56 protein-coding genes, 3 tRNA genes, 1 other RNA gene and 1 pseudogene (1 of these 61 running past the window's edge) are annotated in these 57671 nt (G+C 45.7%); 25 read left to right on the plus strand and 36 right to left on the minus strand.

Features of this window, described 5'->3' with window-relative positions:
* From Q0224_RS05005 to Q0224_RS05030, 6 genes and pseudogenes are all read right to left on the minus strand, one after another.
* Positions 1-160 (minus strand): annotated as a pseudogene (locus tag Q0224_RS05005) (aminotransferase class V-fold PLP-dependent enzyme); the annotation flags it as partial.
* A 156-nt stretch (positions 161-316) separates the two neighbouring features.
* On the minus strand, positions 317-1774 hold the full coding sequence (locus Q0224_RS05010; RefSeq protein ID WP_297949574.1) for an ankyrin repeat domain-containing protein: 1458 nt from the start codon (positions 1772-1774) through the stop codon (positions 317-319).
* A gap of 390 nt (positions 1775-2164) precedes the next feature.
* Positions 2165-2353 carry a hypothetical protein gene (locus Q0224_RS05015; RefSeq protein ID WP_005869215.1) on the minus strand — a complete coding sequence of 63 codons (189 nt, stop codon included), beginning with the start codon at positions 2351-2353 and terminating at the stop codon, positions 2165-2167.
* Positions 2354-2370: 17 nt separating this feature from the next.
* Positions 2371-3162, minus strand: coding sequence for a LysR family transcriptional regulator (locus Q0224_RS05020; protein WP_297949576.1), 792 nt, complete (start codon positions 3160-3162; stop codon positions 2371-2373).
* Positions 3163-3171: 9 nt separating this feature from the next.
* A complete protein-coding gene (gene fdhD, locus Q0224_RS05025) occupies positions 3172-3954 on the minus strand; it encodes a formate dehydrogenase accessory sulfurtransferase FdhD (protein ID WP_297949578.1) in 783 nt (260 codons plus the stop codon).
* A gap of 284 nt (positions 3955-4238) precedes the next feature.
* Entirely contained in the window at positions 4239-6491 is a 2253-nt protein-coding gene (locus Q0224_RS05030; protein WP_297942483.1) for a molybdopterin-dependent oxidoreductase, read from the minus strand.
* A 536-nt stretch (positions 6492-7027) separates the two neighbouring features.
* Here Q0224_RS05030 and napA point away from each other — a divergent pair.
* Genes napA through Q0224_RS05060 form a run of 6 tightly spaced genes read left to right on the plus strand, consistent with a single transcriptional unit; the run spans position 7028 to position 13433 of the window.
* Positions 7028-9811 (plus strand): nitrate reductase catalytic subunit NapA, encoded by a 2784-nt coding sequence (gene napA, locus Q0224_RS05035; protein WP_297949580.1) that lies wholly within the window; start codon positions 7028-7030, stop codon positions 9809-9811.
* 3 nt (positions 9812-9814) lie between these two features.
* The gene (gene napG / locus Q0224_RS05040) at positions 9815-10573 is read left to right on the plus strand and encodes a ferredoxin-type protein NapG (protein WP_297949583.1); all 759 of its coding nucleotides are present in this window, start codon (positions 9815-9817) and stop codon (positions 10571-10573) included.
* A complete protein-coding gene (napH, locus tag Q0224_RS05045; RefSeq protein ID WP_297949585.1) occupies positions 10570-11379 on the plus strand; it encodes a quinol dehydrogenase ferredoxin subunit NapH in 810 nt (269 codons plus the stop codon). The genes napG and napH overlap by 4 nt, the downstream gene beginning before the upstream one ends.
* On the plus strand, positions 11376-11909 hold the full coding sequence (locus Q0224_RS05050) for a nitrate reductase cytochrome c-type subunit (protein ID WP_297949587.1): 534 nt from the start codon (positions 11376-11378) through the stop codon (positions 11907-11909). Before napH ends, Q0224_RS05050 begins: the two co-directional genes overlap by 4 nt.
* Before the next feature lie 10 nt (positions 11910-11919).
* Positions 11920-13101, plus strand: a complete 1182-nt coding sequence (locus Q0224_RS05055) for a hypothetical protein (RefSeq protein ID WP_297949589.1) — start codon at positions 11920-11922, stop codon at positions 13099-13101.
* A complete protein-coding gene (locus Q0224_RS05060) occupies positions 13098-13433 on the plus strand; it encodes a chaperone NapD (RefSeq protein WP_297949591.1) in 336 nt (111 codons plus the stop codon). The genes Q0224_RS05055 and Q0224_RS05060 overlap by 4 nt, the downstream gene beginning before the upstream one ends.
* Before the next feature lie 889 nt (positions 13434-14322).
* Here Q0224_RS05060 and Q0224_RS05065 read toward each other — a convergent pair.
* The gene (locus Q0224_RS05065) at positions 14323-15873 is read right to left on the minus strand and encodes an AI-2E family transporter (protein ID WP_297949593.1); all 1551 of its coding nucleotides are present in this window, start codon (positions 15871-15873) and stop codon (positions 14323-14325) included.
* A gap of 261 nt (positions 15874-16134) precedes the next feature.
* Here Q0224_RS05065 and Q0224_RS05070 point away from each other — a divergent pair, with 261 nt between their 5' ends.
* Complete coding sequence (locus Q0224_RS05070) at positions 16135-16659, plus strand: hypothetical protein (RefSeq protein WP_297949595.1); 525 nt, start codon at positions 16135-16137, stop codon at positions 16657-16659.
* 306 nt (positions 16660-16965) lie between these two features.
* On the opposite strand, the gene Q0224_RS05075 is transcribed toward Q0224_RS05070, so the two are convergent.
* The 4 genes from Q0224_RS05075 to panB form a co-directional block, all read right to left on the minus strand.
* Positions 16966-17379 (minus strand): hypothetical protein, encoded by a 414-nt coding sequence (locus Q0224_RS05075; RefSeq protein ID WP_297949597.1) that lies wholly within the window; start codon positions 17377-17379, stop codon positions 16966-16968.
* A 397-nt stretch (positions 17380-17776) separates the two neighbouring features.
* The gene (ruvB, locus tag Q0224_RS05080; RefSeq protein ID WP_297949599.1) at positions 17777-18793 is read right to left on the minus strand and encodes a Holliday junction branch migration DNA helicase RuvB; all 1017 of its coding nucleotides are present in this window, start codon (positions 18791-18793) and stop codon (positions 17777-17779) included.
* Positions 18794-19776: 983 nt separating this feature from the next.
* Positions 19777-20448 (minus strand): hypothetical protein, encoded by a 672-nt coding sequence (locus Q0224_RS05085; protein WP_297949601.1) that lies wholly within the window; start codon positions 20446-20448, stop codon positions 19777-19779.
* A gap of 420 nt (positions 20449-20868) precedes the next feature.
* Positions 20869-21666, minus strand: coding sequence for a 3-methyl-2-oxobutanoate hydroxymethyltransferase (panB, locus tag Q0224_RS05090; protein ID WP_297949603.1), 798 nt, complete (start codon positions 21664-21666; stop codon positions 20869-20871).
* A gap of 98 nt (positions 21667-21764) precedes the next feature.
* Between panB and ssrA the strand changes: the two genes are divergently transcribed.
* From ssrA to Q0224_RS05125, 7 genes are all read left to right on the plus strand, one after another.
* Positions 21765-22126: a transfer-messenger RNA gene (gene ssrA / locus Q0224_RS05095) on the plus strand.
* A gap of 236 nt (positions 22127-22362) precedes the next feature.
* A complete protein-coding gene (gene imm40 / locus Q0224_RS05100; protein WP_297949605.1) occupies positions 22363-22707 on the plus strand; it encodes an Imm40 family immunity protein in 345 nt (114 codons plus the stop codon).
* A gap of 214 nt (positions 22708-22921) precedes the next feature.
* A complete protein-coding gene (locus Q0224_RS05105) occupies positions 22922-23305 on the plus strand; it encodes a hypothetical protein (RefSeq protein ID WP_297949607.1) in 384 nt (127 codons plus the stop codon).
* Between the two features lie 77 nt (positions 23306-23382).
* Entirely contained in the window at positions 23383-23619 is a 237-nt protein-coding gene (locus Q0224_RS05110) for a DUF3969 family protein (RefSeq protein WP_297949609.1), read from the plus strand.
* Between the two features lie 548 nt (positions 23620-24167).
* Entirely contained in the window at positions 24168-24491 is a 324-nt protein-coding gene (locus Q0224_RS05115) for a hypothetical protein (RefSeq protein ID WP_297949611.1), read from the plus strand.
* Positions 24492-24866 carry a hypothetical protein gene (locus Q0224_RS05120; RefSeq protein ID WP_297949612.1) on the plus strand — a complete coding sequence of 125 codons (375 nt, stop codon included), beginning with the start codon at positions 24492-24494 and terminating at the stop codon, positions 24864-24866.
* Positions 24866-25138 carry a hypothetical protein gene (locus tag Q0224_RS05125; protein ID WP_297949614.1) on the plus strand — a complete coding sequence of 91 codons (273 nt, stop codon included), beginning with the start codon at positions 24866-24868 and terminating at the stop codon, positions 25136-25138. The genes Q0224_RS05120 and Q0224_RS05125 overlap by 1 nt, the downstream gene beginning before the upstream one ends.
* 207 nt (positions 25139-25345) lie before the next feature.
* On the opposite strand, the gene Q0224_RS05130 is transcribed toward Q0224_RS05125, so the two are convergent.
* Together Q0224_RS05130 and Q0224_RS05135 are read right to left on the minus strand one after the other, a co-directional pair.
* A complete protein-coding gene (locus Q0224_RS05130) occupies positions 25346-25867 on the minus strand; it encodes a hypothetical protein (protein ID WP_297949616.1) in 522 nt (173 codons plus the stop codon).
* The gene (locus Q0224_RS05135; RefSeq protein ID WP_297949617.1) at positions 25860-26111 is read right to left on the minus strand and encodes a TetR/AcrR family transcriptional regulator; all 252 of its coding nucleotides are present in this window, start codon (positions 26109-26111) and stop codon (positions 25860-25862) included. Before Q0224_RS05135 ends, Q0224_RS05130 begins: the two co-directional genes overlap by 8 nt.
* 279 nt (positions 26112-26390) lie before the next feature.
* Between Q0224_RS05135 and Q0224_RS05140 the strand changes: the two genes are divergently transcribed.
* The 8 genes from Q0224_RS05140 (at position 26391) to Q0224_RS05175 (ending at position 34041) form a co-directional block, all read left to right on the plus strand.
* The gene (locus Q0224_RS05140; RefSeq protein ID WP_297949619.1) at positions 26391-26780 is read left to right on the plus strand and encodes a hypothetical protein; all 390 of its coding nucleotides are present in this window, start codon (positions 26391-26393) and stop codon (positions 26778-26780) included.
* 76 nt (positions 26781-26856) lie between these two features.
* Positions 26857-27072 (plus strand): hypothetical protein, encoded by a 216-nt coding sequence (locus Q0224_RS05145; RefSeq protein WP_297949621.1) that lies wholly within the window; start codon positions 26857-26859, stop codon positions 27070-27072.
* 616 nt (positions 27073-27688) lie between these two features.
* The gene (locus tag Q0224_RS05150; RefSeq protein WP_297949623.1) at positions 27689-29038 is read left to right on the plus strand and encodes a hypothetical protein; all 1350 of its coding nucleotides are present in this window, start codon (positions 27689-27691) and stop codon (positions 29036-29038) included.
* Positions 29038-29433, plus strand: coding sequence for a hypothetical protein (locus Q0224_RS05155; protein ID WP_297949625.1), 396 nt, complete (start codon positions 29038-29040; stop codon positions 29431-29433). The genes Q0224_RS05150 and Q0224_RS05155 overlap by 1 nt, the downstream gene beginning before the upstream one ends.
* Position 29434: 1 nt before the next feature.
* The gene (locus Q0224_RS05160) at positions 29435-30544 is read left to right on the plus strand and encodes a zonular occludens toxin domain-containing protein (RefSeq protein WP_297949627.1); all 1110 of its coding nucleotides are present in this window, start codon (positions 29435-29437) and stop codon (positions 30542-30544) included.
* A complete protein-coding gene (locus tag Q0224_RS05165; RefSeq protein ID WP_297949630.1) occupies positions 30504-31673 on the plus strand; it encodes a type II and III secretion system protein in 1170 nt (389 codons plus the stop codon). The genes Q0224_RS05160 and Q0224_RS05165 overlap by 41 nt, the downstream gene beginning before the upstream one ends.
* A 138-nt stretch (positions 31674-31811) precedes the next feature.
* Complete coding sequence (locus Q0224_RS05170; protein WP_297949632.1) at positions 31812-33164, plus strand: hypothetical protein; 1353 nt, start codon at positions 31812-31814, stop codon at positions 33162-33164.
* Between the two features lie 10 nt (positions 33165-33174).
* A complete protein-coding gene (locus Q0224_RS05175) occupies positions 33175-34041 on the plus strand; it encodes a tyrosine-type recombinase/integrase (RefSeq protein WP_297949634.1) in 867 nt (288 codons plus the stop codon).
* Between the two features lie 107 nt (positions 34042-34148).
* On the opposite strand, the gene Q0224_RS05180 is transcribed toward Q0224_RS05175, so the two are convergent.
* The 6 genes from Q0224_RS05180 to Q0224_RS05205 form a co-directional block, all read right to left on the minus strand.
* Positions 34149-34223 (minus strand) — tRNA-Met (locus Q0224_RS05180).
* Between the two features lie 41 nt (positions 34224-34264).
* A tRNA-Gln gene (locus Q0224_RS05185) sits at positions 34265-34339 on the minus strand.
* A gap of 190 nt (positions 34340-34529) precedes the next feature.
* Entirely contained in the window at positions 34530-34961 is a 432-nt protein-coding gene (locus Q0224_RS05190; RefSeq protein ID WP_297949636.1) for a type II secretion system protein, read from the minus strand.
* Positions 34962-35242: 281 nt separating this feature from the next.
* Positions 35243-36415, minus strand: coding sequence for a carbon-nitrogen hydrolase (locus Q0224_RS05195; RefSeq protein WP_297949638.1), 1173 nt, complete (start codon positions 36413-36415; stop codon positions 35243-35245).
* 21 nt (positions 36416-36436) lie between these two features.
* On the minus strand, positions 36437-37429 hold the full coding sequence (locus Q0224_RS05200; protein WP_297949640.1) for an agmatine deiminase family protein: 993 nt from the start codon (positions 37427-37429) through the stop codon (positions 36437-36439).
* A gap of 64 nt (positions 37430-37493) precedes the next feature.
* A tRNA-Arg gene (locus Q0224_RS05205) sits at positions 37494-37570 on the minus strand.
* Between the two features lie 387 nt (positions 37571-37957).
* Between Q0224_RS05205 and Q0224_RS05210 the strand changes: the two genes are divergently transcribed.
* From Q0224_RS05210 to Q0224_RS05220, 3 genes are all read left to right on the plus strand, one after another.
* The gene (locus tag Q0224_RS05210; protein WP_297949641.1) at positions 37958-38581 is read left to right on the plus strand and encodes a hypothetical protein; all 624 of its coding nucleotides are present in this window, start codon (positions 37958-37960) and stop codon (positions 38579-38581) included.
* Between the two features lie 65 nt (positions 38582-38646).
* Positions 38647-38988, plus strand: a complete 342-nt coding sequence (locus Q0224_RS05215) for a hypothetical protein (protein WP_297949643.1) — start codon at positions 38647-38649, stop codon at positions 38986-38988.
* A 166-nt stretch (positions 38989-39154) separates the two neighbouring features.
* Positions 39155-39343, plus strand: coding sequence for a hypothetical protein (locus Q0224_RS05220; RefSeq protein WP_297949645.1), 189 nt, complete (start codon positions 39155-39157; stop codon positions 39341-39343).
* A 388-nt stretch (positions 39344-39731) separates the two neighbouring features.
* Here Q0224_RS05220 and msrB read toward each other — a convergent pair whose 3' ends face one another.
* The 17 genes from msrB to Q0224_RS05305 all read right to left on the minus strand — a co-directional run.
* Positions 39732-40796, minus strand: coding sequence for a peptide-methionine (R)-S-oxide reductase MsrB (gene msrB, locus Q0224_RS05225; RefSeq protein ID WP_297949647.1), 1065 nt, complete (start codon positions 40794-40796; stop codon positions 39732-39734).
* A gap of 1335 nt (positions 40797-42131) precedes the next feature.
* Positions 42132-42257 (minus strand): hypothetical protein, encoded by a 126-nt coding sequence (locus Q0224_RS05230; RefSeq protein WP_297949648.1) that lies wholly within the window; start codon positions 42255-42257, stop codon positions 42132-42134.
* A 32-nt stretch (positions 42258-42289) separates the two neighbouring features.
* Positions 42290-43828, minus strand: coding sequence for a bifunctional phosphoribosylaminoimidazolecarboxamide formyltransferase/IMP cyclohydrolase (gene purH, locus Q0224_RS05235; protein WP_297949650.1), 1539 nt, complete (start codon positions 43826-43828; stop codon positions 42290-42292).
* Positions 43829-43844: 16 nt separating this feature from the next.
* Positions 43845-44435 (minus strand): hypothetical protein, encoded by a 591-nt coding sequence (locus Q0224_RS05240; protein ID WP_297949652.1) that lies wholly within the window; start codon positions 44433-44435, stop codon positions 43845-43847.
* Positions 44436-44913: 478 nt separating this feature from the next.
* Positions 44914-45945 carry a hypothetical protein gene (locus tag Q0224_RS05245; protein WP_297949654.1) on the minus strand — a complete coding sequence of 344 codons (1032 nt, stop codon included), beginning with the start codon at positions 45943-45945 and terminating at the stop codon, positions 44914-44916.
* 26 nt (positions 45946-45971) lie between these two features.
* Positions 45972-46595, minus strand: a complete 624-nt coding sequence (locus tag Q0224_RS05250; protein WP_297949656.1) for a hypothetical protein — start codon at positions 46593-46595, stop codon at positions 45972-45974.
* 14 nt (positions 46596-46609) lie between these two features.
* A complete protein-coding gene (locus Q0224_RS05255; protein ID WP_297949658.1) occupies positions 46610-47221 on the minus strand; it encodes a hypothetical protein in 612 nt (203 codons plus the stop codon).
* Between the two features lie 16 nt (positions 47222-47237).
* On the minus strand, positions 47238-47879 hold the full coding sequence (locus Q0224_RS05260) for a hypothetical protein (RefSeq protein WP_297949660.1): 642 nt from the start codon (positions 47877-47879) through the stop codon (positions 47238-47240).
* Positions 47880-47988: 109 nt separating this feature from the next.
* Positions 47989-48975, minus strand: a complete 987-nt coding sequence (locus Q0224_RS05265; protein ID WP_297949662.1) for a molecular chaperone DjiA — start codon at positions 48973-48975, stop codon at positions 47989-47991.
* A 3-nt stretch (positions 48976-48978) separates the two neighbouring features.
* Positions 48979-51174, minus strand: a complete 2196-nt coding sequence (gene purL / locus Q0224_RS05270; protein ID WP_297949664.1) for a phosphoribosylformylglycinamidine synthase subunit PurL — start codon at positions 51172-51174, stop codon at positions 48979-48981.
* Positions 51175-51238: 64 nt separating this feature from the next.
* Positions 51239-51994: a glycosyltransferase family 2 protein gene (locus Q0224_RS05275; protein ID WP_297949666.1), complete on the minus strand. Its 756-nt coding sequence runs from the start codon at positions 51992-51994 to the stop codon at positions 51239-51241.
* The gene (locus tag Q0224_RS05280; RefSeq protein WP_297949668.1) at positions 51991-52782 is read right to left on the minus strand and encodes a polysaccharide deacetylase family protein; all 792 of its coding nucleotides are present in this window, start codon (positions 52780-52782) and stop codon (positions 51991-51993) included. Before Q0224_RS05280 ends, Q0224_RS05275 begins: the two co-directional genes overlap by 4 nt.
* Positions 52779-53837 carry a glycosyltransferase gene (locus Q0224_RS05285; protein ID WP_297949670.1) on the minus strand — a complete coding sequence of 353 codons (1059 nt, stop codon included), beginning with the start codon at positions 53835-53837 and terminating at the stop codon, positions 52779-52781. The genes Q0224_RS05280 and Q0224_RS05285 overlap by 4 nt, the downstream gene beginning before the upstream one ends.
* Positions 53825-55057 carry a glycosyltransferase gene (locus Q0224_RS05290; RefSeq protein WP_297949672.1) on the minus strand — a complete coding sequence of 411 codons (1233 nt, stop codon included), beginning with the start codon at positions 55055-55057 and terminating at the stop codon, positions 53825-53827. The genes Q0224_RS05285 and Q0224_RS05290 overlap by 13 nt, the downstream gene beginning before the upstream one ends.
* Positions 55054-55872 (minus strand): polysaccharide deacetylase family protein, encoded by an 819-nt coding sequence (locus Q0224_RS05295; protein WP_297949674.1) that lies wholly within the window; start codon positions 55870-55872, stop codon positions 55054-55056. The genes Q0224_RS05290 and Q0224_RS05295 overlap by 4 nt, the downstream gene beginning before the upstream one ends.
* Entirely contained in the window at positions 55869-57056 is a 1188-nt protein-coding gene (locus tag Q0224_RS05300) for an O-antigen ligase family protein (protein ID WP_297949676.1), read from the minus strand. The genes Q0224_RS05295 and Q0224_RS05300 overlap by 4 nt, the downstream gene beginning before the upstream one ends.
* Positions 57053-57671, minus strand: the 3' portion of a protein-coding gene (locus Q0224_RS05305) for a glycosyltransferase family 4 protein (RefSeq protein ID WP_297949678.1). The gene runs 458 nt beyond the window's last position; 619 of the gene's 1077 nt are visible here — the last part of the coding sequence; its start codon lies beyond the right edge, outside the window; it ends in the stop codon at positions 57053-57055. Before Q0224_RS05305 ends, Q0224_RS05300 begins: the two co-directional genes overlap by 4 nt.

Raw genomic sequence — 57671 nt, forward strand, 5'->3', positions numbered from 1 at the left:
CGCTGGAGCTACTGTCGGAGTGTGTGTTGGCGTAGGTTTTTAAAACGTCCGCTATCTCGCGCTCTACGGGCTCATAAGCAAGCCCGGAAGCGGTATAGTCAAAATAGTGCACGCCAGGTTTTAGGATGATATTTTTTCGAATTTCGTCTAAGCTTAGCATTTGCGGCCTTTAAAATTTAAGTGATTAATTATAGTGAAATTTGGATTAATTTAAGGCTTTGCGGCCTGGCAGGAAGAAATTTTAATGAGAATTTAGAAAAGCTTTGCCCACTATATCACTTAATTTCTGATGCTATATAGTTTTACTCCTTCAAATTTATTGATTACTATCTAGTTTTTTAGCCGCTTCTTGTCTTAGAATTTCGGCATAATCTTTTATATCTATTTTCTCGCCGTCATGTAGAATTTTCACTTTCGCTTCCTCTAGCATTTCCTCAAAATTTAAATATTTAAAAAATGTCTCAATATCGAATGCCTCAGTACTATTTTTATCTTTTAGGCTGCTTTTTTGCAAAATCTCTTCATCGCTCAGCCCATTGCCGCAAAGAGCTTTATATCTATCGATTTTCATATTATAGAAATTTAATATTTTAATATCCGGTTCTAGCTTAGTACATTTTTTATCGTTTGGCATATAACCGAAAAATTTTATAAAATCTTTTTCTTTCCAGTATCTATCGGTTCCTTTTTCCCTCTCTTCGTTATGTTTTACCGACCATCTACCCCGAAGAGCCCAATCGTATGATTCTAAAATCTTCTCTCCATAGCAATAATCATTCATATGGTTTATGTAAGACTCCTTCTCTTTTATAGACATGGCTGTATTATTCAGACAATTGTTGCGGGCTACAATAAAGTCATCTTTATCAGGCAAGCCATCTATATTATGTTTTATTAATAATTCTAATTTATCTTTATACATCATATCCCGCGGAAGAAAAGTATAAATAGATCTTTTAAATATTTCTTTTCGCTGAAATGGAATGCTGCTATTACTTAAATAATACAAAGGACCTTCATATGCTTTCGGTTTCATACCTTTTTGTAGCATCATATCGGCAATTTCTATAAGGTTACTATATATTGCATAGTTTAATGGATAAACAGGATCTTTTGAGTGATCGTGATTGATTAGACACTCGGTACGTAATTTTATATCTATATTGTTGCCAACTATGATTTCGGTATCGTCAGAATATCTAGGGCAAACTATATAGCCCTGCACCATTTTGACTTCTTCAAATTTAACGCCGTTATCCAAAAGCAGTCTTACCGTTTTAGTAGCATTATTTTCTATCGCATAAGCCATAGCGGATAGCTTGTATTCGTCTTTTTTATGTATATCCGCACCTAGCTTTATAAGCTCTTGAGTGGTATTTGTATCGTCCCAAAAGCTAGAATACATCACGGGTGTTACCCCTCCATGCATAGTATGCTCGACGGTTAGATTGTTATCTTTCATAAATTTTAAAATTTTATTAGTTTGCTTGCTTTTTAAAAGCCTTTTTAGCTCTACGTCTATGGCGGGTTCTTTAAATACGTTTTTCGGGTTTGAATTGTAATCTATATCCCAGTAGCGAAACGCAAAGCTATCGACCTCTTCTTGAGTTACGTATTTGCTAAGACCGGGCACTTTTGAGACATTAGTATCTGAAGTAACGGTAAAATTAGTTCGTTTACGCTCCGTAAGACCTGATCTTTCGGCTAGCAGATACAGCGCGCATACGACCACCACGCAGATAGCGTAAATAAACCGAAGTTTAAAGCTTTTCAAAATTTCCCCTTAGAATTTTGCCCGCGACTATACCCAATCAGTACTTAATAAAATATAAATACTATATAGGCGAAATAGGCAAAGCTAGCTGAGAAATGTGGTTAAGCCGGGTTTGAATGATGAAATCTTTCGAGTAAATTTGGCGAACGAATATCGTCATAGACCATATTTGCGTAATCGTATCCCTATTTGCACGCTACGCTAGGCTCTATATCCGAGGCTCGTTCGCCATAAATTTACCGCAACATCTTTGCGCAAGCTCTTCTTGAAAGCGCAAACCCGAAAATCATTGTCGTGCTAATAAGCGGCGAGCCGCTGCATATCACAAAAATCGCTATTTTGCGGATTTGTTCTCAAGCTGCTCGCGCGGCCATAAAGTGCGCTTCGCGCCTATTTGCCGATAAAATTTTTCTGCAGCCACTCCATCGCTTTTTCTTCGCTTTCAAATCTGCCGCTTTTGGCTACCTGAAACTGCCCCTCATAGAAGCGAATTCTAATACCGTCCTGGACGCTATCTACCTTGATGCGCGTGATCCTGTCTTTGTTTAGATAGGTTCGGTCGTTTAGTTTTACAAACATCGTTCTCTCCTTTAAATTTAATGGTTTTTATCTGCCGCTTTACTTGCATCTTTCTCGCCCTCTTTTTTCAAAAACAGCTCCTTAAAGCGCTCGTTTGCGTAGTGTTCTATATCGCTTTGCAGCTGCTTATACGCGGCGATCAGTTCATACGCGCGCGCATTTAACGTCGTGCCTGCGGCATTGCCGCCGCCTTGTTTGGTGCTAAAGAGCTCCTCTTGCAGATTTTTTTGTAAAATTTGCAGATGGCTCCAGCATTTTTTGTAGTTCATCCCCAAAACCTCGGCGGCTTTAGAGATGGAGCCCGTCTGAGCGATCACGTCTAGCACTTCGGTTTTGCCCTTGCCGAAAATGAGCTCGCCCTGCGCATTTTCGATCCAAGTTTTTGTTTTTACCCTCATTCTTTTGCCTTTCTTCTCTTTAAAGCAGCCCAGCTGGCAATATTTCACGTCTATGCCGTGCTCCTTAAGCGTAGAGCGCACCGTATCGAATCCTACTCCGCCGCTAGCTACGGCGCGGGCGTCGCGGCAAAAAATCCGCCTTTTCTCATCCAAAAACGGATTTAGTTTCTGCAGAGCCTTTATGCTGCCTCCGCTACATTGCAGCTTGCCGAACTGTCCGAGTTCGCAGCGATCTATCCGTATCCCTTCGCGTGCCGCGAGATCTCCTACGACGCTCGCGTCCACGCCTAATTTAGCAGCAATCTTAAACGCCGCGCCGCAATCGAGCTTGCCGCTCGGATTTAATAAATTTAAAATCAGCCTTTTGATCTCGCTTGCTTTTTTATCGTCTATTTTGATATCTATCTCCATGCCGCCCTCTTAACTCAAAATTCTCTCTTCGCCGCTATAAATGTTTAAATTTTCGCCGCGCGCGAAGCCGCAAAGGGTAAGATCAAATTTACGCGCGATTACGACGCCGAGGCTCGTAGGAGCCGTGCGCGAAACAAGCGCGCTAATACCGCTCATCACGGCTTTGGCGACCATTTCGGAGCTTAGCCTACCGCTTACCAAAAGAAGCGAGCCCTGCGTATCGCGCCCCGCCAAGACCGCCTTGCCGACCGATTTATCGATGGTATTGTGCTGGGCGATATCCTCGCCGATAAAATACTCGCCGCCCGCAGTAAAGAGCTTTGCGGTGTGCACGCAGCCGGTCATCTCGTAAAGCTCGCACTGCGTGTAAAACTCGCTCATCAAATTTAAAATTTCACTCTTATGAAATTTAGCGTCCGAGCGGACTTTGCGAGCCGCCATCGCCTCAGGATCGATATTTGCCGTAGAGCTGCGCCCGCAGCCGCTGATGATGACTTTTTCGGTATCGAAGCTATTTAGCCGCTTTTCGTTTATCTCGCCGCAAACATTCACGCTAAGCCCGTCAGGCGCGAGCTCTATGCTCTTTATGCGACTTGCGTCCGAGATCAAATTTTCGCTCAGCAAATAGCCTACCGCAAGCGCCTTCTGATCGCTCGGAGTCGCCATCAGCGCGCCGAAACGCTTGCCGTTTAGTAAAATTTCAAGCTTGATCTCGCGCACTAAGATATCGCTTACGATCCTTCTTTCATCGCCTTTAAATTTAACTATCTCCGCCCTATAAATCGGCTCCATAGACCTTCCTTATTTAAATTTGCTCGTATCGTAGTGAAATTTTGCTTAAATAGCCTTAATTCGCCGAAGTTAAAGCCGTCGTAACGAAGCGGCGTGCGTAAATTTAAATCGCTCGCATTTTTGAATTTAAAAAATCGCGTGGAAAATTCCACGAGCCGCTCGCACCGTGCGCGCAAGCGGCTATGAAGCGCCCGCGAAAATGAAATTTAATTAAATTTAGCCACTACCTGCAGCCGCGATTAAATTTCATCCTTGCAAAGCAGGCGCAGAGCTTGCCGCCCAAACTACTTATGCACCGGCGATAGATAAGGTTTTTCAGAGTGCATCGACATCTCGTTTTGCCTTCTGAACTCGATAAACTCGCTCTCGCTAAGCTTTCTGATATTTGCGATCGTCATCTTTAGCGGCGGGATACCCGATAGCGGATCTAGATCGCCCGCATGCACGAGCTCGTTGCCGTCAGCCTCGCTGTAATGGAAGGTCGTAAATATCGTGCCCTCTTTCAGATCCGGATTTATACGAAGCTTCGCAGCGATCTGACCGCGCTTATTTTTAACAAGCGCGTAGCAGCCTTCGGTAAGCTCGCGTTCGCGTGCGATGTCCGGGCTTACCTCGATGAGCGCGCCTTCTGCGCCCGCGCCGTACTCTAGCGCGCGACACTCTCTCGTCATCGTGCCCGTATGGTAGTGATAAACCTTACGCCCGGTCGTAAATAAGCACGGATAAATTTCATCCGGTATTTCGCTAAGCGCGCCGCTTCCCACCGGATAATCATCAGGGATTTTCATCTTGGCTCTGAAATCCGCCTCCGCTTTAGCGCGCTCCTCTTTATCATCCACGTAAAGCACCGGCACCATTCTAAATTTACCATCAGGCAGCATCGATTTATGATCTGCATAAAGCACCGGTGTGCCCGGATGATCTTCATCAGGACATGGCCAGCTGATGCCGCCTAGCTTATCTAGCCTATAGTAGCTAATACCGCCGAAAAATTTAGGCATTAATGCACGCACTTCGTTCCAAATTTCTTCCGCACTTAAAAAATCAAACCCTTCAAGTCCCATTCTTTGCGCGATATTGCAAACTACCTTCCAATCAGGCTCTACGCCAGGAGCCGGCTCGCTTGCCTTGCGCGTGCGCTGGACGCGACGGGAAGTGTTTAAAAAGGTGCCATCCTTCTCGCCCCAGCCGGCAGCAGGTAGTACGACATCGGCTTTCTGTGCGCTCTCGGTAAAGAAAAGATCCTGCACGATAAAGCAATCCAGATGGTGCGTTGCATGCACAAAGTGTTCCGTCCAAGGATCGCTCATTACGGGATTTTCACCGTAAACGTAGAGCAGCTTCAGCTCACCGCTATCCATCTTATCGGGAGCAATCGTAAGCTTAAAGCCTGGAGTTGGATTTAGCTCGAAGTGCCATACTCTGCGCGCCTGCTCCTGAGCGTAAGCGGAATTTACCGCGCCTGCCGGGATGACGTTAGGCAGCGCGCCCATGTCGCATGCGCCCTGGACGTTGTTTTGACCGCGCAAAGGATTTACGCCTGCGCCTCGTTTGCCTAAATTCCCCGTCAAAATAGCTAAATTTGAAAGCGAAAAGACGTTTGAGGTGCCGTCGCTAAACTGTGTGATACCCATCGTGTAGCAGATCGCCGCTGCGCCTGCTTTAGCATACATTCTAGCAGCTTCGATTACGAGCTCTTTTTTCACGCCCGTCTCGCGCTCAAATCGCTCAGGCGTAAAGTCCTTAACCGCTTCTTTTAGATACTCGTAGCCGTGAGCGTAGTTTTTGATAAACTCGTCATCTTGCAGATTTTCAGCAATGATAACATTCATAATGGTATTTAGCGTCTTAATGTTCGCGCCCACCGGGATTTGCAGATAGATATCGGCTTTTTTCGCCATATCTGTGCGCTTCGGATCTACGACGATCATCTTGGCGCCGCGCTGAAGCCCGCGCTGCATCTGCATAGCGATGATCGGGTGACACTCGCTTGTGTTTGTGCCGATGAGTAAAAATACGTCCGTATCGGTAGCGAATTCTACCAAATCATTCGTCATCGTTCCGTTTCCTAGCGTGTTGGCAAGACCTGCCACTGTAGGAGCGTGTCAAAGACGGGCGCAGTGATCGACGTTATTGCTACCCTGAGCGCGGAAAAATTTCTGAAAAACGTAGTTGTCTTCGTTATTTGAGCGCGCCGAGCTAAAACCCATTATTGAGCTTGGGCCATATTTAGCGACGGTCTCTTTAAATTTAGACGCTACAAAATCGTAAGCCTCTTCAAAGCTTACCTCCTCAAGCTTACCGCTTCTATCAAATACTCCGTTTTTTTTACGGATCATAGGTTTGGCAAGGCGTTTTGGGGAGTTTACAAACTCCCAGCCGAACATCCCTTTTAAGCATAGCTCGCCGTCATTTACGTGGTGGGCCTGCGTAGGGCGCGCGTTTACGATCCTGCCGTCTTTTACGATAAGATCGATACCACAGCCGGTGCCGCAGTAAGGACAAGTCGTTTTGACAATCTTTTCTCTGGACTGCATAATATTCCTTTCAAGAATTTTGGTTTGCACGGCTATTATACTTTCTAGATTATAAAAGAATTTTTAAATTAGTGAATTTTTTTAAGCAAAATTTAAGTAATATGCAAATATCGCATATTAAATTGAATAGTTAAATTTTACGTTTTTACTTCGGTAATGGCGGCGTTTTAGCGTAAAATTTATCGTTTATCGCAAAAGACGCTTTTTAAGCTAACTTTTATAATTTTAATAGAATTTTGAAATTATATTACGCTCCGTTTTATTTCAAAGCACAATTAAATTTTTATGAAATTTTAATGCTAATTTATCGGTATAATATATTAATTTAATTAAATGAAAATATATATTAAAATTTATCAAAAACTCGTTGTCCTGATAAAATTTAAGCCACTAAATTTAAAATTTATAAAATTACTATTTTATATCTGAAATTCATTGCAGAAAAAACCTTGATTTTAATCTAGACTAAGCCGTTTTTTTATGCTATTATCCAAAACGTTAATAGAAATTTACATTCTAAACGAAAGGTTAATCTCATGGATAGACGAGACTTTATAAAAAGCTCTGCGGCAGCGGCTGCCTGTAGCGTTGCGGGTATCAGCTTGCCTAGCAGTCTTAGTGCTGCGGACGAAGCCGAAAAAGGCTGGCGCTGGGACAAGGCGGCCTGTCGCTTCTGCGGCACCGGCTGTGGCATCATGGTAGCTACCAAAGACGGCAAGATCGTAGCGGTCAAAGGCGATCCGTTAGCGCCCGTAAATCGCGGTCTAAACTGCATCAAAGGCTATTTCAACGCCAAGATCATGTACGGCGCCGATCGCATTACCAAGCCTCTTTTACGCGTAAATGCAAAGGGAGAATTCGACAAAAAGGGAAAATTTATCGAGATCAGCTGGCAAAGAGCGTTCGACGAAATGGAGAAGCATTTTAGGCGAGCCTATAACGAAGGCGGTCCCGAGGGCTTTGCCGTACTTGGCAGCGGTCAATACACGATCCCGGAAGGCTACGCCGCAGCAAAGCTAGTAAAGGCGGGCTTTCGCTCTAATAATCTCGATCCCAATGCTCGCCAGTGCATGGCTAGCGCCGTCGTAGGCTTTATGCAAACCTTCGGTATCGACGAGCCTGCGGGCGTTTTCGACGATATCGAGCTAACCGATACCATCATCGCCTGGGGCGCGAATATGGCTGAGATGCACCCGATTCTTTGGTCTCGCGTCTCCGACCACAAGCTTCGCAACCCGGATCGCGTAAAAGTTATAAATCTCTCGACCTACTCTAGCCGTACCTCAAACATCGCCGATATTGAAATTATATTCCGTCCAAATACCGATTTGGCGATATGGAACTACATAGCAAGGGAGATCGTCTACAATCACCCGGATATGATAGATGAGAAATTTATTAAAGAGCACTGCGTATTCGCTACCGGTCCAGTAGATATCGGCTACGGCCTACGAGAAGATATAAATCATAAAAAATACCGCAAAACCGAGCTTGATACAGCAGCTAAGCAAAAATCCAAAATTTTAAGCAAATCCGAGGGCGTTACGTTAGCATATCTGGGTATGAAAGAGGGCGACGTACTCGAAAACAAACACTCTGACAAATCGGATGCTCACTGGCTCATAAGCTTCGAAGAATTTAAAAAAGCGCTGGAGCCTTACACGTTAGAATTTGTAGCACCTTTAGCTAAGGGTGACGAAAGTGAGGATTTAGAGGCGTTTAAGACCAAGCTAAAGCAGCTGGCAGATTTTTATATAGAAAAAGATCGCAAAGTAGTAAGCTTTTGGACGATGGGCTTTAATCAGCACTCAAGAGGAACTTGGGTCAATGAGCAAAGCTACATGGTGCATTTCCTTCTTGGCAAGCAAGCTAAGCCCGGCTGCGGAGCGTTTTCGCTTACCGGTCAGCCTAGCGCTTGCGGCACAGCTAGAGAGGTGGGCACGTTTTCTCACCGCCTACCTGCCGATATGGTCGTGGCAAATCCCGTTCACAGAAAGGTTTCCGAAAAAATTTGGAAGCTTCCAGAGAACACGATAAACCCAAAACCGGGCGCACACTACGTGCAGGCTCTGCGCAATCTCGAAGACGGCAAGATAAAATGGCTATGGGTGCAGGTAAATAACCCATGGCAGCAGATCGCCAACGCAAATCACTGGATCGCAGCGGCGCGCGAGATGGATAACTTCATCGTAGTAAGCGAGCCATATCCGGGGCTAAGCGCGAAGGTAGCCGATCTAATCCTACCAACCGCAATGATCTACGAAAAATGGGGCGCATACGGCAATGCCGAGCGCAGAACGCAGTGGTGGAGACAGCAGGTCCTTCCTGTGGGCGACGCGATGAGCGATACGTGGCAGATGCTAGAGTTTTCCAAGCGCTTCAAACTCAAGGATTTCTGGGGCGAGGTTAAAGTAAATGATAAGCTTACGCTTCCAAACGTATTAGATAAAATTTCAGAATTCGGCTATACGCCAGATACTACACTATTTGAAGTGCTCTTTGCAAACAAAGACGCTCAGGCTTTCGCGGCAAAAGATCTGATTATGGCAAGCTTCGATAACTCCGAAGTAAACGGCGACTCTCGTGGCGTAATCGGCAGCGACGGCAAAGAATTTAAAGGATATGGCTTTTTTATCCAAAAATATCTTTGGGAGGAGTACCGAAAATTCGGCACCGGTCACGGACACGACCTAGCCGATTTCGATACCTATCACCGAGTGCGCGGTCTTAGGTGGCCGGTCGTAGACGGCAAAGAAACGCTTTGGCGCTTTAACGCCCAATACGATCCTTATGCTAAAAAAGCGGCTCCTGATAGCGACTTTGCCTTTTATGGCAACGCCAAAGCGGCGCTTCCTAGCGGCAATCTGAAATCTGCTACTTCAGGCGAAGAGAAAACAAGCCTTGCCAATAAAGCTAAAATTTTCTTCCGTCCATATATGGATCCTGTAGAAGTGCCAAGCGAGGAATATCCTTTCTGGCTATGTACGGGTCGCGTGCTGGAACACTGGCATACGGGCACTATGACTATGCGCGTGCCGGAGCTTTATCGCGCCGTACCGGAAGCAAGATGCTATATGAGCGAAGCCGACGGCGCCAAAATCGGCGTACAACAAAACGAAATCGTCTGGATCGAGTCGCGCCGCGGCAAGGTAAAAGCGCGCGTGGACTTCCACGGACGTAATATTCCGCCGAAAGGGCTTATTTTCGTGCCGTTTTTTGACGAGAAGGTTTATATCAACCGCGTCACGCTCGATCATACCTGTCCGCTTTCAAAAGAGACCGACTACAAAAAATGCGCGGTTAAAATTTACAAGGCATAAATTATGGATAGGCGTGAGGTCTTAGGCATTCTTTCTTTAGCTGCGGGCGTAGGCGTTCTGGGGCTCGGAGTCGCAAACTCCCGCGAGCACGCTAGACTCCGCCCGCCCGCAGCTATAAGCGAGAAAGAATTTCTTAGCAAATGCCTAAGGTGCGGGCTTTGTGTCGAGGCGTGCCCGTTTGATACGCTTAAGCTTGCGAGCTTTTGCGATCACGCTATTGCAAACGGCACGCCGTTTTTTATCCCGCGCGAAATTCCGTGCTATATGTGCGACGACATACCTTGTGTAGCAGCCTGTCCTAGCGACGCACTAGATAAAAATTTAGTGAGCGAAAACTCTAAGCTAAACGTGCGTCTATCCAAAATGGGCGTTGCGGTCATAGATACCGAGCATTGCATCGCTTATGCGGGTATCCAATGCGATGCGTGCGTGCGAAGCTGCCCCGTAATGGACAAGGCGCTTAGGATCGATTACCGCCACAACAACCGCACCGAAAAGCACGCCCTACTCGTGCCCGTCGTAGATAGCGACTACTGCACGGGTTGCGGCAAATGCGAGCATGCCTGCGTCACAAAAAAGGCAGCTATCAGCGTCGTGGAACGCGAGCGCGTCATAGGAATTTCCAGCGATAACTACGTCAAAGGCTGGATCAAGGGCGACGACGCGAAGCTAAAGGATGCAGATACCAAAATTAAGCTCGATCCGCAAAAGAGTAAGGACTACTTAAACGAGGATGATCTAATGGAGGGGGCTAGACAATGAAATATACTATTTTAAGGCGTTTGAGCCAAATTTCTATTCTAGTCCTTTTTATTTTAGGAAATAATTTCGCCTTCAAAGCCGCGAGCGAAAACGGAATTTTATCCGGAATTCTAAAAGGTAATCTAAGCTCGTCGAAACTTTTGGGTACGATTAATCTAAGCGATCCGTTTGCGACGGCGCAGATGCTGCTAGCTAGCTTTTCTTTGGGCGCTACGGCGGTTATCGGAGCGGTTATCGTAGGCGCATTTTATGCGCTTATAGCGCCGCGAGTATATTGCTCATGGGTCTGCCCGATAAATTTGCTGACCGATCTTGCCGCCTGGCTTCGTAAGAGACTCGGCGTGCGCACCAAAATTTTAAACGTAAGCTGCAAGGCTCGCTACGTCCTAGCGGTGTTAGCGCTTGTTTGCAGCGGAGCTTTCGGCTTTGCGGCGTTTGAGAGCGTAAGCTTTATCTCGCTTTTCGCGCGCGCCGTCATATCGCTGAGTGCTAGTGCGTTTGCAATCGCGCTGCTGATTGTAGTTTTTGAAATTTTTGCAGGCGATCGCACGATCTGTTCGCGGCTATGCCCGCTCGGCGGATTTTGGGCGGCGCTTAGCTATTTTAGTATCATTCGCATTCGCCACGAGGTTGATAAATGCACGATGTGCGGCAAATGCAAAATGGTCTGCCCCGAAGTGCAGGTGCTTAAGATGGTCGGGCGCGAAAACGGGCGCGTTAGCAGCGAGTGTATCAGCTGCGGGCGCTGCATCGACGTATGCGACGACGATGCGTTAAATTTTAGTATATTAGGAGTGAAAAAATGAAAAAAATGGTTTTAGGCTTGGCTCTTACATGCTGTGCGGCACTCTTTGCCGCGGACAAGACAGCTTCTATAGATGCCGACAGCTTGGGCTTTATAAAAAGCGTGGACGAATCGGCGCAAAATAAAAACTCTCTGCCCGATTTCAAATATAGCGAGGACGCTCCGGGCGCCGCTCAAAACATAGAACGCAGCTTTGAAAACGCTCCGCCGCTCATACCGCACAGCCTAGAGGGGCTCGTGCCGATCACGAAGGATAATAACATGTGTGTCACCTGCCACATGCCGGAATTTGCCAAAGACATAGGCTCTACGCCGATACCAAAAAGCCACTTGGTGGACTTTCGCACGGGCGCGGATCTAAACGGCACGCTAGCCGAGCAGCGCTTCAACTGCACGCAATGCCACGTGCCGCAAGCCCAGACCGATCCGCTCGTGAAAAATAACTTCAAGGCTGATTTTAGCCGTTATAACGACGCAAATTCCACTTCTAATCTCATAGATACGCTAAATCAAGGCGCCGAGGTCGAGTAAGGAGCTCGCGATGAAATTTTTACCGCTGCTACTTTGTGCCTGCTTTGTCTATGCCGGTAACGGCGTCGCGACGCCTAGCGGCGCTGCGGGCATAGATGCGCCGGCAGGGGCTAGCTTCAGGCTCGACATAGGCGCAAACGTCGCGGTGCTAAAAAATCTAGACGGCGAAATTTACGCAGGTCTCGACGACGGCAAGCTCTATAAAATCACCATTAGCTCCGCGGAGAATTCCGCGCCAAATTCTGTAACCGGGCAAAATTCCGTCGCAAGCACAAATTCCGATGCGGCGCAGAATTTCAATGCTAAAGCAAGCGTAAATTCCACGGGAGATTCCACTGCGAATTCCGCTGCCGTAAATTCTTTAGCAAATTCAACCGCAGCAAATTCCACGGCGCAAAATTCTGCTGAAAATTCTACGGCATTAAATTCCGCATCGAGCGCAATCTCCAAGACGCTAATTTTCGCCCTGCCCTCGTCCAAAAATTACCTAGACGAGCCGATGGGCGCTACCATATTCGACGTCGATAAACTAGGCGAAAAATACGCATTTTTGTATAACGGCGACGCGTTTGAAAAGATGCTGGGCGTGTTTGCAGGCGGCAATATTACGCACTATAAATTGCCGATGACGGGGATTAAAAACGTCTATTTCTACGACGAAAACACCGTGATTTTGCTAGGTCTTGGTAGCGAAATTTTATACTTCGACCTGCCTAGCGGCAAGGTAAGCTTCGAGCAAAAGCTCACCATCGCCTCTTTGGGTGGCAGCGCATACGACCGCTCCAGCGGAACGCTGCTAATCTCGTGCGAAGGCGGCATCGTGTTTTATTTTGACGCGAAAGCGAAAAAGCTTATGAGTCAAAAGTCCCTACACAAGGACGGGATCTACTCCGTGGCGCTGCTTGGCGATCGTATGATGAGCGGCTCGAACGACAAAGAAAGATCGTGCTACTACGAAAACGGCGATTTCGCTAAATTTTATAACGCCCATTTTGCAGTTTTTGCCGTGGCGCTAAGTCCTGAGCTGGGCGCTTTTACCGTTGGTAACGGCGTACGCGTAATCGATAAAGCAGGCGAGATCGTCCGCAGCATCGAGCTGGATAACGACATCATCAACTATCTGCTTTTCGCAGGAGATTATATCGTGGGCTCGGGGTACAATAGATATATCTACTTTTGGGAGTTAAAATGAATATTTCAAGCGTCGTAATCTATCTAGGCGCAGATACCGATATAGCGGAGTTTCGTAAAGAGCTGCAAAGTATCGGTGGCTGCGAGTTCGTAGCGTGCGAGAACGGCAAGGCGGTCGCCACGATTAGCGTGGAGAGCTTCGATGACGAGATCGCCGCATTTCGCGCGATAGAGGCTATAAAAGGCGTAAGCGAGGCGATGATGATCTACTCATACTCCGATCTTGACGCAGACATCGCCGCGGCAAACTCCGACAACGGCGAGCAGATAATGCGCGAGCTAGACAAAAAAGACCCGAGCCAGATCAAATACGGCGGCAAGGTGCGAGTCTAAATCGCCGCCACCGCTCTATTGGTGCTTTTCGCTTAAATTTTGTTATTTTTGGCAGTTTCTGCACTACTAGGTAAATTTTCCGTATAAATTTTATCTGCGCCCACGGAATTTGAAATTTTTTCCAACTCATCTTTACCGCTTCTAGCCTGTTTTTGTATCTCTAGCCCGACGCCGCTTTTGCACCCTTAGCCGATTTTTAAGCTTTTGATACGCCGCCTTGCGTTTAGCCGTAAATTTAAATCTACAATTAGACTCTATGACGATACAGAATTTTAAAAGCGACGGACGAATTAAATTTATGAAATTTCTGCGCAGCGCTATGCTTTACGTCGCATAAAAAACATGCCGTACCAAATCAGACGCCGCATAAAAGGCGGTGCCGTAGCGACTGCTGTCCGGCGCCACAGCCTATAGCCGCTACGACGCCCGTTTGCTTGGGATGCCGCTATAAAAATACGGCGACCGAGGCGCCAGCCGCCGGCAGAAACTACTTCCGCGCGCAGCTTGAGATGTACCGCAGTAAAACATCGAGCGAGCTCAGCCGCCGTCAAACACGCTAAATTTATCGCGCGCATTTACTCTCTAGTATCGCAGCCCTTCGTTCGGCCATGGGCTTTGCGGCGCGCAGAGGGTTTTTAAATTTCAAAACGAGAGCATAAATTTTAAAATTCCTAGGCGTAGAAATTCCGCGCCGAAGCTAAATTTTAAAATTTATACTGCGGGCACTCAAAGAGAGTTAGCGGTGCGCCGAAATTAAAATTCGCCTTTAAATTTAAAGCCTTTAAGCCCGCGCAAAGCCGCCAGGACGAAAAAGCCGCCAGGACATGTTAGGCATTGCGCTTTATGGGCGAAATTTTCATAAATTTAAAAGCGTCAAGCGGTGCAAGCCCTACTCGAATTCTATCTTTTTTAGATAGTCGTATAAATTTAGCACAGCGATAAATAGCGTTAAAATCGCAGGCCCCAGGATCACGCCCCAGAACCCGAACGTGCTGATGCCCGAAAGCATCGAGAAGAAGATCAGCATCTCGTTGATGTTTGCGGGGTTTTCGACCAGGCGCGAGTTGATAAATTTGATCACGAGCGGCTTTACGAAGCTATCCGCTAGCGTCGAGATCAGTATCACGCAATACGCCATTATCACGATCGCGCCCGAGGTGCTGCCCCCCGCTAGCACGTATAGCGCAGTGGGTACATAGATGAGCGCACCGCCGACTGCAGGGATGAGCGAGCAGAAGGCGAAAAGCACCCCCATCAGCAGCGCGTCAAAGCCGAAGATCCCCGCGATGATCGAAAACAAAAAGCCCTGCAATACGGCGTTGAAGATGGTCGAGTAAAATACGACGCTCATCGTATTTGCCGTCTCGGAAAATATGTAATCGATCTGCGCGGGCTCGACGGGTAGAATTTTTTTGAAAAAGCGCTTGAAGCTCTCGCCGTAGAGGTATGCAAAAAAGCAAAACACGACGATAAGCACCATATCGACGATAAATTTCGCGCTAGACTTTCCGACAACCGAGAGGTATGAGATGATCTGCTTCGCTAGGCCCGCGACGTCTAGGTTTGCCAAAAACGAGCGAAACTGCGTATCAAATTTTTCAAAAGGCCCGGGCAGCTTGATGTTTAGGCTCTGAACATAGCTAAGTGCATCGTTTAGGCGCGCCATATCGAAGCTCGCGGCGTTTTTGGCGATCTCGATCACTGCGTAGATGAAGGGTACGAAAAAAAGCGCGCAGAGCAAAAACAGGCTAAGCACCGAGGCTAGCGTGCGCCTGCCGCGACACAGCTTCGTTACTTTAGCGTGCAGACCCGAGGTCGCCACCGCCATCAGCACGCCGATTGCGATCACCATCAAAAACGGCGAAAACAGATAGATCACACAGCAAAACATCAGCAAGGTTGCGCCGATAAAAAATATCTTGTTCGTTTTCGCGCGCCCACTAGCCTTGGCAAGACCTGCTTTCACACCCGCAGCAGCTCCCGAAGCGGCAGCGGCGCCTAGCGCGGAAGCATTAGCCGAGAAGGTTTCGTTAGCTTCGGCGGCGTCGCCTAACGCGGAAGCACCAGCGGACGAGGCTTTGTCGGTTTCGATCCGGTTTTTGCTTTGATTTTCGGCGGCGGTTTTAGTCCTGCCTTCCGCGGCGTCTAGCGCAGCTGCGCCTGATTTATCGGCGCTGGTATTTGCTCTGGCGGCTTTGCTCGTTTCGGCTATGCTTTCGCTTTGATTTTCGGCGCCGATTTCGGCTCTATTTTCAGTAGCGGTTTTGGTTTTGTTTTTGACAGTCGCTTTGGCTTCGGCGGCGGCTTCGATTTTACCCTCAGCGTTATTTACGGTCTGATTTTCGGTGAAATTTTGCGCCTCGCTTTTGGCGTTATTTTGGGCTATATTTTCAGCCAGGTTTTCATTGCGGCTTGCGGCGTTATCTTTCGGCGTCGGCAAATTTTATCCTTTTGAAATTTGATGAGCTATTTTATAAATTTTTTTATCAGATTTCGATTAAATTTTAAAATTTCACAAAATTTACGAGCGGCATTCTCGTGCGTTTTCAACATACAGCGCGCTATACGACATGTACACGGATCGTACCTAATTTATGAAAATAGCGCATAACTCGAACATACGTCAAAACCAGATGTGTGCTCCTATGCCGCATTCGAGCCCTGCGCACACCGCGGCAAGACCCCGTCTTGCGCCGAGCTTTTGGCAGAGCTAGGCCTATCGCGCGTGGTAATCGGCGCGCGCGATACGAACGCGCAGGCTGCGGGCGGCGCGGAAATTTTACGCCGCGGGGGCATAGAGGTGAAATTTGACGTTTGCCATACCGCGGCAGCGGAGCTTGCGGAGCCGTTTTATCTGGCGCGCGAGAGCAGCTTTTGCTTCATCAAAATCAACGCTGCGCTAAACGGCGTGGTGCATGGGCGGATCGGCAGCGAGAAGCAGCGCGCGTTCGTGCACGAGCTGCGTGGCGTGTGCGACTACGTAGGCGTGGGCGGGCAGACCGTGCGCGTCGACAGACCGACGCTGGACGTGCGTGCGGCTAAATTTGATGAAATTAGCACTTTGGCAGGCAGAGCCGATATGTCGGCGCTAGACGTGCGTGCCGCGTCGCAAAATCTAAAGCCGCGCGCACCCGATGTGTGGATCTACTCGCGCCGTAACTCTTACAATAAGCCCAATAGCAACTTCACGCGGAAAAGAAAAATGTATAGCGAATGCGTCTGCTAGAAGCAAAGTAAAAATCGGTACGATAAACGAGAATGAAGTAAAAGCTAAACGGGCGACAGGCTATTTTTCAGAAAATCAATATACCTTGATAATCGCAAATAACGATCTGCGTAGAGCAAAAGAATAGCGAATTTATAAAATAATGAGCATAACGGATGCTCGAATAGACTAAATTTTAACTTTCAATGGAGAGTGAGAATAATAGCCGCCCCTATAGGCATATGAAAGCAGAACTTCGCTCCAGCTTGCGCTGCAGCCGCATTAGCAAGACCATGCGAAAGCGCATCCCTAATAATACCCAACCCGTTACTCATTTTTTGCTCCTTCTTCTGGATTTTTTTTAATCAAATTTCTATCTGAAAAATTTATAAAAAATATCAATAAAAGTAGAAAAACTACCCCTTTTAAAAAGAATTTAAACTGTGCGGTCATCAAATATGGTCTTAACAATCTATGATCGAAATTATATTCCTTATATATCTTTCCATCTTTATCTTCAAGCTGTAAAATTTCATTATTACCTAATATATCCGGGCTTGGCTCGCCGTAAATTTTGATTTTTTGCCCTTTTAGCTTTTCATAAATATCGCTATCACTTTTGCTTATTTCATAAACTTTTTTCTTGCCGTTTTCTAGTTCTATATGTATTCGTCCGCCGCTTCCGCGAAAATTATAATAAACGTTTCTTAAAATTCCGGTATCTATCTCAAGCTCATTCAATTGCTTGGGCGCCGTGTTCGTTCTATAAATAGTAAAAAGCATCCCGCACAGAACAAAAAGCAAACCATAGCAGCCTATGCTAGCCACTTGTGCCGGCGGATGCGAAACTCCCTTGATAAAAACACGCCTATAAAATACATCATAAAAATAATATAAGAGCCTTTTTATATATTTTGTTGTGAATTTCATAAAATTTCCCTTCATATTCTTTTGGATATTTTATTGAGCCGATAATAAATTTGCTCTAAATTTACAAAATCTCCCGCTTGAAATTTTAAATCTGAAGAAGCTTTAAAACCAAGCAAAATTCAAAGATCAAATATACAAAATCGCCACGGCAGAGCTTCCGCCTGCGTAGCTATGGCTCAGCGCCGTGAAGTATAAAATTTCATCCGCCCTACTCCTCAAACAGATTTCTCTCCGCGGTCTTTAGCACGCGACCGAACGCCTCGCACGCCTTATCGGTCACGATGCGGCCCTTGGCGGTCTTTTCGATGTAGCCGTTGGCGAGCAGATAGGGCTCGATAACGTCCTCGATCGTGCCCTCATCCTCGCTAAGCGCCGCCGCGATCGTGCTAAGCCCCAAGGCACGGCGCTTGGCGTCAAATAAAATTTCCAAATATTTTATATCCATCTCGTCAAAGCCCTGCTCGTCCACGCCCAGCGCCTCGAGCCCTTCGCGCGCTCTATCGTGCGAGATAGCACCCTCGTCGCGCACCTCGGCAAAATCGCGTATGCGGCGCAGTAGCCTTAGCGCTATACGCGGAGTGCCACGAGAGCGACGCGCGATCTCGGCGCTGGCGTCGGCTGCGCTCTCCTTGCCGAGTTTAATCGAAGCGATCTGCACTATCCGCGCAAGCTCGGCGTGCGTGTAAAACTGCAAGCGAAACTGCATGCCGAAGCGATCCCGCAGCGGCGCCGAGATCATGCCTGCGCGCGTCGTGGCGCCGATGAGCGTAAAGTGCGGAATGTCGATCTTGATAGTCTGCGCGGCAGGACCCGAGCCGATGATGATGTCGAGGCGGAAGTCCTCCATCGCCGAATACAGCACCTCCTCGATCGCGGGGCTTAGGCGGTGGATCTCGTCGATGAAAAGCACGTCGCCGCTTTGCAGGTTCGTTAAAATCGCCGCCAGATCGCCCGCCTTTTCGATCATCGGTGCGGCGGTGACCTTGATGGCGGCGCCCATTTGAGCGGCGATGATGTGCGCCAGCGTGGTTTTGCCGAGCCCCGGCGGCCCGTAGAAAAGCACGTGATCGAGCACATCGGCGCGCTTTTTTGCCGCGGCGATCGCGATAGCGAGGTTTGATTTGATCTTCTCCTGTCCTACGTAATCCTCGAAGCTCGACGGGCGCAACGAGCTCTCCACGCTCTCATCGAGCTGCATCTTTTCGATCTCTACAATTCTGTCCATAATCTCTCTTTAATCGTTTTTAAAATTTTAGCAAGTGTAGCGAAAAATGGCTAAATTTTGACAATTTTAAAGGGACGGATCTTTACGGGCGGAATAAAATTTGCGGTACGGAATTTTACAGTACGCGCCTAGGGCTGGGCTAAAAAGCAGCACCCGTCGCGAAAGACTACGAAATTTTAGCGCGACGTTTTAAGGCTATACTCATGCCGCTACGCTCGCTATGCCTTAAGTGGGAATTTCACCGCAGCTGCCGCCAAACAGCGCGCCGAATGGTAACTGCGCTAAATTTTACGGCGCGGAATTTAGTATGTAAAATTTAAGGCTTTAGGCGTTCACGATCGGTGATTGCGGAGCGGCGGTGCAAAATTTGAGTGCGTAGAATTTAGAGGCGAAATTTAGCCGTTTGAAAAATACGCGCGAGATTTTGCGACGTGAAATTTGGCGCTTAGAATTTTGTGATACTAAATTCAGCGTCTGGAATTTTGCAACGAAATTTTGCGGCAAAATTTTGTTTCGTAGAGCTTTGATGCAGATTTTATTTTTGCGGCAACGAGGCTTTAAATTCTGCGCTTCAAGCTTCGCGATACGCAGCCGGCTAGAATTTTATCTCGCATAATCGGTTAAAATTTTGTAAGAAATTCTGCGTATAATTTTATGCAAAATTTTGCCTTGCGCGCTTGCGCGGCTAGGTAAAATTTCGCGCAGGGTTTGTATCTCGCAGTCGTGCAGAACTCGGAGCAGAAAGCCTCGGGCTTAAAATTTGACGTCGAGCTTAGCGAGAGCTTACGCGACGATTTAGCGGCAGACGTGCAATTAAGTTCGCTCCCGCAGCAAAATTTAACGACAAACCGCACGATTAAATTTTGTTTGCGCGATGGAATTTAGCGTCAAACGTACAGTTAAATTTAGCCACGCAGCCTCGCGACGCCTTATCGATCGCACCCCAAATTAAGACGCTAAATTTTTCCTGCGCGAGCCTAGTTCTACAAATCATGCTCTTCGATCAAAACGCTCTTATTATCGTCGTCGCCATCGCAGAACGCTCTATATAAGCCGGACGTTGTGCTTTCGAATAAAAACACTACGCCGTCGCTTTGAAATTTTTTCGAGCAGCCCTTGGCATATAGCTCCGCGAGTTTCGGGCTATCCGGAGCATAAAACTGATAGCTATCGGTGAAGTGCTCCACGTATCGGTAGGTGATCTCCGCCCAAGGCACCCCGCTGTCGCCGCTTCTATTTAGCACGATGGTTCTGGCGTTTATCGCTGCGAGCTTTGATTTTAGCTCTGCAAACGTCTTTTTGTCCCAGCCAATGAGCTTTAACCCTTCGCCAATACCCGGCGCATTGTCTCTAAAATTTGAATAAAATTTCGTCTCGTTGCCGTCCAAATCGATCCAAATATACTCATCGCCGTAGGTGCTCTGGATTGTAACGCGCAAATTTTTAGGGAAGTTGCGACCTGCAAAAGCTAACAGGTCTAGGAATTTCTCGCGATTTTGCTCGTAATTTTGCATTAACGGGGCTTTTTTCAGCTCCATATCATCTTTATCAAAGAAAGAATTAAACGCAAAAAATATCGCCAAAATCGGCAGCACCTTTACGCAAAAGAGCAAACCCAGAGCCGCGGCTATGATGATTTTTAAAGCTTTAGCCAAATTTTCTCCTTAAATTTTATAAACCGTTTAGGCGTGACGGCTGGTTTATGTTTGAGCTCTACGGCTACGTGCGTAAAATTTAGCGCTCGTAGCGTATTTTAGAGCTGCGGGCGCGAGAGCGTTCATGAAAAGCGCTCGCGCATTGCGCTCGGCGACATAAATAGCGCCCGCATGCAGAAGCGCGCAAACTCTCGCACGGCGCCCCGTATAAAATATACCGCGCAGAGTATCCGCCCAAAGCGCCTGCGATCTCTCGCACTAGCTAAAGCGCTCGCAATCGCTCGCGCCGAATAAATTTCAAGCGGCGCGAGCTATTTGCATAGCCTGCGACGCGCGAAAACGAAGCATTGTTTTAAGGCAAGCGGGGCTTTATCGCTGGAATTTCGGCGCGTAAATTTTAAAATTTAGCCCAAAATCCCGTTATTGCTTATATTCAAACTCCTCGCTTGGGAAGCTCTCGTCCTTCACTTCGCGCGCGTATTCGCGCACCGCGCCTTTTACCAGCGCAGCGCCGTCTAAATAACGCTTAACGAATTTCGGCCGAAACTCCGTGAAAAACCCGCACATATCGCTCCACACGAGCACCTGTCCGTCCACGCCCGCGCCCGCGCCGATGCCGATGACGGGCACGTCGGTACCGAGCGCCACTTGATTTGCGACCGCGGAGATTGTCCCCTCCACCAGCAGCAGCACCGCACCCGCCTCGACAAGCGCTCTAGCGTCGTTTAAGACTTCGCGTGCGCCCTCCTCTCCGCGCCCGCTTACCTTGTAACCGCCCGCGAAGCGCGAAAACTGCGGCTTTAGCCCGATGTGGCTCATAACGGCGATACCGTTTCGATTAAGCAGCGCCACGGTATCTGCCATATGCGCGCCGCCTTCGATCTTAACGGCATCGCAGCCGGTACTCTCATAGACTTTGGCACAGTTTTGCAACGCGAGTTCTGGCGTCGCGCACGAGCAAAACGGCATATCCACGACCATATACGCTCGCTTTAATCCCCTTCTTACGGCGCGCGCGTGATAGATCATCTGCTCCACGCTTGCGCCTAGGGTCTCGGAGCGCCCGCCGAAGCTCATATTTAGGCTGTCGCCTACTAGCACCATATCGACCTCGTCGTCGAAAATTTTAGCAAAAAGCGCGTCGTAGGCGGTGATCATCACGATCTTTTCGCCGGATTTTTTCATCTCGTATAATTTAGAAAGCGTGATTTTTGACATTTTGGCTCCTTGATTTGGTTAAAATTTGAACACAATTCTAGCATAAGCCGAATTTGACATTTATAAAATTTTAAAGTAAAATGCGCGCGCATTCTTTCGGGGGTGACTTGGCTTCGACGGGAACGGATGGGTCAAGGCTGCATGTCGCTTTGGATACAGCGTATAAAATCCAAACTAAATTTAAACGCAAACAACGTTAAATTTGCTCCTGCTTACGCTAAAGCTGCGTAAGTCCAGTCGAGCCCTGCTCTGCGCCGATACTATCTAAGCGCGGCTGCGGGTAATCTGCGATAGCGTAGCTCTGCGGCGTGACGAGCCGTAGGGTGAAATCCTAGTCTTTGCGCCGGCGGGTCGTTTTGGAAAGTGAGCGAGCCTGCGCGAGAACTTCACTTTTGCTAAACATGTAGAGGCTTTGGTCGTTTGTTTTCGGACTGCGGTTCAATCCCGCACACCTCCACCAATTAAGCTATCTTTAAGTTCCAATCACTTCTTTTTACTTCTCTTCAATTCCAGTATATAGGTGCTTATCTTATATTTCGATTATTTCTCTTTCCTTTTCTTTTTGTTTGTAGTATAATTTACTTCTGAAAAAATGGGGGTTTTATTAGGAGCTTTTTTGTATTGGGGGTTTTCGTAGAGAAATACGATATAGAAAAATGGCAATGGCAATAATCTTATACTTAAAAGGAGCGAATTATGTCATTTATAGATGAGGATTACGTAAATATCGTACCGCAGGATCTGCTAGAGCGTGGTATACGCCTAAGAGAGGAGTACGGAATTTATGCTATAGCTTGGAGATTTGACGATGTAATGGAGGTACTAAAAATCGCAAGAGATAGAGATATGCTTATCGTCGGAGGGGATGTATATCGCCTAAGCGGCGATGAGCCCATCATCACATACGACGGCTGGAATATTAAAGCAGAAGATGACGATGCATTCGAATTGGCGATCGAATATATCACTAATTATCGCGCTAGAAACGGAGATGACTTTGCATATTGCCCAGTCATTAGCCCTGGGCAGGTGCCTAAATGAAAATTTTAATTGGATTGTGTATAGGAAATTTCATAAAAGTATAGAGTATGCTTTAAGCGAGCGGATCGAATTTGAATTCGGCGTAAAAAAGAGGATCGGATAAGGCGTTAAATTTGGAAAGGAATAAGGAAAAACGCTGTGAAATTTAAAATTTTAAAACCGAGGCTTTATGAAAAATATAAGGATATGGTTATAGATGCGTGAGGATGAAAGGGTGAATACAGCATTGATGGCCAAAATAGATATTTTATTAAATTTAATAAATTTTTCTAAAAATATAAGCGCGATAAAAAGCGACTTGGCAAAGATAGGCTTTAATAGCGAATCGGAGCTTGTAACAATAACTCAAAATACCATTGCAAACATCCTAAATAGGGTCATCGATAAAGAAATTTCATATGAGCTCCTTGAGGAATGGGCAAATTTAATCGAGTGCCGCGAGGATATAGGATATGAGGATGAAATTTTGCAAGAGATCATATTTGAGCTGGCAAACCCTTGCCTTTATGGAGAGATGGACGAGAGGAAGATTTGTATGATTTTAGATGAAATTAAATGCGGGCGGAGCGATTCAAATGATATTAGAGAAAAATATTGATATTGTGGGCGAGAGGGCTATTTTGCTAATGGCGCTAGGCTCATTACAGGCATTGGAACACAAAGCGATCACCATAGATGAAAGCCAAAGAATTTTGTTTTTCACCCTATATCTCAACGCATTTGGAAAAAAATAAGGTCGATGAACGCATTATAGATATAATAATCGAGTGCTGCGAATTAGAGGATATTTTTGAGTTAATTCCTACAAAATATATGGAAACTTTGCAAACATTACAGAATAGAATAATAGAAATTTTAAAGCAATACGATGAAGAATCTATAAAAAGATGGGTAATTATAGATAAAGAATAAGCTTCCATAACTTCCGTCTTTGCAAGCGGGTGGGCTGGCAGCTAAATAAAATTCTAAATGTTACGATAAGAAAGTCCGTACAAATTTAAGTCTTTCGCAATTCCTACTTAACATTATTGATAAGATTTGCGGTATGATAAATTAAAATTTTAGACGAATCGGTAAAATTTTACAATTTAAAGAGTTTTATGTATCTTTCTCGATAATTATTAATTTTAAGCCATCAGCTTGAAAATAAATTAGTAGATAAAATACTCCGATTTAGATTATATGAGATTTTCTTATTCACAATGAAAGCAAGAATAAAATTTTGAAGTCACGATGCTGTGCTATAAATTTAAAAATATTGGTTGCAGAGGGCGGATTTGAACCACCGACCTTCGGGTTATGAGAAATATGTGCTCTTTTTCTTTGTCTTTTTTTCTCCATGAAAAGTATCTATCTCATACTTTTATTTGCTATTTGATATATTTTTCAGCATAATTTAAGTAAATATATTGTATAATTCATTCATAAATCAAAAGGGTATAGCCCAAAAGGAGAAAAAGATGAAAAAGCAAGTTTTGACAAAGGTTCAAGATTTTAACGGCAACGTTTTCTACGTTGAGAGAAAAAGAATTCAGATCGAGCGTGTTAAGCAGTATGGAGAGATTGAAAAATATGCTACTTTTGACGGCAACGGATATGATAGATACAATCGTCGCTTGGGCTATATTCTAGAAACTAGGGTTTATTTCAGTGATTTTGATATGAGTTGGAAAGATGCTACTAGCGGTATTGCTACTGCTAAAAATCGAGATGGCAAAGAAGTGAGATTTATTGTAGAGGACGACAATCTACAAAACTCTATCACAAAATTTGTGGAGGAATAGATGAAAAATATAGTTAGCGGTTGGCAGACGAGAATTTTTCCTCGTCATTGTAATAGTTCTGATGAAAAAGGGCGTTATTATGTTCGTTTTTGGCATTATGACATGGGTCGATATTGCTATGTTTACGATGGAGATCATGTTTCTTGGCTTGATTCAGAAACGAAAAGTCGAATTCAACGTTGTGTTTCTACAAAAAATAGCGAGAAATACTATATTTGTCGTAGTCTGCCCCGGGATACTCCTCCTTTGTCAAACTACGATATAGATCATTTTGTCATTCTTGAGAATGGTAAAACGTTGGCTGTTCCAGTTGTTGGCGATGGTGCTTTTGAAATTTCTGATGAAGAGTATCATCAAGAGTGTTGGATAGATTGATGAGGCTCAAAGAAGTATCACAGCTTACGGGTATTCCGTATCAGACTTTGTTGGGTTGGGAAAGAGCGGGTGGCTATCGCCGAAATTTGGCTCGATTTCTGAAAAGTTGCGATCGCGCTACGCTTGAAAATCATTTCGTCGAAGCTTCGTCTGACATGGTAGTTCAAAATGGGGATGTCGTAGTTGTCGAAAAAAATGGCAGCTTTTCTATTGCTACCTATCCTGCTGATGGAAAAATTATTTCTATCTTGCAGAAATTTAATAAAAATTAAGTATGCTGGGGTTATAATTCGCTTAATGAAGTGAGCTTATCCTTTTAGGATTTAAAATTTGTGTTTTAATGAATTTAAAGCTTTGCTTCATTTTTTCCTTTGGGATTTGAAACCTATATTTTAACATTTTTAATTACTTTATTTTATCCTTTTAGGATTTGTAAATTTCTAATTTTTAGGCTTGTTTTTGCGTTTTTTTTATATATTTTAATGTATTTCGATTTGGATTACTTCGTCGGGATCAGTGTGTAAATTTCCTGAAATCTTGCATAGTTTTAAATTTCTTTCTACCATAAAGCAGTTGTCGTTTTCTTTAGATAGGATTTGAAATTCTATTGTTTCTACCCCTTTGAATATCTCTTTTACCATTTTGCCTTGTATGGATTTAGCAGCATCGTTTAGTCCTATTTTTTCATAATAGCTATCGTCTTTTTCTACTTTTACTACTCCGCTGTTATTTATACTCCATATCATATCGGTTGGGATTTCTTTGTTTTTCTCTACTTTGTAAATTTTGCCGCTTTTATCGAATCTCATTCTTATTTTATCGTATCTGCCAAAAATGAAATTTACGCAGCATTGAGTTTCTATCGCTTCCCACGTGCCGATTAAATTTATATTTTTGCCAAATTGGTATTGCTTGTTGCTTGGTGATACGTTTATTTCTATGCTTTCTTCAGCTTGTAGGCTAGTGAAAGTTAAAATTACTGCTATTAGTAGCTTATTCATCATTTTCTGCTTCTTTCTCCATCTCTCTTTTTAAAATTTTGGTTTCCATACTGCTTAGGTAATATCTCTTTTCTATTTCCTTGAGCTGCCTAAATTTTTGTAATAATTCCCGTTCGTAAGAATTTGTTGTATTATCTGAAAAGTATGAGATTATTATTTTGTATAGATTTGGATTTTGTCTTTCCCAGTTGTATAAGGTCTTTAGATCTTTGCCGATAAATTTTGCAATTTCTTTCTTATCCATTGGAAATAATTCCTTCTATTTAAAGTTTTTTTAATAAAGAATTTGCAATAATTCCCGCAGAGAATTTGCAATAATTCCATTCGCAAAGTTATTATAGCAAAATCCGTGTTTAATTTCCGCACTATGCCGCGACAGAGTAAAGATGTCTAGGGTCGAAGTTAGGCGGGAGTTCCACCCGAGTAAGTGGCTAAACTGCTTGGGGCGGTTTGTGAAAATAACTCTTCCTTCCGCCCTTTAGGTTTAATCGAGTTAAGCTTAATCAAATATAAAGGAAGAGTTATGGATTACATTCTACAAGATTTCAAGGTTTCTTACGAAATTGCAAGTGCTATCGCAAAAAGTGGTGCCAAAGGCGAGATGAACGGACGGGCTTACTCAAGCTCCGTAAAGATTACCGCTCGTAACCGATATGAGGAAGAGAATTCGGTAACAAATTGCGTTGATCTAAAAGAACAAGAGCTAATAGTTCGCATTCTATGCAAAGATGATCTAACTGCTGGGGTTCTTACTACGAAATTTAATCAGTTTTTCAAAAACAAGGGTGTTTTAAAATTTAACGCCGGGCTTCCGTCTTTTAACAATGGCGCATATACTCTTACGACCGATGAAGACGATGCGTATTGGATAAATTTCTTAAACAATATAACTTCTGCTTCTCCTAAGAAATAACAAGCTTTACAAAGCCGATCCGTGCGGTCGGCTTGATAGAACTTGCAAGTTTAAAATTCTTTTTTGGAGGTTTAAGATGAAAATCTTAAATTCTATTTTCGGCAAATTAGCGATTTTGCTCGGTTCTGTTTTTTTTGGTGCTACGCAGGCTATGGCTGACGTAACTTTTGCGGATGGCAAATTTAGTGGAACTATTGATAGCAATCCTTTCACTTCTGCTGTCGTCGTCGTTATCGGCTTAATCGGCTTGATTTACGCTGTTAAAGCTGGTCTTGCTTTGCTTAGACGCTAAATTTTACCGCCCCCTTTCGGGCGGTATTTTTTGAAAAGGTTTAAAAATGCAGATTTCAATCTTACATATGTCTTTACTTTTAAACGCTTTTTATGCGATTTTGGCGCTTTCGTTCTTTGCGATTAAGTCTATTTTTGCAGGTTTGGATCTTTTTTCAAAATGAGCGAGGCGGAAATTTTAAGTTTAACCGGTTTGAGCTTAGAGCGATACAGCTCTTTGATGGCGCTTAGCGGTTGCCTTTGCGGTTTTTTATTCGTTTTAGGGATATTTCTTGCTATCTCTAAAATTAAATAAGGTTTTCGGGGGTTTGCGATGGAATTCGTTTTAATTGATTGGATCGGTAATAAGTCGTTTGATTATTTCTTTAGCCTTTTCTTTTGGTTCGGTGTTGCAAATATTCCGTTTCAGTTGGCTTTTACGCTATTTTCTCGCCGTTGGTCTTAGGCAAACCCCATTTATTTGCTTGCCTATAAACGAAGCGAAGTGCGCGCGGCGTGTAGCTTTCGGACGCCCGAAAGCCGCCGCGCATAACAGGGTCGCAGGGGGAGCCGATTTTATGAGCTTGCGATTAAAATCGGGTTCGCTCCCCCTACGCAAATTTAAGGAAGAGTAAAAAATGCTTAATAAATTAAAATTTATCCCCCTAATCCTCCTACTTGTAGCCACTCTTTCTAATGCCACAGAAATTGGTTGTGGTATTAATCTTATTCCTAAATATGGTGCTCCTATCGGAGAGCCTATGCATAAAGAAGATGACCGTTATACTTATAAGCTTGCTTTCGATAGAGAAAATGAGCTTTATATGTATAGATTTAGAAAAGATGGCTCGGATATAGAAGTTTACCATTATGTTAGAGTTCAAAACAATTATGAAATAACTCAATATCTTGGTTATTCTACTCAGGTGTTTTATAAGGTTGCTTGCGCTCGAACTTTCCCTTCCTTTATATATCCTTTGAAAAAATTTGATGTCAATGATGATCCTAAGGTCAATACTGCTAAGTATATTATCGATGTTTTCGCTTACGATAGTGATTTCGCTACGCAGCATTGTAAGCTCGGTTATGATCTTGCCAATCATAAGTGCGCCGATGATTGCGAGCATATAACCGATAGAGAGTTGCGTTTTCAATGTGCTTGTGCTAGTCATTTTAAAGATGCGGTTTACGCTGGTACTTTTTCTGCTGATCCCGATACTTGTAAAGGTGAAAATATTAATTATACGCCAAAATGTTGTTTTGGTTGTAAGAGAAAAGATGGCACTGATTTTCGCGTTGTGGTTAATTCTGCTAATCCTTATGCCGATTATGGCTGCAATTACGATGAAATAGATCATTTATATTTGGATGATCCAAAAAAGCCTGATGACAATAAAACTAAACCCGATAAGCCTGATAATAACAATACTAAGCCTAATAAACCTGATAAGCCAAGTAATCCTGATGATAATAAGACAAAGCCTAATAAGCCTGATCACGGCGGCGGCGGTCATTCAGGCGGTGGCGGGGGCGGTAGTAACCCTCCTGATAAACCGGGCGATGACGATAAAGACAAAGATAAAAATGGCACTCACCCGGGTGGCGGTGGCGGTGGCGGTGGTAATCCTGGGGATAAGGATGACGATCAGGCTAAATTTGATTTTAGTAAATTAAATGAACTTAATGAAACTGTTGAGGGTGGCACTAATAAATTTATGAAAATTTTTGAGGATGCCAAAGATCAAATCGTTGGTGCTTATAACAGACTTAAGAAAGGTAAATTGAGTGATTTTAAAGTTCATGGTTCTGTTAATAGTTGTCCTTATACTCGCGATTTTGTTATTAAAGATGGATTAAGCAAAAAAATTACTATTGATATTTGCGTTGTAGTAAAGGACGCTCGTCCTGTTCTTTATTTTATTTTTTATGCTTTATTTTTATTTCTTTTCTCGTTATTCACTTATAAAGCTGTTGCGAGGTTATTATAATGGGTAGGATTGTAAGTTTTTTAGGCTCTTTTGTAGCTAAATGGGGCGGTGCTATAATTAGATTTGGGCTTATGCTCGGTATAGTTATGTTTTTTGCTAAATTTGCTGTTCCTTTTTTTGTAGATTTAATGGACGCTATTGCTTTCATATTATCTAAGGTTAATGCTTTAATAGATTATATAAATTCTTATTCTGGTAATTCAAATGAGATTATATCCTTATTTTTTAATGTTCTTAAGTCTATTGGTTTTATTGACGCTTTTGGTGATGCTTATACTTTATTCAAACCTATATTTTTCACTTTGATTGTAGCTTTAGGTGGAAAAGTTGTTATGAGATTCTTATCTTTATTTGTTAAGTTGCTTAATTACCTCTTTATTTCTAGGATTGATTAAAATGGCTATCTCATATCTTACCGGCATACCGAAAAGCGGAAAGACTTATTTAGCCGTTTATCAAATTTATAAAAATTTTATCGAAGTTCCTAAGCCTTCTTTTTTCGATAAATTTATCAAAAAACCCAAGAAAGCTGATAAATATACTATCTGCTGGACGAATATAAATGAATTTGACTACTCCAAAAGCGAAAAAATCAAGCCTTTAGATATTAACGATTTTAAATATAATCTTAGCTTGCTTTATGATCTTTATATGGGTGGCGCTAACGATACTGAATTAAATGAAAAGGCTTCGGATTTTAAGCTTAATCACTGCTTGATCGTTATCGATGAGGCACATAATTTTTTTACTAAAAAGAGTGATGAAATTTTAACCTGGTGGCTTACTTACCATGCGCATTTGTTCCAAGATATTTGGCTTATATCGCAGGATTTAAGCCTAATTGATACAGGTTACAAGGCTGTAGCCGAGTATTTTTATAAAGCCGTAGAACCTGCTCGTCGTCTTATTACTAATCGTCTTAGGTATCAGCAGTTCATTAGCTACCGAATGAATCAAAACGATATGATTAAGGGTGGTGGTTTTACTTTACCTGCTCTTAATGAGGTCTTTGACCTTTACGTTGCGGGTTCTAAGGAAAAAGGCTCATCTATCGTAGTTAAATTTTTTGGTTTAGCTGTGGTGCTCTGTTTCTTTTGTTTTTTGGCGTTCTACCGCTTTTATTCGCTCTTTAAGCCTGCTGATGAGCCTGCTCCCGCCCCCGATATCCAATCCAATCAACCTATTGAAAGCGGAAGCGGTAACAGCACTAAAGCTTTATTCAACGCCTCTAATCCAAATCCTAGTGAGCCTCCTATAGGCTACATATACCAAATCTATTGTTTCTACGATCGTTGCTCCATTCAAAACGGCACTTACGATCATTTCGATCAGAGATACTTAAATTTTATTTTTTTGCGCTCCCCGCCTAAATTTAATGTGCGCTCGTTTAAAGGTAAAGGTATTACGTATTTCTTTGTTGGCTTTGATAAGCCCGTTTTTGATAACTTAAAAAAGGAAGAGTTAAATGAAAAAAGTTCTTTTTCTAGTGCTATTTATTCTAAGTAGCGCCTTGTCTGAAGAAATTAAGCTAAATTTGCTTGATTTCGCCAACGTTGCCAGCCATAATTCAAAAATAGATATTCTAATTAGCGATGAGATAGATTCAAATAGCTTTTATTTTTATACGTCCAAGAATTCAGATGTAACGATAAAGCACTTTCGCAAAGCCATAGAAAGTAAAGGCTTAAAGCTTATACTTACTGACGGCTTTTATTACGTCTTTAAGAAGAATAAGGACTATGGCGATGCTAATGGCAGCATTAGCGCCGAACGCAGGCTAAGGTATCTTACTCTTGCAAATAACTCTTACGACGATGCCGATAAGATAGTAAGCAAGATGACCGATCAAAACTCAAGCTATATCAGATCTACGAACTCCGTTGTATTCAAAGCAAGCGATGATGAATATAGCGACATAATAGATTTCGTCCAAAGAAGTGATAAAAAGCTCGAGCAAGTAAATTTCAAGCTTACTATACTTGAAACCAATACCAACGATTATAAAGATATAGGCTCGCATCTAAATTCTTTAGGCGACGTCGTTACCCGCTCCGATCTAAACTATTTCATAAACCTAATTACTATGCCTTATAGTGCTGAAACAAACGTAGTAACTACAAAGAAACGAGGCTTTTACGGCGTTCTTAGCCTGCTTCAGCAAAACGGCGTAACTACCATAAAGCAAAGTCCGTTTCTGGTCGCAAAGAGCGGCGCCGAGGTATATTTTTCCTCCGTCGAAAACGTGCCGTATCTAACGAACACCAGCACCTATACGCAAAACGGCACCGCCACTCAAAACAGCTACGAGTATAAAGACGTTGGCCTAAAGATTAAAATTCGCCCGGTTGTGCTTCAGAATTCAAACGTTGATTTCAGCCTTGATTTGGTGGTTGAGGACTTATTAGATACGCAAAACACCCTTACGCCGCGCACGAGCAAAAAGGAACTTAGGTCGAACTATAGCCTTAAGCGGGGCGAGCTTCTCGTTTTAAGTGGTATTAACAAAGACGTAGCCTATTCAAAACGCAACGGCGTGCCGCTACTCAAAGACATACCTATTTTAAAATACCTCTTTTCCATAGAACAAAACTACAAAAGCACTAGCATTATTACTCTTACGATAGAGGTAAATTAAGATGAGCATGAGAACATACGGCTCATTATGCAAGGGACAACCGAAGAGCAAAAGCGAGCTAAGCGCCAGCGCAGCGAGCTTTTGCTCTCTCCCTTGTCAATTTAATAAAAATCTGTCACTCTTAAATAAAGATTAAAGATGTTTGGACTAAATGAGGCTGATCTTTCAGCCGTAAAGCTTAAAATTGACAGACAACGGAAGTTTTTACAAGATTACAGATTTGTAAATTCTTTCGGTGAAGAAAAAAGCCTGCTTTCGGTTTCAAAGTCCGCAAATTTTTCAAGCACCTATTACGCCGAGGTAGCCAATAGGACAAATACTATCCATATGCTTTCAGTCAAGCATGAGCTAGTGCCCGTGTTTCTTACTATCACGCTTAATGGCTGCTTCCGTAAGGCGCTAGTGGGTAATTTTGCTACCTTTACCACCAAGGACATTAGATCGCTTCCGATTGAGCAGAAACAAAAGCTTAATGAGGGCGTGCCCTTTACTATTAAGGATTTAGCCAACGTACTAAATTATAATTTTCATAAATTTACTAAACGCTTCAGGCGCGTTTATGAGGGCGAAGTATTTCAGTATATACGCACCTTTGAGCCGCATAAAAATGACGGCGTGCCGCATATTCATGCTTTGATATATGCCCCAAGGCATACAATCCCTTACTTGCTTAAAATTTATAAAGACGTGTTCTACGCCCCGCAAAACCTAAGAAACGAGCGTTTGACCCCGGCTCAGATAGCAAATGGCGAGATAAACGGCTTTCAGACCTCTATAAACAATGCCACGGGCTACGTGATGAAGTATATTACCAAGACCTTTATAAATTTCAACGAAACTGACGATATTAACGAGGTTCAAGCGTGGTTTATAAAGCATAAAATTCGCAGGTTTTTATCCTCGCAAAACCCAATCCCGCTTTGGGTTTACCGTAAGATAAATTTCATTAAAGGTTTGCGTGATCTCGGCAACCTTAATATTCTAAAAGACTTCGATAATACGCTTATAGAGTGGGATTATAAGAGCCAAAGTATCTTTATGTCTATCCCATATACTTCAGAGGAGCTTATATATGAGGATGGACACCTGCTATATTACGTCTGCGGTAGGCTCATGCACGAATACGTTAAAAATATCAATCCGGCTCAAAACGTCGGTAAAATCCAGTCTCACGAGTTAAAATCTATTCAAAGTTTCTATAATAGCGGTATTAAGCCAGTTTATTACAACCCATATAAGATATTTCGCACCGCTTGGAAAGACATGAGCGACGAGCGCCTAAAATTATACTGGCGCGATAATCAAAATGAAATGACCGATGACATTCTAAGCGTCCAAGATTACGCTATGCTTGAGAATGAGATGATCGAGCGCGGGTTTCTGCAGAGGTATAAAAATCATATCAGATATTTTACCGAGCATGCTTTAGAGGATATTAGAGAGCTAGAATTTAAGTATTCCAATAACGGCGTTATGCCGTATCCGTTTTAGGAGTTTTACGATGTTGCTTAACGAGCTTTTTAATGATTACGTAGAATTTTACGAGCTAATACTTCGTAAGCATACTTTAGAAAGCGATATATCAACTTATAAGAAGCATATAGCTTCAAGCTTGGGCGAAAAAGACGTAAGCAATATAAGCTTTTTAGATATTCAAAGGCTTTGTAATAACTTAATCAAAGCTGATTATAAAATCAAGACCGTTAAGAATATCCTTGCAAAGCTACACGTAATCTTTAAATTCGCTCAAAAGCTTGAGCTTATAACTAAAAATCCCTGCGACTTTGTTGAGCTACCTAAATTTGACAATAAACGATACTTTGATTATTCGTTGCTTGTTCAAAAGAAATTTATCAAAGCTATCTGCGATAATACCGAAAGTAGTGCCGATATATTTTTTTTCCTGCTTCACGGCAGGCGCAAGAATGAGGTTTTAAGTCTTTGTTGGAGCGATGTAAATTTAAAAACTAAAACTTATGTTATCCCTTATCAAATCAATAAAGCTAAGCGCGATATGGTCTATTCTATGAGTGACGAGCTTTATAAAAGGCTATTAAAGCTTTATATAGCCGCAAAACAGAATAATCAGCTAAATGGCTACGTCTTTGTCAATCCTGCTACTGGGTCAAAATTCGTTGATTTACGTAGGAGTTGGAATTCTTTGTTAAAGAGGAATAATCTACCTAAAATCAGGCTTCACGATATAAGGCATCTTATCGGCACTTACTGCATAAATTATCTTAAGCTTCCGATCGAGCAAGTGAGTTTTACTCTCGGTCATACGAATATCATTACTACGCAAAAATACATCACTGCTAATATAAAACAATCGAAAAATACTATTGAAAATTTGATGAATTCCGTTTAAGTAAAAAATAAGCGTTGTGATCCATACGCTTAAAATAAGCTTAATGCTTTCCATTAGAAAAATAAGAATATTTTAAGATTTTATCAAATGCCTTTGTAATGGGTGTTTGGTTGCAGAGGGTGGATTTGAACCACCGACCTTCGGGTTATGAGCCCGACGAGCTACCACTGCTCTACTCTGCGATAAAAAAACGCGAATAAATTTAAAATAGCATTCGCGAAAGTGGATGGGGTAGGAGGATTCGAACCTCCGAATGATTGGACCAAAACCAATTGCCTTGCCACTTGGCTATACCCCAAAACTATAAAAATGTAATTATACATAAATATTTACGTAATGTCAATACTATCTTATACGAAATTCTTAGATTTTAATGAGTAGAAAATTTTAAAATCAATATATCTTATAAGCAAATATTTAAATCTGTAAAATAAAAAAGCCCTAGCTAAATGCTAGGGCTAAAAATCAATAATATTTATAACTATTTATTAGTTATAAACTACACCCTTGCCACCAAATTTAAGCTTCGCACCATTAGCCTTAATTTGATCAGCAACTTGCTGTAAACCAGGCATTTCCCATACTTGTTTACATAGTCCAGTTGCGTTATCTACAGCTACTTTTATAGTACCATTACCACCATCTATATCAGTAGGTTGAGTATTTACTGTAAAACAAGTACTTCCTTTTGCCTTTACTGGATTAGCAACATTTGACATCTCGCTATAAGTTGTACTAAAATTACCTTGTGAAGTATAATAAGCACCTAAATCGCTTACTACTGTTTGAATATTTGTAGCTGCCTTAGAAACCTCAGCATCATCACGAGTAGCTGCAAGTCTTGGAATAGCAACAGCTGCCAAAATACCTAAAATAACGATAACGAAGATCAACTCGATCATAGTAAAACCTTTTTTCATGGTTTACTCCTTAAATAAAATTCATCCCGCATACCTATATGCGAAACTTGGCAGAATTATAGAGAAAAATTTAAAAATTGTCAATAGTTTTTGGCAAATTTTTTACAATTTATTTACAAAATCCGATTTTGCGGGCATTTCAAAATCAAAATTTTAGGCCCAATCGATCTATTTAATGTATTTTGACGACGCATCTGCACAATGGTACCATAAAAATCATTTGCTTTCATTCTCGCTCGTGCGCACCCGATAAACTATATGACTATTCGAGATACAGGATGCTACAGCCCGTATCTTTTTGTGAGAATTTCATAGTTTTCTACGCGTCTATCGCGCAAAAACGGCCACCAGCGGCGCACGTTTTCGCATCTTTGCATATCGATGGTTACGACTTCGCATAGCTCGTCGGTGCTGTTTGCGCGAAACAACTGCTCGCCCTGCGCGCCAAAAACAAAGCTATTGCCCCAAAACCTAATCCCATCTTCGCTGACAAGCTGGCCTACGCGCTGTTTATTCGGCAGCACCTCTAGAGTTTCGCCGTTAAATTTGATCTCTATTGAAATCTTTAAATTCTCTCGCGCCGCCTCACCCTTTGCGGGCAAAATTTCGCCGCCGATCGCCATTTTGCCGCTACCCGTTAGCGCCCCGTTACTAAAGGATAAAATTCCGCCCTCGCTTAAAATTTTACTCTCGCCGCTCGCATCCGTGGAGCGCGAAATTTTATCGCGCACATTCAAATTTGCTTCGCTCCCGGATAAAATTTCATCCGGCGAAACCTCGCTAAGCGCGGCGCTTTCAAAGCCCACGCGATTTACGGCGATTACGGGCAGGGAGTTTGCCACCGCATGCCCGCGCTGTACCGCGACCCAGGCCTCCAGCTGGCGTGCCTTTTCGTCCTCGCCGTCGCCGTCGAACCACCCGATCGCGGTCGGATATATCAGTAGCTCGGCACCTCGTAGCGCCATCGCGCGCGCCGCCTCGGGATACCACTGATCCCAGCACACGAGCACGCCGAGCCGTCCCACGCTCGTGTCTATGGGCTCAAAGCCCAGATCACCAGGCGTGAAATAAAATTTTTCGTAAAACTGCGGATCGTCGGGAATATGCATCTTGCGATACCGCCCCGCGATAGAGCCGTCGCGCTCGAAGACCACGGCGATATTGTGATATAGCCCCGCGGCGCGGCGCTCAAAAAGCGAGCTTACCAGCACGACGCCAAATCTCTTCGCTACCTCGCTCCACAGCCGCAAATCGCACTCGAAATCCTGCGCATAGTCGAAATTTTCGGTATTTTCGCGCTGGCAAAAATAATGCGTCTGATGAAGCTCTTGCAAAACGATTAACTGCGCACCCTTCGCCGCCGCACGCGCGATGAGCTCGATGCTGCGTGCTATCGTGCGCGATTTGGTACCTTCAAATTTATGCGAAATCAGCCCAACTTTTAAAATTTTCATAATTTTTCCTTCGATCTAAATTTAAAGCCTGAATTTATTCATGCACGAACAGTGCAGCGAGCCGTTTTGGCGGATGAAAACGCGCGCGTTCACTCCCACTGCTTCGCGATCCGCACACGCCGCACGCAGACGCGACAGTGCCAGCTCGTCCGCCGCGCGGTTTGGATCGTGCGGATCTGTGGGGTCTGCGTAGGTAGGCACGATGAGCGCGCCGTTTAAAAAGACGAAATTTGCGTAAGTCGCGGGCAATCTGCGCCCCTGATAAAAGATCGCGCGCGGGATCGGCAGTTCGATCACGTCGTATCCGAGCGATGAAATTTCATCTTTCATCGCGCCAAGCTCCGCATAGTGCAGATCGCTCGGATCGTCGCACGACGAAATAGCCACAGTGTGCGGGCTTAGAAAGCGTGCGAGGGTATCTACGTGGCTGTCGGTATCGTCGCCTTTGATGAAGCCGTGTCCCAGCCAGATTATGTTTTTCAGCCCAAAAATTTCGCGCAGCCGCGCGTCCAGTTCGGCCTTGCTAAGGGAGTTGCGATTTTCGTTTAGCAAACACGCGCTGGTAGTTAGCATCGTGCCCGCGCCGTCAAAATCGACGCTGCCGCCTTCCAAGATCAAATCCACGTCTCGCAGCGGGCGGGCGCTCGCGGCGTAAAGCTTGGAATTTAACGCGTCGTCCTTGGCGCTTGCAAACTTGCCGCCCCATGCGTTGAAACGAAAATTTAGCCCGGTGATTTTGCCGCCCTCCTCTACGTCGATCGCGCCGTAATCGCGGATCCACGTATCATCGGTGTCGATTTGCGCGAAGCTGACGTTTGCTAAGCCGCCGCAAATTTGCTCAAAATCCTCGCGGCTCGGCGCGATTGCGACGACCGGCTCAAACCTCGCTGCAGCGGCGATAAAGTCGCGGTAAGCCGCCCGTATCTCGCCCAAATACGGCGCCCAGTCGGTACCTGCATGCGGCAAGGACACCAAAAGCGCCTCTTGCTTCTCCCATTCGGCGAATGCTCTCATTTTTGCTCCAAGATTAAAATTTCACGGATTATAGCGAAGCTCGGTTTAAAAAGATATTTGTGGATGGTGCGCCCGGAGGAATTCGAATCCCCGACCTTTTGAACCGCAATCAAATGCTCTATCCAGCTGAGCTACGAGCGCACGAAATAAAAGAAACGGGATTATAGCGTTTTTAACTTAAATTTAGCCAAAAGGCGGTTTAAATTTCGACATGCGATAAATTTTAGCTTCGCATTTTTCTCATTTTTGCGTTTGCCCGATTGCGACGCCTAGTTTTTCTTTTAAATTCCAACGTGCAAGAATTTTAATCTGCTTAAATTTATTGTGTATCGCGCCGAAATTTAACTTACTTAAGGATTCTGCTCGCATCTTGGAATTTAAAATTTATCCTACTTAAAATTCCGCGAGCCAAATTTAAAATATCCTAAAAATTTTACAACTTTGCAGCCCGAATCCCATGCAAAATAAATAAAATTTATCGCTTTTTAGGTATCATAAGCAAGTAATAAAATGAACGAAGGAGGGAAAATGAAAAAGGTCTTTTTAGCGTTTGTGCTGTGGCTCGGTTTTGGCGGGGCTACTTTTGCAGCGCAAGATACGGAGCCGAGCGAAGCGCAAGGACAAAATTCTACGGGAGTTAAAATTTTAAGCGACGGGTTTTATAAAATGTCCGCCGAAGAGCGCGGTAAGGCATTAAATGATTGTGATGCTTCGCACTCCTATGGAGGATGCGATAAAATTTTCTCACAAGAGATCTCGCAACTTATTAAAAAGTGCAATATGGGCGACGGTAAATATAGCGCTTGTCAGAGTTTATTAACTATCATTGATAAAAATTGTTTTGAAAAAGATGAGATTGGAAATGCTTTATCTTGCGACATATCGGGCAATCTGTTAATCAAAATGAATAAATTCCCTATGGGATTAAAAAGATTATCTAGGGCTTGTGAAGTAGGCAAAATAGGCGAATCTTGCTTATTTTGCGCACTAACTTACTTTTATCACTCTTTAGACATAGACGAGGTAATAAAATATATGACGATGGCTCGAGATTTGGCATACAATAAAGAATATTTGAATGAGATGATCAAAAAGTTAGAAGATTGCAAAGCCGATAAAGAGTGCAATCCTGCAAAATTAGAATTTCAATAGGCAACCGGCAAGAGCAAATACGGCGGGCTAAATTTCTAAATTTAAAAGACAAAGGAAAGATCGCTATGGCGGATAGGCTGATCGACATCGGGCTCATTTTGTTTTTCGGCGGCTTTGGCTTTGTATGCTATATAAACGGCGTATTGGGCATCGGCAAAGACTATATGCAGCGCAATAAAATAGATTTCGTGCGCTGGATGTTTAGTCCGGGGCACATTTTGCGCTCCAACACGCCGTTTGATTCGAACGAGCCGCTAGAATTAAAATTTAAAGAGCCCAAAAGCAAGCACATAATCTACAATTTCTTCGAGCTCATCATACATTATGCGATAATCGCGCCGTTTTTAGTGATCTATGCGGGGATTTTTCTATTTTGCGCGGGGCTAGCCATTAAAATTTTATCCTAAATTTAAAATTTGCGACGCGGATGCATAGCAGGCATTGCATAGACGCCGTTTTCGTTGCAGAATTTCAAATTTTACGCCGCATCTCTTGCTAAGCATGCTACACTTATTATATTTTAAGAGATAAAATTCCAAAATTTTATCGCCGAATCCACGGCTTGTGAAATTTATGCCGTATTTTCTGTTTCTTGGGGCGGGAAGGGAGCTTAAATTGCGAGGTCGCTCCCCTTCCCGCCCCAAACCCCACCTAACCTCCGACGACGCTAGCGGGGCGGACTACGTCCGCGCATTTTTATTTAGCGGCTCGCGCCGCATGAAATTCCGTATCGATAAATTTTTAAAATTCCACTACCGCTAAATTTTTATCGTATTTGGAATTTTAATATTCCATCCGTAGCCGCCAAGCCAATTTATCAGCCGATAAATCATCAAACCGCCAAGCCGTCCGCCGATCGTCAAGCTTCCGCTCGACCGCAAACTAAACTATCCGCCAGCCAAACCGATCGGCAACCGACCAGTCCTCAAACAACCGACCAGCCGCCGAATTTATCGATAGCCGAGCCGTATAAAACCGACCGACCGCCAAAAGCAGTAGCCGCAGACTAGAGGAGTGCGCACTCGAGTTACAAAACGACTGACCGCCGAAGCAATATACCGCCAACCGATCGGCAACCGAACTGATAAACCGCCCAGCCGCAAGCCAAACCCGCAGCCGCTTGATCGCGAGCTAGCCCAGAAAGCGACGCTTATTCTACGTAAATTTTATAATCCCCGTAGCCTAGCGCGTCCATCTCCTCAAGCGGGATAAATTTCAAACTCGCGCCGTTGATGCAGTATCTCATACCGCCCTTCTCTCTCGGCCCGTCATCAAAGACGTGCCCCAAATGGCTGCCTCCTACGCGGCTTGAGACCTCGACGCGCTGCATGCCGTGGCTGTCATCTTGCGCGTACGCGATCGCATCGGTCGTTATCGGCTTTGAAAAGCTCGGCCAGCCGCAGCCCGCGTCAAATTTATCAGTGGATGAAAAAAGCGGCTTTTTCGACACGATGTCGATGTAGATGCCCTTTTTATAATTCTTGTCGTATTCGCTCGAAAACGGCCGCTCAGTCGCCTTTTCCTGCGTGACTTGATACTGAAGTTCGGTTAAATTTTTCTTCAGCTCCTCCTTGCTTTGCACTTTAAATTTCTCATCGTCCTCAAGCGGCTTTTTGGCTAGGCGCAGATCGATGTGGCAGTATCCGCCGGGATTTTTGCCGAGGTAGTCCTGATGATACTCCTCGGCGCGGACGAAATTTTTTAGCGGCGCCACTTCGACGGCGATCTTTTCTTTAAATTTCGCCTGCTGCGCCGCTATGAAAAAGCGCGCCAGCTCGCCGCTCGCCTCGTCGGCGTAATAGATGCCCGTGCGGTATTGGCGCCCGCGGTCGTTACCCTGCTTGTCGATCGAAAATGGATCGATGATGCGGAAATAATGCGCCAAAATTTCAGGCTCGCTGATGACGTTGGCGTCGTATTTTAAGTGTAGCGTCTCGGCGTGATCGCTGCTATGCAGCCCTTCGTAGCTTGCCTTATCGCTCTTGCCATTGGCGTAGCCTACCTGCGTCGCGACTATACCGTCGAGCTGTTTGTAATACGCCTCCATGCCCCAAAAGCAGCCGCCTGCCAGATAAATTTCTTTCACGTTTGCGTTCATGCCGCCCCCTTTAACTTTAAAATTTGCGTCCGCCGCGCTGCCGTCTGCGGCATTTAGCGCTACTAAATAACCCGCCGCCAAAGCAAAGAGGCAGATTAAGGTTTTGAAAATTTTCATTTTGATCCTTTCGTTTTAAATTTTGCGCAATTTTACAATCTCTAAATGAAGCGAGAGTGAAAGAGAGAAATTTTATCGCTTACGGCGGATCGGTACCCAAATTTTATCGCCGCAGGATCGGGGCTTTCGCTCGCCGTCGCCGCAGAATTAGAATTTTATCGCCGTAGTGACGCAGGACCAAAAATTTTATCTTATCCTCGCGGCGCGCTACAGCATCGGAATTTTACCTCCTCGCAAGCGGTTAAAATTCTATGCTATAACGAGGGCTGAAATTTTACCGCCGCCGCCAAGATTAAAATTTTACCGCTTCAGCGGAGACCGGATTTTGCTAACGCGGCAAGCGGTTGAATTTGATCGCCGCGGCAGGAATTAAAATTTCGCTACCGCTGCAGGGTTAGAATTTCATCGCCCCTGCGCTACGATGAAATTTGTCCCTTTTACGAGCGAGACCCTTGCGCCGCCCATTCGCCTGCGCTACGGCTCGCGTGAAATTTATCCATTCATCGCAGCTTACGTGGGGATTTAGAGATTTTGATACGCCCTATTGCGGCGCGAAATTTTATTGTCGCGCCTCGCGGCTAGATTTTGCTACCGTCTCGATAATTAAAATTTTACCGCTGCGCAACCGTGATTTGAGCCTGATTAGCGCCTTTGCGAGTTTTACGACGCGGCCGAATTCTACCGCAGGCGCCGTTTTGCGAGGGCACGGACTGCTCGCGAGACGGAAGCTTTGCGCTGCGCCCGCTGCTTTGCCGCATTTAAAATTTTATCTACGCACCGCTGTGATCGCGGCACGGCACTTATCCACCGCGCGGCTAAATTTTCTACACGCCGCTTAGGTTGCGGCACGGCGTCCATCTGCTCGCAGCACGATTAAAATTTGTCTATGCGCGCGCCCGATCGCGACGAGGCACCGCCTTAAAAATTTATACTCCGCTCCGTATCTACTGCGAAACGGCGCCGAAATTTCAACGCAAAATGGGCGCCATGAAATTTTCGCGCTGCGAGATAAAATTTGTGTGTCGTTGTACGGCGACGAGGCGCGAACCCATCCGCTGCGTGCGCGATTAAATTTAAAATTTTCGCGCTGCGGCTGCTAGATAAAATTTCGCGACCATTCAGGGGCGGCGAATGATTTAATTTAGATTGTGCCGCACCGCTACGAAGCGGTATGTCGCGCAGCTAAACCCGCGCCGCGCAGTAGTATAACGAAGCGCGAACAGTCGGATTCGCACTGCCTCCGCCACGTAGCGGAGCGCGACCATTTACATCGCGCGCTTTGTAATAGAGGCGGCCGGGTCCGCACCGCGTTGGCGCGTAACAAAGCACTGTGCATTAGATCCGCACCGCGCCCGTTACAAAACGATATATCGCACAGCTAAATCGTTGTCGCACAGCCATATGGCAAAGCGCAAGTAGTCCGATCAGCATCACGCTCGCCGCGTAGCGGAGCGCAGCCATTTACATCGCGCACGCTTTGTAGTGAGCGAAATTTAGTGCAAAAAGTGGCGCACTCCCGTAAAATACATCGCCATGCCGAACTCGTCGGCGCTTGCGATCACCTCATCGTCGCGGATGCTGCCGCCGGGCTGCACCACCGCCGCGACGCCCGCAGCATGGGCGATCTCGATGCTGTCTTTAAACGGGAAAAACGCCTCGCTGGCAAGCGCGCAGCCGCGCAGATCGACGCCCACGTCGAGAGCCTTGGCCACTGCCGCACGCGCGGCGTCCACGCGGCTCGTCATACCCATGCCGATCGCGACCATCGCGCGATTTTTGACGTAAACCACGCAGTTGCTCTTCGTAAGTGCGGCGATCTGCCACGCAATTTTTAGATCATCCAGTTCACTCTCGCTCGCCGCGCGCTTGGTGACGCAGCGGGCATTTGCGACCTCGCCCGCGCCTACGTAGTCGCGCTGCTGATACACAAAGCCGCCGTCAATGAATTTAAAATCATACTTGTCGTTTTCGCGAATTAAAAACTCCCCGCCCTGCTCGAAAATTTTAATACGCTTTTTCTTTTCAAATACCGCAAGCGCCGCGGGCGTGACGCGAGCGGCAAGGATTACCTCGACAAAAATTTCATTGATTTTATGCGCCAGCTCCTCGTCCAAAACGCCATTTATCGCCACGACGCCGCCGTATGCCGAAACGGGATCGCATTTTAGCGCCTCGGTGTAGCTTTCAAGCAGGCTTCCCTTCACGGCAAAACCGCATGGATTGGCGTGCTTGCAGATCGCTACCGCAGGCGCCTTCCCGAAGCTGCTAGCGAGCATCAGCGCGCCGTGCATATCGGTCATATTGTTAAAGCTCGCCTCGCCCTTTAGGCTCTTGAAGTGCTTACTAAAAAAGTCCTCGAACTCGTAAAGTGCGCCCTTTTGGTGCGGATTTTCGCCGTAGCGAGTATCGAATACCTTACTGCCCGTGATAAATTTTTTCGCGCCGAAGCCGCCGTTAAAGCGCTCGTTCATATAGTTTGCGATCATCGCGTCGTAGGCTGCGGTGTGCTCATAAGCTTTAATCATCAAATTTTGCCTAAATTTCAGCTTCTCGCTCTCGTCCGCGCCGCTTAAATTTTGCAAAACCGCGCCGTAATCAAGTGGGCTCGTGACGACATAGACGCTTGCGAAATTCTTAGCCGCGCTTCGAACCATCGCAGGCCCGCCGATGTCGATATTTTCGATGATCTCGGAAAAATCGTCGGTGCGAGCTACGGTCGCTTTAAAAGGATATAAATTTACGCACACGAGATCGATGCCGCCGATGTCGTGCTGCGCGGCTTGGCTTACGTGATTTGCGTCGTTTCGCTTATACAAAATTCCGCCGTGGATCTTTGGATGTAGGGTCTTAACCCGCCCCTCAAACATCTCGGGCGAACCCGAGTACTCGCTCACTTCCGTTGCTTTCACGCCATTTTGCAAAAGCAGTTTATGCGTGCCGCCCGTGCTTAAAATTTCAAATCCGAACCTCTGCAGCCCTTTGGCAAACTCTACGACGCCCTTCTTATCGCTAACACTGATTAACGCTCTCATCTTTTCTCCTTTTAATTTATTCGCATAATTTTTTAAAAATCAGCTCGCGCATGTCGTTTGCATTAAGCTGAAAATACAAAATCGCCTCACGGCGAGCCTTTTGATACTCGCGCCTCGTCTTTCCATCTGCTGCGCCGAGCTTTGCGCCATTAAATTTCGCCATACGCGCCGAACTCAGCTCTTTTAGCCTCTCGCCGCCCGGAGAGATGCCGCCACTATAATTAAACCACTCTTTGCTTTGAAAAATATTAAATAAAATTTTAAAATCTACGAAATTTCCCTTATTATACTCGGCGCAAACCCCGTTTTTGTGGCTTACAGCGTAGATCGCGCCGTATCTGCGCTCGAAAAAATATAGTTTTATGAGCTTTGCGTTTTTGTCTAAATTTGCGCCGTTACCACCTAAAATCGCAAGCTTCGCATCGCCTCGCGTTTCGTAAGGGCCTAAAATCGCGCCGTTTTCGTATAGATTGTCGCCGTAAAAAGCGTATTTCGTATCTCCAAGCTCGTTTGAAAGAACGTAGGTTTTATCGCTTGCGGGCGAGTTTTTGCCCGCGCAGCCGAGCAGCGACAGAACCAAAAACAGAGATGAGATAAAAAATTTCATCGCAAAAACCCTTTAAATTTTAAAATTTTGCCGAATTTATGAAGCGAAAATCGGCAAAGCGAAATTTGCTAAATTTACCGCATTTACCGCGCGCAAATTTTAAATTTGCTTTTCAAATGCCGCCGCTTTGCTCGCGCAGACGTAAATTTTAAAATTTTGCGCCGCTTGCAAAGGCTAAATTTAAAAGCCGCGCGCGAAACGTAAATTTAAACCGCAGCGCAAATTTAGCCGCAAGGACCTGCGCGAACCGGCTAAATTTAAAATTTAACGGCGCAGCTTTATCGCCGAGCCGGGCTGCACTTGCTTTTGCCGCTTTTTAAAATTTTAAATTTACCTGCAAATTTTGTTTTCTAGCTCATCCATAAGCGCGGCTATGTCATCATCAATCGCACCTTGCGCTGCTGCTCGTTTAAATTTTACGCGCCGCTTTAAATTTTACAAGCCGTAAATTTAAATCGGCACGAGATCCAAAACCGCACTAAATATAATAGATGCTGTTTTTAATATTTTTGCCGTCGAGTTCGTTTTTGCGCCACGAACTCTCGTCGTTTAGCACGATCCAGCGCTTCTCCTCCTCGCGGTAAAACCAGTCCTTGTCGATCTGATAGTAGATCTGGCATCCCGAAATTTCGATGATGTTGGCGATGTTGTTGTCGTGGTAGTTGTTCTCATCAAAGTCGGTGAAGGTGCGCTGCCCCATCTCGGCGTAGAGCTCGTTTAAAATTTGAAGCATCTCGCTTAGGCGCGTATCCATCTTCTCGACCTGAAGCCCAAGCTCGTTAGCCTCTCTGAATAAGATCGGATAGTCGTGCGACGGATAGCCGCTGTTTAGCTTGTCGCTGATAAAGGCGATCTTTTGCTCATCTTCGAAGTGGTAGCGCAGAATTTCGCGGCAAATTTTAAGCGACAGGCTACTTGCGCGATCGACGGCGCCAAAAACGAGCGGATGAATATATTTATAAAGCTCCTTGTACGGGTTCTCGTCGTTCGGGCGCTCGTTATTTTTCCAAAGCTTCACCACGCGGCTTAGCTCGTCCATCGATACGTTGGCTTGATCGTTGGTGTTCGTAACCGGCGAAAGCTCGTGTCGCAGCGAAGTATCGACCGACGTGAGATAGCCTAGCGGCCCCATTAAAATTTTATTCGCCCCAAGCGCCATCATCGTAGCCGCCGAAGCGCAGTTTGCAGGCACCAGCGCGATCAGCTCGTCGCAGTGGTTGCGTAGGATCGAGACGATCTTAAGCGAGGCGATGCCGCTGCCGCCGTCGCTTTTGATGTAAAGGTAGAGCTTTTCGAAATGCTTGCCCTTGAGGTGGTCGTTGATACTGATCGCGTCGTTGCCGCAGACGCTGCCCGCGCCCGAGTTAAAATAGGTAAGCAGCGGCGCGCCCAGATATTTCTCGATATTCGTGATCACCTCTTGCGTTTGCTTCATCAAGATCGGCGGTTGCTTCGCCGCCTTTTTGGCGCCCTGCCTATGCGGCTCTTCGTCTTTGGATAAAAATCCCATGTTTTTCCTTTCGTGTTGGTTTGGTTTTAAAATTTTAACTTACAAATATCGCGCAATTTGTCTTGGTGCCACTCGATGCTCTCTTTAACCGTATTGCCTAGAGCCGTATGCGGGCTTTGCAAAAACGCCCTACTATTTTTTAGTCTTGAGCCCACGTATTCATAGCGTGAGATCACGTTTGCGCTGGAGCTTTGCGACACCGAAGCCGAAAACGAGTATGAATAAAGCGGCGCGGAGGAAGCGTAGCCGCTAAAGTGCTCTGTCAGGTTTACGAATTTGCCCTCCGCAAATGCCTTGCAAACGCTGCCGCTCGCGGAATACTCAGCGATTCGTAGCTCTTTATTGGGCGTAAAAACGTAGATCGTAAATTTATTTAGACCTCGTTGCGAAATTTGATCCTTAGCCGTGCCGACTCCTCTTTCGTCCGTAAATAGATAGAGATTGGAGCCCTCCTTTTCATATCTTCCTAAGATTGCGTCATCTTTTAAAAGCACGCCGCCTGAAATTTTATACTCGGTGACGGTCTGCCCGTCGTAGCTCATCATCACGGAATTTTCCGGATGTAGCTCGGCTTGCGAATACTTTACCTTCATACAGCCTGCGAGCAGCGCGACCGCCGCAAGCAGCGCTAAAATTTTAATTTTATCCATAACTCCCCCGAAGTTTATCTGCAAAAATCGTCTAAAATCATGGTTTTAAGACCCTCGGTCGCCTTTTTGAAAAATCCAGCCACAGCCAAGTCCTCCGCGATATATTTCGTATCTTTGCGATCGATCGCTTTTTCAAAATTCATATTTTTATATGCGCTTAGTCCTTTCGAGCTCATATTTTGCACCGAGCTCTCGCTTTTTGAAATTCTACCGTCCGCATAAAGCCAATCGCCGTCTTTAAACATATTTGAAGTATAGTCGAAATTTACGTATCTGCCTGCATTATAGACGCTGCAAATCCCATCTTTATGCCAAATGCTAAATACCATAGCCCTTTCATCGTTAAAAAGATAAAATTTCATCCTCTTAGCATTCAGCGCAGACTTGTAGTTATTGCCGTAAGACTTGCCCGCTTCGTCGAGCACAAGCATCCTAAACTCGCTTCTATCCATAGAATAAGAGCCTAAATTTCTGCCGTTTTCATACAGATCCTCGCCCGCAAATTTATAGATCACAGTTTTGTTGCCGTCGTAAAATTTAAACTCCTTGTCGCTCTTAGCCGGGCGCAATATCGCGCATCCTCCAAGTAGTGCCGCCAAAACAGCTAAAATTATAAAATTTTTCATTCATCACTCCTTAAATTTAATCCAACCTTTTAGACTTTTCTCTGCAAAGCAGACCAAGAAGCGTAGCACCGCTAAGCACGACGGATTTTTTCACATGATCTGCTACTGTCGAATTTAGTTTTTCTAAAATTTTTTTATCCACATAAGATAACTTTTCATTAACGAAATCATACCTGGATGAAATTTTCCCCATTCCTTTTCTTGACATCAAAACATCATAACTATATGCCACGATCGGCTCACCTCGTGAATATATAGTGATATACTCCTTTATATGTACATATTTTCCTGCGGACAATGCTTTACAAACGCCGTCATTATGGCTAAAAGAGATTACTTTAAGAAATTCGTTCGGAACGAATATTATCTCCGTAATTTTTTTAGAATTATGTTCCTTTATCGCACTGGGATCTATATAACCATTTCCCATTTCATCCGTATAAATCTGCATACCAAGTCCCGGTGCTGTAAGATATTTGCCTAACACTTTACCGTTTTTATAAAGCTTTCCGTTATGAGCTCGGTACTCAGTAGAAATATTTCTGTCATAACTTAGCAATACGCTATCTTCCGATCGGGCAATCTTGCTTTGATCTTTTTTGCTCGCGCATCCTCCAAGTAGTGCCGCCAAAACGGCAAAAACTATAAAATTTTTCATTCATCACTCCTTAAATTCTAATCTTTCGCCGCACCTTGTCGGCGTATCGCGAGCCCTACCTCAAAATTTCAAGGCGTTTTGCGCCCTCAAATTTTAAAATTTGCTCGCCCTACTTCTCGCCGAAGCGCTCCTTTAAAATTTTATACGCCTCGTTGATCTCCTGAAGCTTCTTCGTGCCCTCCTGGATGATCTCCTCGTCTGCGCCCTTGCCCATCAGGATGTCGGGGTGGTATTTTTTAACGAGCTCGCGATATTTTTTCTTGATCTCACTAAACGTAGCGTCCTTGGAGAGTCCCAAAATTTCATACGGATCTCTTTTGCTTTTAGCAGAGCTTTGCGAGCCGCCCGAATAGTCACTACCATATCCACCAGAATATCCGCCGCCGTATGAGCCGCTAGAACTTTGCGAGCCTCCGTAGCCCGAACCCGCCGTGCCGCCATATCCGTAGCCGGTGCCGCCGCCGTAACTGCTGCTTCCGTAGCCGCCGGTGCTTCTGCCGCCGTATTTGTCCCAATACCCGCCGCTTCTTGTGCTATAGCCGTCGTATTCGTCGTAAGCGGAGCTGCTTTGCGAGCCGCCGTTTTCGTAATATGTGCCGTAAAAGCTGCGCTCAAAGGTCGCAAACATCTGGCTTTGGATATGCTCGGGCAAGCCCAATCCGTCGCAGATCTGCGAGATCGTGCGCCGCTCTGCCGCGCTAAAACCGCGATCGACGTAGGCTAAATTTAAAAAGAAATAGATTAGCCCAGTTTTGCGGCTCGGGCTCGGGCGGTAGGTTTGGTTATATTTCTCGGCGAGCTCGCGCACGTTTGCAAGGCTTTCTTTCTCGACTTTGTAAACGAGCTTCAGCGCCTCGCGTTCGCGCTCGCCGGCGCCCATTTGGCGCACCAAATCGTCCAAAATTTCGCTTATCATCGCAGCTTCGGACTCGCTTACGTGCCCGTCGCTTTTGGCAACCTTGGCTAGAAGCGCTACTAAAATTTTAGCCTCTCCTAGCTGCATTCGCGCCTTGCCGCGATAGCCGGAGTTACCGAAAACTCCGCCGATCTGAGCGAAAATATAAAGCGCGATTAAAAGAAATACGATGCCGAGCACGCGCTAATCTTCGCTCTTTACGATCTTGGCAAACTCGCCGAAGTAAATTTCTTTTAGCGCGTTTACGTTTTTACGGACGGAATTTATGCGAAACTCTTCGCCGCCGCTGGTGCCTAGGCGCATCAAGCTTAGCCCGTATTTTGCGGCCAGCTCTTTAAATTCCGCCTCGTCGCGCACGCCGAAAATCGCGCGCGAAAAGCTCTCGTCGAAAATATCTCTACTATCGTCGCAGCTCATCTCAAACTCGCCGCCTACGCCGCCTACGCACGCCATCTTCGCAAGCGTGATCGCTACGCCGCCGATACCTACAGAGTTTGCAAATGCCAAAACCCCGCTCTTGCCGGCTTCTATCGCGAAATCCCACAAAGCGCGCTCGATTTTTAAATTTAACTCTGGCAGGCTGCCTGCGACGCGGTTTTCTACCGCTTTCATATAAAGCGAGCCCGCAAAAACGCCCTTCGTATCGCCTACCAGATAGACGCTCACGCCGCTAGCGCAAAAATCGCTAGGGATGATCTCGCCCTCGTTTGTGCCCACGCAGACGATCGCGGGAGTGGGCTGGATGCTAACGCCGCCCGTTTCGTTATATAGGCTTACGTTGCCGCTTACGACGGGGGTATTTAGCGCGGCACAAGCCTGCTTGATCCCCTCGCAGCCCTGCGCGAACTGCCACATAACCTCTGGATTTTGCGGATTGCCGTAGTTTAGGCAGTCTGTGATAGCTAAGGGCGTCGCGCCGCTCATCGCGACCTTTCGCCCCGCCGATGCTACCGCTAGCGCCGCGCCTATGCGAGGATGGACGTAATTCATCCGCGTGTTGCAGTCCGCAGCCATCGCGAGCTTGACGCCGTTTTGCTTAACTCGCATCACCGCAGCGCCCAGCATGCCGGGACGCTTAGCGGAGTTTAACCCCACGTTGGCATCGTATTGATCGTAGATGTAGGATTTATTTAGCACTTCGGGGTCCTCAAAAATTTTATCAAACGCCGCGTCCAGCTCGCGCTCGCTCGCGCCGCAGCCGCATAAATTTTGCCGCGCGATCTGCGCCATATATGCAGGCTCTTTTATCGGGCGATCCAGCACGGGAGCCGCCTCGCTAAGCGGCTCGATCGGAATGACGCCCGCCAGCTCGCCGTGCCAAAAAAGCTCCATCTTGCCGCTATCGGTCACCTCGCCGATTACGGCGGCATCAAGATCCCATTTAGCAAAAATTTCTTTGATTTTCTCCTCGCAGCCCTTTTTGGCGCAGATCAGCATGCGCTCTTGACTCTCACTCAGCATCAGCTCATACGGACTCATCCCCTCCTCGCGCATCGGCATGCAGTCTAAATTTAACCTCATGCCGCTGCCGCTGCGCCCCGCCATCTCAAAGCTGCTTGAAGTAAGCCCCGCCGCGCCCATATCCTGGATACCCACGACGTAGTCGGTCTTAAAAAGCTCCAAGCACGCCTCCATCAGCAGCTTTTCGGCGAACGGATCGCCCACCTGCACCGTCGGGCGCAGAGATTTGTTTGCGTCGTTAAAGCTATCGCTCGCCATCACGGCTCCGCCGAGCCCGTCGCGCCCCGTCTTAGAGCCCGCGTAGATCACGCTGTTGCCCACGCCTTCGGCCCTGCCGTAGAAAATTTCATCCTTTTTAACGATACCAAGAGCAAAGGCATTAACTAAAATGTTGCCGTCAAAGCTCTTATCGAAGCTTGTCTCACCGCCGATCGTAGGGATGCCCATGCAGTTGCCGTAGTGCGCGATGCCGGCAACCGCGCCCTTAAGCAGATAGCGCTGCTTTCGTGCATTCTCGCTTCTTCCTCGCACCTCGCCGAAGCGAAGCGAGTTCATATTGGCTTCGACGCGCGCGCCCATCGTAAAGATATCGCGCAGTATCCCGCCCACGCCGGTCGCAGCGCCCTGAAACGGCTCGATGAAGCTAGGGTGGTTGTGGCTTTCCATCTTAAAAACCGCAGCCATGCCGCCGCCGATGTCGATGACGCCTGCATTTTCACCGGGGCCTTGGATAACCCAAGGCGCCTTGGTCGGAAAGCCGCTTAAGTATTTTTTGCTCGATTTGTAGCTACAGTGCTCGCTCCACATCGCGCTAAAAATCCCAAGCTCGAGCAGATTTGGCTCGCGACCTAAAATTTTTAAAATTTTTTCATATTCTTCGTCTGAAATTTTATGTGCCGCTACTACTTTTTTGTCCATTTTTTCGCCCTTTTCGCCGTTAAATTTAGGTCCGTATGATAGCTAAAATTTTCTATCATTTCGATTAATCTTCGCCCTTTTTAAGATACTTCTCGTAAAGTTTCGCCTCTTTTAAAAACGCGTAAAATGCGTTAATGTTTGCCGTGATAAATCCCTTGCGCCCGTCAAAAAGCGATCTGCGCAAAATGTATGATTTAAAAAACGCAAACGGATAGATCAGCAAAAGCTTCGCAAGGCTCGGCTTCTTACCCTTCTCAAAATCCCCCTGCGCGCGCAGCGTGGAGTAGTTGTTGTTTTTCATAACGAGCTCGGCGATCGGCTTTTCGCTAAAGTGATTGATGCAAAATTTGCTCTTTTTCACCGCGCCCTTTACGATCGAAATTTGCGCGTGTACTCCCATATTTTTATACTCGCCGCACTCCTTGCGAAAGAAGCGGATGTGAGTATTTTTGCGCACGAGATCCGAGCACTTGCGCCCGAGCGAGTATTCATGAAATTTAATATCCAGCGCCGAATAATCGCTCTGGCTCATAAACTCCTCTATCTCGCCTTTTAGCTCAGGGCTTACCTCCTCGTCGCCGTCGAGATTTAGCACCCATTCGTTGCTACATAGCGAAAACGCGTAGTTTTTCTGCACCCCCTCGCCCCGCCAGTCGTGATGGTAAATTTTATCGGTAAATTTACGCGCGATTTGCAGCGTGGCATCGGTGCTGCCGCTATCGACGATTATGATCTCGGCGAAATCCGCCACGCTACGCAGCATACGCTCGATGTGGCGCTCCTCATTCATCACTATTGCATAAACGGACGCTTTAATCATAGTTTGTTCCTTATCCTTGTAAATTTCAGCCAAAAATCAAAAAACCCCTCCGTACCCAAAATGCCGATACGCTTTACGGCGTATCTGTCGTCGCCTACCTCGTAAAGTCCACGCTTGACGACCACCGCGCCTTTAAAATTTGATCTAGCGATATTTAAAATTTCGTCGTTAAATTTACCGTACGGGTAGGCAAACACCTCGCACGGCTGAGCGCAAATACGCGCTACGCGAGCCTTGGATTCGATGATCTCGTCTGCGGCGAGCTGCGGATCGCTCGCGTAAGTAAGGTCTAAATTTACGTGGTGCATCGTATGTGCGCCGAACTCCACCAGCCCGCTTGCTTGCATTTTTAAAATTTGCTCCTCGCTTAGCATCCGCGCAAGATGGGTCGTGTTAGCGCGCTCCCAGTCGTTTTGCGCGGCGTCCGGGACCAAAAATATGCTCGCTTTGAAATTGTATTTTTTCAAAATTTCAAAGGCGTCGGTAAAATTATTTTCAAACCCGTCATCGAATGTGATGCAAACCGCCTTTTTAGGCAGCCGCTCTAGCGCGATAAGCTCGCTAAGCTTAAAGCTTTTAAAGCCATTTTTCGCAAGCCACGCGATCTGTCTTTCAAAATCCGCAGGCTTCAGCCGCCATTTGTCGAATTTATCGCCCTTGTGCTCCTCTACGCTATGATACATCAGCACCCGCGCCTTATGCCAGCCCTGCGGGATCCGCCACCAGTTATACCGCAGCGAAACGCCCGCTACGGCGGCAAAGATCAGAAAGGCTACAAAATAAATCATCTGAATTTCTCTCCGTTTTTATAGACGAACTCGCGCCATTCGTAAGGCTCGCTAAGCATCAAGCCAAATGTCAGCTCCAGCATAAATTTAGATACGCGCGTGGCATTTACAATTTCTAGCGCCCTAGCCCGACCATTTTTGCCGATAGCCTCGAAACTTCCGTTTTGCAAGCATTCTTTGATCTTGGCAAAACAATCCTTTACATCGCTAAAATATACGACATCGCACCCATCGATAAAAAGTCTATCCAAGCCCTTTATAGCGGGACTGAATGTGCAAACTCCGCACCCCATAAATTGAGCCATTCGATCGGATGAGTATAAAATTTTACTTTGATTCGGCTTCCAAACGCCGTCATCCGCGTTAAAATTTATCGCTATTTTAGAGCGCGAAATTTCTTGCTGAAACCGCTCCCCAAATACAAGCGGCTCGCCTAAACTTCCGTAAATTTTAATCTCGATCCCCTCTTTAGCGCATAGCTGTTTTAGAGTCTCGATAAATTCCTTTCTGTTAGGCAGGTAGTCGTTGCCGATATAAAGGACGTCGTGGCTCTTTTCCGACTCAAAATTTCTATCGAATGCGGCATCCGAGATATTGGGCATAAACGAAACTAAGGTATTTGGATTGCGGCGCGAAATTTCCGCCAGATCCGTAGCATTAGTGCAAAAAAACGCATCGGCTAGGGAAATTTTATTAAAATCGCCGCTATCGGCGCTTCTTAAATCTGCATACCACTGGATTATTTTGATCTTCGGCAGTAGCTTTTTGATGCGGCTTAGAGTATCAAATTTTATCTTTTCGACCTTGCCGATTAAAAGCAGATCGGCGCCGATGTTTTCGCAGATACGCACGAGTTTGGCGTTCATTTTAGCTAACCCGCTGTTTTTCAGCCCGCAAAAGCGCAGGCTCCGCTCCCAATCGCGGTAACTAAAATCATAGACGAAATGTCCGCTGCGGATGAGCCCGTGGCTGATCTTGCGCTCCATGCCGTAGAAAAAACTGCCGTCGTCGTATTCGTTGAAAATGCCGCAATGCACGATCTTTAGGCTTCGCATAACAGCTCCTCGTAGTAATTTTTAAGCGAGCTAATATAATTTTGCAGCGTCAAAGTTTGCTTGAACTTGGCGTGTTTTTGCGCAAAAGCCCGTGCGTATTTGCCGTAAGTGCGGTAAATTTCATCGATTTTAGCGCCTAGATTCGCCGGTTCATACAAAAACTCTTCGCTTAAAATTTCCGAAATTCCGCCCACGCGGGTAGATATCAGCACGGGCGAATAAAAAATACCTTCGATCAAAATCACCGGAAAGCCCTCCTTGCGCGAGCTGATGACGTGCAGGTGCGATGCGGCAAGCACAGCCGCAACGTCGTCGCAAAAGCCGCATAGCCGCACGCGGTCCTGCAATTTTAGCGAATCGATTAAATTTTGCAAATTTTGCCTCTCGCCACCCTGACCGTAAATTTTAAGCTCGAAATCGAATTTCAGCTCGCTTGCGGCGCGGATCAAAAGATCAAAACCCTTGATCTTATCGAGCCTGCCGACCGCGACGATGCTAAATTTAAAATTTTCCGCCGCTGCGTTTGCGCCCTGTTGCGATACGAATACGCTGCTGGTCTTATTTTGCGATGCGTCCGCATCCAAAGCCCTATCTTGCGATACACTCGCCCTATCAGGCATATCTTGCGACGTGTCCGCAGCGTAAGCCATATTTTGCGACGCACCCGCAACGCCAGCCGAGTCGCCGCGCGCACCCTTTGTTTCCTTGGACGCCACGTTTGCGGCACCCTCCGCTTCCTTGCAGAGCGCGAAAATTTCACGATTTGCAAACTCCCGCCGCGGCTCTATGCCGAAATATATCACCTTCGCGGCGTGATTTATCGTGGTTGCGACCTTGCGCGAGGCTGCGATGACGTTTCGCACGCGATCGAAAACCGGCGCCTTGCGATCGTTGTGCTTGGTCGCAACAAGCTTAAGGCTTAAAAATTTTTCGACCACAAAGCCGATCTGCGCGGCTTTAGCGCCGTGCGAATGCAAAATTTCAAATCCGCCCGAGCGTAAAAACCGATAAATTTCAGCGAACAAAAACGGATTGTAGCGCTTGTCGCGGCTTTTGTACTGATAAATTTGCACGCGCGCATCCAGACGCTGCAAAAACTCGCATCTATCGGGCACGATTAGCGCCGTCTGCGCGCTTTTGCAAAGCTCATTTAGCGAGTCGATCACGATCTTTTCGACGCCGCCGTAAAATCTGGAGCAGCAAAGATAGGCGATTTTCATCTATTTCTGCCCTTCTTCATCTTCAAAATAAAGCTAAAAAGCCCCTGTCTGCCGCTAACCATGATGCGCGGAATTTCAAAGTTTGAGTAGTGTGGACGGAATACGTCGTTTTGCGTCGTAACGGCGCAGCTAAAGCCCGCCTCGCGCGCGCAGCGCACGCTAATCTCGTCGTAAAAGCCGAACGGATAGGCAAAGGCGCTGCAAGGGATGTCAAATTTCGCCTCTATTTCGCGTTTTGATTCACTCATCTGGCGCAGCTGCTCTTGCGGATCCAGGCTAGGCAAGTTTGCGTGATCCAGCGTATGCGAACCGATCTCGATAAGCCCGCTTCGCAAAAGCTCGCGGACCTCCTCGTCGCTTAGCATCTCCTCGCGATTTAGCTCATCGCTTGATTTTTTCAGATCTTTATCGGTCGCCCAATCCCCGTCAAAGCGCCGGTTCACGATGAAAATCGTCGCCTTAAAGCCGTATTTTTGAAGTATCGGCAGAGCGCCCGTGAGATTATCGCGATACCCGTCGTCGAAGGTAATACAAACCGCCTTTGCAGGCTTTTTATCCAAACTTGCAAGCTCGCTTAAAGTGTAGCTCGTAAAACCGCTTCGCTTCAGCCATGCAAGCTGTTTTTCAAACGCGGCGGGGGTCACGCGCAGGCGGTTAAATTTAGAGGCATGCTTTGGCAGATGCTCGCGGATCATATGATACATCAGCACGCGCGGATACTCGTAAGGCAGATCCTTCGCCCACCACGCAAAGCGCAGGCAAAACCACGCAAAAAGCGCTACCGCCGCAAAAGCCAAAACCGCCGCGTAGATCATCGCTCGATCCTCATGCGATATGCCAAAAAACTCAAAATCGTAGCCAGACTTAGCGCCTCTTTCGACAGATACGCGCCGTGGTCGAACTGGCAATCTATCAAAAGATAGATTAGAAGCGTAAGAACCCCAAACTGCCTGCTTTGAATGCACTCTTTAAAAACGCTAAATAAAATCAAGCCGTAAAAGATGAGGCCGAACACGCCGCTATAAAGTAAAATTTCTAAAAATAGATTGTGCGGCGCGTTGTATTCAGGATGCTCAAGGACCGGGGAGCCCGGCAAATTTATATATGAGCCCAGCCCGTAGCCCAAGATAGGCTTTTGCTGCGCCATTTCCAAAATATAGCTCCAAATCACGGTCCTACCCGAAGAATCGCCGCTAAATAGCGCGGCTAGCCTTTGCTCAAACGACGGCGAAAGCGCAAGCAAAACAGCAAAAATCGCGATAAAGCCTACCGTGAAAAGCAGGTATTTTTTGTTTAGGCTCTTTAAATTTAACGCGCCGTAAAACACAAGCGCGCAAAACGCGCCAACCCACGCCGCTCTGGAAAATGAAAAGATCATAAAAAATGCAAACAAAAATAGAGCCGCAAATTTAAGCGCCAAAGGCCGCCGTATCGCCACCGCGCTAAGGCAGAGCCCAAAGCCCATAAAAAGCCCTAAAATATTGCGGTTCGAAAGCGATCCGCTAAGTCCGCCGCGAACAGAATCGCTTGAAAAGACGATTGCGTCGCTGCTGTTTGCAAACTGATAGATCACGCTCACCGATAAAATCCCAAGCCCCACGAACAAAAAGGCAAAAACGACGCTCTGATCAAAGAATTTAAGCTTGTAAAAATAGCAAAGCGTCAAAAATATCGTACCGTATCGAAGGATGAAAAATAGCGTGCTCTGCCATGCTTTTTTTGAGATAACAGCCTCGTTTAGGAGGTTTGAGATCGCTAGCGTCGCCACTAAACAGACGAAGCAGATCGCGATAAATCGCGTTTTTTTCAAAATTTCGCTTAGGATTGCGTAGTTTTTAAAATACAATAGATGCACCAAAAAGAGTAAATTTAGCGCTGCAAAGGAGATCTGATAGACCGCGTTTTTAAAAAATAGCGACGCGCACCAAAGAAGCAGCAGCGTTAAAAATGTGATTCTCCAGCCGCTAGGCGCGCCGTTTTCGTAAAAAATTTTTTTCATATTAAACTCTCATAAACCTTTATCGTTTTTTCTACCATCTGCTCTAGGCTGAAGTTTTGCGAAACATAGCCGTAGCCGTCAAATTTCAGCTCGCGCGCGGGGGCAAACAGCCCCGCCAGCGCCTGCGCGTCGCCTACGTCAAAAAAATAGCCGTTTTCGCCCTCTTTGATAATATCGAGCGCGCCGCCGTGACGGGTCGCGATCACCGGGCAATTCAGCGCGATCGCCTCAGCCATCGAGCGCCCGAAGCTCTCGGGCTTGCTCGAAGCGCTTACCGTGACCGACGAGAGCGAGTAAATTTCGGCTACCTTGCTCTGCGAATCCGTAAAAATTACGCGCTCGTCCAGGCCAAGCTCAGCTACGAGCGATTTTAGCTCGGAAAAATACTCGTCGCGACCCGCTCCCACGCCGCCTACGATCAAAATTTTAAGATTTTGTTCGCTTGCTAAAGCCGCGGCGCGGATCAGGGTTTTGTAATCCTTAATCTGCGTGATGCGCCCCACGGCAGAGACGATGAAATCATCCTGCGCGAGGTTAAAATTCTGCCGAAATTCTGCAATGAAGCGCTCGTCTAAATTTTTGGGATTAAATTTTTCTAGATCGATACCGCGCGGA

It is taken from the genome of uncultured Campylobacter sp. (assembly GCF_938002845.1).
Lineage (GTDB): Bacteria > Campylobacterota > Campylobacteria > Campylobacterales > Campylobacteraceae > Campylobacter_B.

Coding starts and splice junctions, on each gene's coding strand:
- Q0224_RS05160 (WP_297949627.1), top strand. CDS start 29,435: ATGGCTATCTCATATCTTACCGGCATACCGAAAAGCGGAAAGACTTAT.
- purH (WP_297949650.1), bottom strand. CDS start 43,828: ATGAGAGCGTTAATCAGTGTTAGCGATAAGAAGGGCGTCGTAGAGTTT.
- napA (WP_297949580.1), top strand. CDS start 7,028: ATGGATAGACGAGACTTTATAAAAAGCTCTGCGGCAGCGGCTGCCTGT.
- msrB (WP_297949647.1), bottom strand. CDS start 40,796: ATGAAAATTTTCAAAACCTTAATCTGCCTCTTTGCTTTGGCGGCGGGT.
- Q0224_RS05230 (WP_297949648.1), bottom strand. CDS start 42,257: ATGGCTGCGCTCCGCTACGCGGCGAGCGTGATGCTGATCGGACTACTT.
- Q0224_RS05165 (WP_297949630.1), top strand. CDS start 30,504: ATGAAAAAAGTTCTTTTTCTAGTGCTATTTATTCTAAGTAGCGCCTTG.
- Q0224_RS05200 (WP_297949640.1), bottom strand. CDS start 37,429: ATGAGAGCATTCGCCGAATGGGAGAAGCAAGAGGCGCTTTTGGTGTCC.
- napH (WP_297949585.1), top strand. CDS start 10,570: ATGAAATATACTATTTTAAGGCGTTTGAGCCAAATTTCTATTCTAGTC.
- Q0224_RS05190 (WP_297949636.1), bottom strand. CDS start 34,961: ATGAAAAAAGGTTTTACTATGATCGAGTTGATCTTCGTTATCGTTATT.
- Q0224_RS05295 (WP_297949674.1), bottom strand. CDS start 55,872: ATGATCTACGCGGCGGTTTTGGCTTTTGCGGCGGTAGCGCTTTTTGCG.
- Q0224_RS05215 (WP_297949643.1), top strand. CDS start 38,647: ATGGCGGATAGGCTGATCGACATCGGGCTCATTTTGTTTTTCGGCGGC.
- Q0224_RS05275 (WP_297949666.1), bottom strand. CDS start 51,994: ATGATTAAAGCGTCCGTTTATGCAATAGTGATGAATGAGGAGCGCCAC.
- Q0224_RS05145 (WP_297949621.1), top strand. CDS start 26,857: ATGAAAATCTTAAATTCTATTTTCGGCAAATTAGCGATTTTGCTCGGT.
- Q0224_RS05220 (WP_297949645.1), top strand. CDS start 39,155: ATGCCGTATTTTCTGTTTCTTGGGGCGGGAAGGGAGCTTAAATTGCGA.
- imm40 (WP_297949605.1), top strand. CDS start 22,363: ATGTCATTTATAGATGAGGATTACGTAAATATCGTACCGCAGGATCTG.
- Q0224_RS05170 (WP_297949632.1), top strand. CDS start 31,812: ATGTTTGGACTAAATGAGGCTGATCTTTCAGCCGTAAAGCTTAAAATT.
- Q0224_RS05155 (WP_297949625.1), top strand. CDS start 29,038: ATGGGTAGGATTGTAAGTTTTTTAGGCTCTTTTGTAGCTAAATGGGGC.
- purL (WP_297949664.1), bottom strand. CDS start 51,174: ATGGACAAAAAAGTAGTAGCGGCACATAAAATTTCAGACGAAGAATAT.
- panB (WP_297949603.1), bottom strand. CDS start 21,666: ATGTCAAAAATCACGCTTTCTAAATTATACGAGATGAAAAAATCCGGC.
- Q0224_RS05060 (WP_297949591.1), top strand. CDS start 13,098: ATGAATATTTCAAGCGTCGTAATCTATCTAGGCGCAGATACCGATATA.
- Q0224_RS05240 (WP_297949652.1), bottom strand. CDS start 44,435: ATGAAATTTTTTATCTCATCTCTGTTTTTGGTTCTGTCGCTGCTCGGC.
- Q0224_RS05255 (WP_297949658.1), bottom strand. CDS start 47,221: ATGAAAAATTTTATAATTTTAGCTGTTTTGGCGGCACTACTTGGAGGA.
- Q0224_RS05055 (WP_297949589.1), top strand. CDS start 11,920: ATGAAATTTTTACCGCTGCTACTTTGTGCCTGCTTTGTCTATGCCGGT.
- Q0224_RS05130 (WP_297949616.1), bottom strand. CDS start 25,867: ATGAATAAGCTACTAATAGCAGTAATTTTAACTTTCACTAGCCTACAA.
- Q0224_RS05135 (WP_297949617.1), bottom strand. CDS start 26,111: ATGGATAAGAAAGAAATTGCAAAATTTATCGGCAAAGATCTAAAGACC.
- Q0224_RS05250 (WP_297949656.1), bottom strand. CDS start 46,595: ATGGATAAAATTAAAATTTTAGCGCTGCTTGCGGCGGTCGCGCTGCTC.
- napG (WP_297949583.1), top strand. CDS start 9,815: ATGGATAGGCGTGAGGTCTTAGGCATTCTTTCTTTAGCTGCGGGCGTA.
- Q0224_RS05210 (WP_297949641.1), top strand. CDS start 37,958: ATGAAAAAGGTCTTTTTAGCGTTTGTGCTGTGGCTCGGTTTTGGCGGG.
- Q0224_RS05120 (WP_297949612.1), top strand. CDS start 24,492: ATGAAAAATATAGTTAGCGGTTGGCAGACGAGAATTTTTCCTCGTCAT.
- Q0224_RS05300 (WP_297949676.1), bottom strand. CDS start 57,056: ATGAAAAAAATTTTTTACGAAAACGGCGCGCCTAGCGGCTGGAGAATC.
- Q0224_RS05115 (WP_297949611.1), top strand. CDS start 24,168: ATGAAAAAGCAAGTTTTGACAAAGGTTCAAGATTTTAACGGCAACGTT.
- Q0224_RS05020 (WP_297949576.1), bottom strand. CDS start 3,162: ATGGAGATAGATATCAAAATAGACGATAAAAAAGCAAGCGAGATCAAA.
- Q0224_RS05290 (WP_297949672.1), bottom strand. CDS start 55,057: ATGAAAATCGCCTATCTTTGCTGCTCCAGATTTTACGGCGGCGTCGAA.
- Q0224_RS05140 (WP_297949619.1), top strand. CDS start 26,391: ATGGATTACATTCTACAAGATTTCAAGGTTTCTTACGAAATTGCAAGT.
- Q0224_RS05125 (WP_297949614.1), top strand. CDS start 24,866: ATGAGGCTCAAAGAAGTATCACAGCTTACGGGTATTCCGTATCAGACT.
- Q0224_RS05175 (WP_297949634.1), top strand. CDS start 33,175: ATGTTGCTTAACGAGCTTTTTAATGATTACGTAGAATTTTACGAGCTA.
- Q0224_RS05050 (WP_297949587.1), top strand. CDS start 11,376: ATGAAAAAAATGGTTTTAGGCTTGGCTCTTACATGCTGTGCGGCACTC.
- ruvB (WP_297949599.1), bottom strand. CDS start 18,793: ATGGACAGAATTGTAGAGATCGAAAAGATGCAGCTCGATGAGAGCGTG.
- Q0224_RS05260 (WP_297949660.1), bottom strand. CDS start 47,879: ATGAAAAATTTTATAGTTTTTGCCGTTTTGGCGGCACTACTTGGAGGA.
- Q0224_RS05015 (WP_005869215.1), bottom strand. CDS start 2,353: ATGTTTGTAAAACTAAACGACCGAACCTATCTAAACAAAGACAGGATC.
- Q0224_RS05245 (WP_297949654.1), bottom strand. CDS start 45,945: ATGGGATTTTTATCCAAAGACGAAGAGCCGCATAGGCAGGGCGCCAAA.
- Q0224_RS05110 (WP_297949609.1), top strand. CDS start 23,383: ATGAAAGCCAAAGAATTTTGTTTTTCACCCTATATCTCAACGCATTTG.
- Q0224_RS05195 (WP_297949638.1), bottom strand. CDS start 36,415: ATGAAAATTTTAAAAGTTGGGCTGATTTCGCATAAATTTGAAGGTACC.
- Q0224_RS05150 (WP_297949623.1), top strand. CDS start 27,689: ATGCTTAATAAATTAAAATTTATCCCCCTAATCCTCCTACTTGTAGCC.
- Q0224_RS05285 (WP_297949670.1), bottom strand. CDS start 53,837: ATGCGAAGCCTAAAGATCGTGCATTGCGGCATTTTCAACGAATACGAC.
- fdhD (WP_297949578.1), bottom strand. CDS start 3,954: ATGGAGCCGATTTATAGGGCGGAGATAGTTAAATTTAAAGGCGATGAA.
- Q0224_RS05280 (WP_297949668.1), bottom strand. CDS start 52,782: ATGATTTATTTTGTAGCCTTTCTGATCTTTGCCGCCGTAGCGGGCGTT.